We start from the raw sequence: 44,354 nt of genomic DNA, 5'->3' as shown, positions 1-44,354 counted from the left end.
CCTGGTCACCGGTGAGCATGTCGGCCAGCACCTCGCGTTCGTCGGTCTTGGGGTTGGCCAGGGCCCATGCGATCGGCAGCCCGCCGGGCGTGCACCGCAAAGGCGTGCCAGTAGACCTCCTGGTTGTACGGTCTCCACGCCTCGACTCTATCGCCGGGTTCCCACCCGGCCTGTTGTTCCGCAGTGGTTTCTGGGCTCGGAAACATCGTGATCGCCGAGAGGCGGCGGAGGTCGAATCCGCCTTTCTGCCAGCGCTCACGCTGCTCTTTCTGGTTCTCCACCAAGAACCGTGCTTTCCGTGCGTTCTGCTGGGCGAGTGACGTGTGGCGGAAAAGATCGTGGCTCTCTACGGCGTCTCGCCAGACGCCTTTGGTCCAATACGTACGCCACGTCGCCTCGCGCCCGGTGTCAGGCACAGCGCGAATCCAGCCCGGGCGCAGGCGACGTACCTCGGCGATGACCTCGGCACTCTCCCTATCGGCTTCACTGCGCAACCGCTCATCCGTAGCGGTCCTCATGGCCTCGACGATGGCGACCCGCTTATCCGCGAGAGGATGCTGCAGCACCTCCAGCAGGACACTCGGCGCAGTCACCACGCGATGGCCAAGGGAGTGGATGACCGCCTTGAACTGAGCCCCGGCGCGCTGGTCTCCCAAGTACGACCAGATGTTGTTGTCGAGCATGACTCGCACGTCGTTCCCATTCACCTTCGGATCATTTGACTCACCGTGCCCCTTGCCTGGCTCGTACACGGTCGGCGGCTGGTGCCTCTGGTCGGGAACCCGCTTCGCTACCGGTTCACGCTCCCCAGCCACAACACGTCGCGAGCCCGCGTCATGGCAACGAAAAGCTGGCTGCGTGACAGTTCATTGCGCTCGTGCGCGGTGTCCGACAGTCCTTCGTTCCTCGCCATGGACCCCTGAGACACGGCTACATCATGCTCCGGCAGGTAAACGCGCTTGAACTCCAGGCCCTTCGCCCGGCGGTAGCTGCCGAGTTTGACGGCGTCGACGGGCCGGCCGTCGTAGTACTCCAGCAGACACACAGGGATGCCCGCCCGTTCGAGGAGCCGCTGATAGTGGCCGATGGCACGCATTGAGGGGCACAGCACCGCGGTGTCAGCACGGGCTCCGGGCGGCAGGTTGTGCAGGGCCTCTAGCAGGGCTTGGTCGTGCTCGGCCGATGTCGGCTTCGACACGTGGATCACGTGACCGTCGTGGTACGTCAGGTCGACGTCTCGGCGCCCTGGTGTACGCAGGCCGTCGATGTCCTCGAAAGAGTCGTCCGCGACGACGGCGAGCGCCGTGTCGAGGATCTCCTTGCTGTTGCGGTAGTTGATGCGCAGTACCTGTCCGCGGTCGCCGCGGATGTCGATGCCGGCATCGGACAGGCGGAACCCGCCGGGATAGACCGCTTGTTGGCCGTCGCCGACCAACAGCAGCCCGTTGGGAGCGTCGCCGACGAGGGCGTGGAGGAGCCGCACCCCGATCAGGGTCAGGTCCTGGACCTCGTCGACGATCACGGCCGCGTAGCGATGTTGTCCCGTGCGGCGGCGTGCCTCTACCAGGGCGAGGGAGAGGACGTCGTTGAAGTCGTGCACGCCGCGCTCGCTGCGGAGCGCTTCGTACGCCTCGTACAGAGCCCAGACGGCCTGCCGGTGCGGACGTCGCAAGCTCGCACGGCGGCGTCGGCGGGGCACCGTGGCGTACTCCTCGAAGGAGGTGATGCCGCGCCCCTTGATGACGTGGTCGATCTCCTCCTTCCAGTAGCCCGGGGCCGGATCGATCTCGGTCAGGCAGCTGTCGCGGCCGACGTGCTTCCAGGCGAGGCTGAAGGCGGTCTGGGCCTTGTCTCCGTGCAACCGGACCGGGACGCCGCAGTCGTGCAGGAACTCCTGGGCCCAGGAGTGCAGGCTGCGGAAGTCGACCCTGTCGGCCACAGCGGGAGACATGGCCTTGAGGAAGGTGGCCTGCACCCTTGGGAGGTTGTTGGCGAAGGTGACGTACAGGATCCGGCCGGTGGTGCGCTGGGCGAGGTGGGCCGCACGATGCAGGCCTACGACCGTCTTGCCAGTGCCCGCCGGACCGCTGATCCGTGCGGAGCCGGCCCAGTTGCGGCGTACCAAAGCCACCTGGTCGGGGTGGAGGAAGGTCATCCACTGTTCGATCGGGGCCCGCAGCGCTTCTTCCAGAGCCGCCTCGCGCAGGCCGTCGAAGTCGAACAGGCCGTCGGACAGTTCTTCTTGAGTCTGTGCCCGTGGCGGGGCCGGTGCTGCCTGTGACACGGAGGATCCCTCGTACTCGGGGAAGACCCGCTCCAGATGGTCAGAAATGGCACGTACGGATTCGGCGCGCAGTCGATGGCGCTCCGAGAGCAGCACCGGTCCGACCTCGTGCTCCCCCAGCAGTCGAATCCTGCCCAGTTCGGCATCGACGCGCTGCCCCGCGAAAACCATGAGGGGTTGGACCGCGACCGGGGACATCCCCAAGGACGCCACCGCCGACTCGGCCACCTTCGTCACGGCAAGGAGCTTGTTGGCGTGCTCGTCGCAGGGCTCGCCGCCGACGCAGAGCTTTCCGTCCGAAGTCTCCGGTGCGGAGCGCCAGTTCTTGACGTCGAGAACGAACACACCGCCGGGACCGACCAACAGCATGTCCACATTGGCCGCCCGCGTCCCCGGCCACCTGCGGTCCACCAGTAACCGCCACCCGCGCGCGGTCAGGACCAACAGTTGGGTCGCAACCCTGCGTTCGCCCTCACTGGCGGCTTCCCATCGGCGTGCCTGCTGCCGGGCCGCCTGCCACTGCTCCCTCAGCAGCCGTTCCTGCCGTCGCGCCTCCTGCGCCCGCCGCGACGCCGATCCACCAGCCGCCATACCACGCCCCCTCGTACGCAGAGTAGTGATCATAAGACGATCTGCGATGATGAGGCAGGGCGCACGACTGACAAGGTTCGTCCCCGCCGAACGACTTCGGCCACGCACTTCAGTCACCGGGCATGCGGGCGCGCAGAGGCGGAGACTTCGCCCATCCGCCCCCGCAGGAGCCTGTCGAGCACGGCCACCGAGGAACGCTGGTGCATCGCTCGGCGGGCGTCGAGCGATGCCCGCCCGCACCTTCGACGGACATCTGGGACAACCGTGTCCTGAGAACCGCGCTGAAGGCCGCGCTCACCCTGATCGTCAATTCCAGTTCGGATTCCGTCGACGAACCGCTCACCGGGCCGTTCGACCCGACCGGCGCCTCGCCGGCATCGCCGACGTCCGTGCCCCGGGTGCACCGTTCTCCACCGCACGGCCCTGCACCATCGCCTTCATGACCCGAACGGCACAGCGCCCTCCCGCCCTCCGCGCAGGCCCGGAAGGGAGACTGCCCGCAACCGCGGACCGCTGGCTGTGGCAACTGGCCTCACGCTCCACGCCGGGGGACTTCCCCCTCCCAATGGATACCGCCGACGAACAACTCAAATACACCATGCGGGCCCACGGCCCGGCGAACCGCCTGCGAAAGACGTCCGTAGACAGCGACGGGTACACCCGCTATTCGACCGCTTCGGAACGTACCGCGCCTGTTGCGGATACGGGACGAACGTCAGGGAGGGCGCCGTGACGGACTCACAAGCTCGCTGTCACCGGCTTGCCGAACCATCCCTGGCTCGACTTGGACCTCACCGTGTTTGGCCGGCCCCGCGGCTGAGCCGCCCTGGTCAGCCGATCTGCTCCATGACGCCCTGCGGCGCCTGCTGATCACCGTCTCGGGGATCGGCGACAGCCATGCCAAGCGAGCGGAACGAGGCGCTCGCCTCGCGAGGGATCTCCCCGCCGGGGCTATGGGAGACAAGTCGTGCGGTCGGTTCGAGGCGCGTTTGGCTTGAAGTGCGTTGCTGGTGCAACAGGCTGCCTGGTACTGATGAAGATCCTGCTGTCAGTGGCGTGTGGGACGCTGAATGCCGCTGAAGAAACGTATCGACAGAGGAATCACGGGGGTTGACGTGACGGGGTGGGACATCAGTCCCAGCGGGGTGGAGTCCATTCTGTCGTTGGTTGGTCTTGCCGCCGACGACCTGAGCAAAGACGTCAAGGGCTACGGGGAAAGCGTGCAGGACGCGGCGCAGTCCGCGGGCACGATCAGCGGCCCGTACTGCGGTACCGCGCCTGTGGGGCCGGTAGGTGCCGCGGTCGCGAACTTCGTGTCCGACACCGAGAGCCAGATCAGGTTCATGGCGGCCCGTATCCAGAAGACCATGGACGGGACCGTCAAGGCCACCCACGAGTACATCGAGGGGGACCTGGCGATGGCCGCCCGGGCCCAGCGTGAGGCGGCCAAGGCGCCCACTCCGGCCGAGCTGCGGGCCGTGGGCGAGCAGACGAGCCACCACCAGGGCGGGGAGTAGCCAGCGTGATCGACCCTGGTGGGATACCCCAGTACACCGGTGACTTCGGCACGTTGTCCAAGGCGGTCACCGAACTGCGCAAACGCGCAATCGGCATTCGCAACGACGGCCAGGACGTCCATTCCCGCTTCCAGGCGACGGCCGCGTACTACAAGGCACCCGAGGCGGACCAACTCTTCTCCTCCACCCAGCCGGTGATGGACACGGCCGACGAGTTCGCCGGTCACATCGAGTCCCTCGCCGACGCCCTGGACACCTTCGTCGGCGAAGCAAAGCCCTACGCGGACCGCTTGAAGCGCCTGAGGGAGAAGGCGATCGCCTTCGTCGACAGCGTCGAGGGCGACGACGACTGGACGAAGGACCAGGCCAAGGTCGACGCGCACAAGGCCCTGATGGACGGCGTTGCGGCGGCCGTCACGGGCTTCCAGGAGGCGGAACGCAACGCCGCCAACAAGATCAGCACCATCAGCCCGGCGCTGTGCCGCCCCGGCTGGGTGGCCGACGACGGCAGCCACGCGCCCGGCATGTACGGCGTCAGCGCCGACACCCTCAAGTCCATGGACGACCTGCCGTGGGGCAGCCTGGAGGGCCGCACCTACGACCGCTGGAGCCTGGACTGGTGGGGTCACGGCATCAAGAGCTGGGCCTGGGACGGCATCGCCAAGGACAGCATCTGGGGTGGCTTCGTCGGCCTGGGCACACTGGAGGACAACCTCCTGGGCATCAACGGCCCCGAAGCCCGGCACCAGACCTGGGACGGCCTCAAGCGCACCCTCGTCGGCGTCTACGCCTACGGCATGGACGCGGCCGGCCAGGGTGACCATCTCTCCAACTGGCAGCGTGGCAGCGAGGCTTACACGAAGGAGTTCGGCAAGCAGTTCATCGCCTACGACATGTGGGACCAGGACCCGGCCCGCGCCCATGCCGTCACCTCCTTCAACCTCCTCACCCTGGTCGGGGGTGCCGGCGGGGCGCTCGCCAAGCTGGGCAAGGCAGGCAGGTTCGCGGAGGCCGCCAGCACTGTGGCCAAGGTCGGCGACGTACTGGACCCGATCTCCGGCACCGCCAAGGCGGCGAGAGCCGTAACGAATCTGCCGAAGGTCTCCTCGGTACTGGCCCACGTCAGCGAACACCTGCAACTGCCGAAAACGAAGTTCCCCGACGGCGCCCTGGACGACCTCAGCAACCGCTACCGGGTCGACAAGGACGGCAACTTCATCGCCATCAAACCCGACGGCACACCCGAAACCAGCCCGGTCAGGCACGAGCCTCCCGCGGCTGACCGAGCAAGCGGCTCTCCGTCCGGCGACCGTGAGCTGGTCGGTGCCGGTGCACGGACCGGCGAGGCCGAGGGACGTGTCGGCTCGCATGTATCGCCTCATGCGCATCACGATGCCGATAGTGCACACGGCCAGGGAGACGGATCGGCCCGAAGGGAGCATGGCCACTCCAACGAGTCCGGCGGCGGTCACTCTACAGAGCATCAAAGCGCCGATCACGGTGGCGGCACCGGTGACGGTGCAGCGGACGGCGCAAGCCACGGACACGGATCTGGCGGCAGCAACGGCGGGTCGGACGGCCAGCCCCCCTTGGCGCCCCACGGATCCTCGCCCGATGGTGAGGGCCAGCCCATGGCTCGCGGAGGAGAGACAGAGCAGCGGGTTCGCGACGCGATCAAGGGCATCCCGGGCAAGAAACGACCCAAGCCCAACGTCCTCGACAGGGTGCTGGAAAGGCTCGGCTCGGAGCCGGACGGGCAACGGGTCGCGGAGATCATCGGCTCCGGACAGTTCAACCAGAGCGACGAGTACGGGCAGGTCGTGTCGTCTCTGGGCGCGAACAAACTGGGCATGTTCCAGCCCAGTGCCGACCAGCTCATCTTCGCCGACGATCTGGTAAAAAGCGGTGTGCCTGCGCACGCCATAGACTTCGAACAGAAGGTCCCGATCGGCGCCGACGTGGACGTCCGGATTGCGGACGAGTCCGGTGATGTCTACGTCTACCAGATGAAGCACCTCAACGACCCCCTGGATCCGGTGAGTGAAATCACGCGGGGTAAGTACCTGCTTCAGCTGGCAAAGGCCGACGCCAGCCATCACATACTGCTCGTGGACGGGGGCCGGGGTACGCGCGCGGACTGGATATCCAATGGCTCCTACGATGCCCTCATGGACATTCACCGAGGCGGGCGCGGACCGAAGGGCGAAGGCATCACATTCGTTGTACGCCTCGAGGACGGAAACCTCGTCATCCCGCCCGGCAGCAAGCTCGACCCCAAGGACATACTGTGATCACCTCGAACCCCGTTGGCGACTGGACTTGGGAAGTCACTCCGCGCGCTGAAGCAATCCAGCCCGTTCGTGCAGCGGAAACCGCAGTAGCGGTCTGGATTGTCCTGGCCGGTCACGAACTAGCGATCCCCGAAAGCAAGGTCAGCGTTTCGGCCCGTGCCATGGGCGACACGCGAGACGTGCGTGTCGAGGCCGCCGGTCTGCCGCTGGAGCCGGAGCCGCTATCTCCTGGAACGGCTCTGTCGCGTGCGGTGGCCGAGGCTGACTCCCTGGAAGGCGATTTCCTTGTCGGCGTCCGGCTCGAATGCCCTGGCTACTGGCTGGAATCAGGAGTCAAACACCGCGCGGAAAAACTGTTCGCGGTCCAGGTGGACATCTGGAAGAGCAGCCTGCTCGTCGTGACGCTGGAAACGTACAGCGACGCGTGGTTGGCGATGGACACCCGCGACCGGGAGCAGCCCGAGGTGTACGCGGAGAACGCGCCCAGGCTGGCCGCCGCTTTGGAGGAAATTTCAGCTCTGCTCAGCAGCGCTCCTACGCCGGGCGACCCGAATCGCCACGCGACTCCCGCGGTGACGGGTTTCGAGGATCCGCGAATCGAAGGATTCGCCTACGACGATTCCTGGGGGACGTTCGAGATTCCCGCACGCTCGCGTCTGCTCCGCTCCAGAGTTCCGGCGTCCGAGGACGAGTACCTGGACATCACCGACCACCCGGTGCGCTACTTCACGATCCGGCGCGACGGACAGACTCTGGGCTTTCTCTGGGCCTCCATCGGCGATGAGGCCGCAGGCTACGAACCCAGAACAGCCGCTGGCGAGGCGGCATTCGAAGCGGGCGCCGAATGGCTGCTACGCCTGCGAGCCGCCCATGGCCAAGGGCTCAGCGCGCTCGCCGCGCTGTCGTGGGCGGCACAGAGTCCGCCGCGCCCGGAGATCGGCCTGGCCGTCGAGGACACCCCCCAAGAAGCCCCGTCCCTGGACGCCCTCGAAGAATTCTCGGGCCGGTACTGAGGGCAGTAGCGCCGTCCGCTCTGAGAGAAAGCAGCACATGCCCCAGGACGTCATCACCCTCACCCCGCAGATGCCGGACATCAAGACGCTGCTGGCCGCACTCCACGCCGGCGGCCCCGACCTGCGCGTGAACCGTGCGGCGGGAGGAGCCGTCGCCCAGCTCTGCACGGACGACGGACGGCTCCTGGTCTCCGTCGAAGCCCCCCGCTACCTGCAGGTACCGGGCGAGACGGCGCGACTGCTGGGGCCCGGAGTTCGGACGGAAGGGCCAGTGTGGTGGACCGAGGTGCGGGCGACCACTGGGATCGCGGATGCCGGGCGGCTCGCCGGCTCGGTCGCGGGGCGGTTGGCGACGCTGCTCGGCGGCACCACATGGCCGCCCGAGGCCGCTCACACCGACGTCGTGGCCGTCCTCCCCGCCATAGACGACACGACGGTCCCGTCCGCGGGCGTGGACGCACTCAGCGACATAGACGTGTTCACCGACACGGGTGCCATCGTCATCCATGACCGCCCGGTCGTTGCCGCCACGACATGGCTGACCGAGGCGCTGCGAACCGTAGGACTCGGTCGACGGGAACTGTGCATCGTCACTTCGCCCCGTACCCGGCTGACCCTGCCCACCCGTACCGCGCTTGAGCACACACCCGCACGCTGGGTCGTACGCCATCCCGAGAACGGCTACTACGACGGCCTCTCCGGAGCCGTACTGCGCTGGCACGACGGGCACTTCACCCCGGCTGTCGACAACGGCCCCCGGACCGCGGACGCCTTCCAACCCGCGCTCGGTACCAGAGGTGAACGGCAGTTGCTGCTGTCCATCCGCACGATCCACCCCGCCCACGAGCACCTCCTGCTCGGCGGCGCTTTGGAAGACGCCTGGCAGACCCTCACCGGAGCGCCGCCGGCCGGATGGGCCACCGCCGAGCCCGTCAACGTCCCTTGGTCCCCAAGGCAACTGACCGACCTGGCCCGCAGCCGCGCCCGCCAGTCCCAGCCGACCTGGGCTGTCGCCGTAGGCGCCCCCGACCGCCCCGCGATCGCGACCTTGCGCATCGCTCACACCCCAAAGGGCGTAGAGGAGCACATCACCCTGGCTCTGGGCTATGCCGCCGACGAGACGGCACCGATCGAGCTGCTGCCCAAGCTCGCCGAGGCCCTCGCGGCCAGGCACAACCTCGCCACAATGATCAGTGAGCTGCGTGCGGCGCGCGCGGACCTGACGACTCCGGCTCACTACGAGCCACCGCCGATCCCCATCTCCCTCACCCTCGGCTTCGACGCCGTAGCCGAGCTCGGCATCAGCCATGCCAGCAACGCCCTGCCGGACAACGCCCCCACCCAACTGGGCCCGGCCGCTCGCCCCGCCCTGCACTACCCGCTCGGCGACGGCACCGACCCCGCCGCCTGGCAACGCCTGCAACAAATCAACGAGCACCTGCAGCGCGGAAGCGGAGCGGCTGTGCGGCCAACCTGAAACCCCCGCGCACGCGGCCCCAGTGGCCCGCTGGGCAGGGGTAGTAGCTGTGAGCCACGCATGGTCGCCGCCGGTGTACCGTGCACCGCGCACACCACCACTGGCAGGGCACTTGGGGGCTGCGCGATGACCGAACTGAAGATCCCGGAGATCTACTGGGACGACGAGAACGCCGTACACCTGCTGGTCGAGTACTTCACCCGCCGACGCTCAAGGGGCGACCTGTTCTACTCCGGCGCGCACTTCGAGCGCCTGGGCGGGGGCGGTGACGCCGAGCACGTCGCCGACCGCTTCGACACCAACGACTTGGTGGCCATCACCATGCTCAGCGTTTCCCTTGAGCCGCACGGAGCGATCAACTTGCTGACCGATCCCGACGGGCACTGGACGCAGCTGCTGTCGCTCATCCCTCGCGACGCCCGCTTGGAGGACGCTGGAAGCGATGCCTTCGTAGCAGAGGGCGGGCCCGCGTGGGAGCTGTGGGAACGCCTGGCCGACAAGAACCACCCGAACAAGCCCGACGGCAGCGGCCCGGTCATCGCCGGCAAGCTACTGGCCCGCAAGCGTCCCCACCTGATCCCGATCTACGACATCCGCGTCAAACAGCTCTTCCAACGGCCGAAGAACGATCACTCCTTCTGGGCCGCCCTGGCAGCGGCCCTGCGGGCGGACAACGGCACCTTCTACGACCAGCTGGTCAGTCTCCGTGACAAGGCAGGCATCGGCGAGGACATCGGCGTCCTGCGCGTATTCGACGTCATCGCCTGGATGCACCAAGGCAGGCAGAGCCAGGCTGCATCGACCTGAACTGCCACGGCCACGCGCTCCGGCCACGCGCGCATTGGGCTCCTCGCCGATCGACGCAGATCCTCTGTTGGCCGACGACAGTGGCTGGGCTGCTTGCCCGCAGGAGGGTGCGACGCCGCAACGCGGGAAGACCGCGTCCTGGCCGAAGAGCCGACCCAGCCCTTGATTGCGGCTCCCGCCCAAGACTCGAACCTGTAGCCAAGCGCCGACCGCCTACCGGTTCAACCGGACAACCGTCTGGACCACGAGCGCCCTCTATCAGCGGCTTTCCCTGTCCCCATGCTCCTAGTGCCCCGCCCAGGAGAACCCTCTGCGCAAGCAAAGCTGCCGGTCAGGCCGCATATGTCCGCTTGACACCTGAAGGCTCGCGATACAACGACCTGCTCCCTCTCAGGCATCGCCGAAGGTCAGAAACGTGTTTGTCCACCTGGTGACCGTGCGCAGGTTCATCCCCACCCGGAAACCCGCTGGAGGGGAAAGCTGCCCAGGCTGGCTCGCCCGGCGCGCGCAATACGATGTCTCTCTGCCAGGTAGACGCGATGCCCATACTTTCGGCATCGTCCCTATCCTGCCCACCAGACCCCTGGCCCTGGCGCAAAGCAACGCCTGCTGGTCGTGGAGGGCCCGTTTTCGCGCCTTCGGTGCCTCACAAAGCGCCTGTCACCAGCCGGGCGACGAAGTCCATGTGCTGCGTATGGCCCGCCTGGAGCCACGTCTCGGCATTGCCGGAGCCCTTCGAGCCGTCACCGTACGCGCAGTCTCGCAGCCAGCGCTCACCTTCGGCGTGGCCCGGATCGCCGAGTTCGCGGAAGCCGTTGTGCTCGACTATCCAACGAGCCTGGGCGCGTACCCGAGAGACGTGGTCGGGACCCCTGGTCGGTGCTCGGGCGATGAGGAAGCCGTCCGGTGTGGTGTAGCGCAGCAGGCTCCAGCCCGGGCCTGGTTGCCGGACGGGGGCGGTGTTGGCGCTGCAGGCGTGCTCCACGGAGTAGTCGCCGTACACGATCCTCCTCGCCAACTCCGGGCGGGCGGTGCGCACCAGGTGGTGCAGCCACCAGTCGTGGCGCACGGCGGTACGGGTGGGTTGCACGTCGATGTCGTCCATGACCCGGGGGAAGGCGCCGGCGGTGAGGACGAGCGTGCGCCACGGGACGAGGGCGCCGAGGAGGTCGATCGCGATGAGGGCGGTCTTGGCGGCTTCCCCGGCGTCCGTGACCGGCCCGATGTCCAGAATGAGGTCGAGGCGGGAGGGTGGCAGGCACAGGCGGTCGATCAGGCCGAGGAGTTGCGGGCGGAGGCTGCCGTGCGGGTCCGGGGGCTTTTGGAGCGGGAGCCGTATACCGAGGCTGCGACCACTGAGGAAGGCGAGGTCAGCGGCGTAGCGCTGGTGCCTCGGGTCGCGCTCGGGCCCGGTGACCAGGCGCAGGCGGCTTCTGACGGCCAGGTGCCACAGACTGTCCGCGGACCCGTGGATCAAACGCTCGACATGGGCCGCGTCGACCCAACCGGGATTGTCGCCCATCGTCTCGATGAGGTCGTCCATGCGCGGGGTGAGCCAGTCTCTCAGCAGGGTCTCGTCGGTCTCCGGGTCGGAGACCGGAGGTGCGTCCCGAAGACGTTCAGGCCCGACACGCGGTACCACGGTCCACAACGGCTCGATCCGGTGCCTCACCGACACGTCCACGTGTTCGTAGGCCCGCCTGGCGGCTCGGGTGGTCGGCAGTACCGGTACATAGACGGTTCTGACCATCGCGGCTCCCCGTCGGTCCCGCAGCATGGGCGTATCGCACCTGATCGAAGGGTGCGGGGAGAGCTTTCATGACGAAAGAGGGCCATTCAGGCCACGGCGGCGGTTGGAACCGAGTCGGCGCGCCCGCGCACTCACCCCGACGAGGGCTGTCCTCGACATCCGGTCCGCGTCCCACCCTGCTCTGCCAGACTCGATGGCATGCCGAAGAGCCGTGGCCGCCGCAAGCCGGGTGGCGGCAAGAAGCCCGTACGCCGTTCGCCGCATCCTCTGCGACTGTCGGATCGTGTCCTGCGGGAGGCCCGAACGCTGCATCTGGAAGACAGGAATGTCCTCGCGGTGGAGGCGTGGGCGAGCAGGTGTCTGGGCGAGGCGTGGCTGGCCGCCGGGATGATGGAGCGCGAGCCGGAGCAGACGCTGTGTCTTGAGGTGGTGGGCCGGGCTTCGACGACACCGTCTCCGCATGGCCTTGCCGCCGTGGCCGCGCTGGAGCGGGTCGGCCCGCCCGACAGCCGCTCCGTGCTCGGCGAGACGGTGGAGATCCTCGTCGGATCGCAGCCGCTGCCCGCCTGGCACGCGGCCGCGCCTCACCGCCCGGTGCGTGCCTGGCGTGCGGTGGATGTGTGGGACAGCGAGCGGGTGCTGTTCGTCGAGTACGACGGTCCCGTCCCGCACACGCTGATGGCGCAGATCAGCGAGGTCGGCGTCACGATGGTCGACAAGCTGGCGCTGCTGACGCCGGCGGCGGTCGAAGCATGGTCGGCGATGCGGGAGGACGGCGAGGTGCCGATGCCGCCGACCGGACAGGACGCGGGCGAGGTGCTCGCGGATCTCGCTCTGGCGCTGCGACTGACGGACATGACCTGGCCCCGCCAGGACGACGAGGACGTCGTCGCCCTGCGGGCCCTGGCCTGGGCACGCTGCCGAGACCACCTGCCCGACTGGCCCGAACACCAGCCGCTAGACGAAGCCGAACGCGCCCGTCTGCTGGACGCGTTCACCGCCTCCCGCTCCGATGCGGCACAGGAAGCCGACACCGTCAGGTCGCTGGCCGATCTGTTCCTGGACTACGGAGAGAACTACCTCAGCCGCGGTCCGCTGTGCTGGAGCCCCGGCCAGGTCGCCGGCTTCCTGGAGGACTGGCTGCCCCGCAAAGCCGTACTCGATCAGGAGCACCGAACGCTCTTGCCCGCCGTGCTGACGCAATGGGTGGCTTTCGCGCTCACCGAACGCGGTGTCGAGGAGCCATGGATCTCTCCCGTCATCGCCGCAGTCGATGCGTACACGTCCGCCTTTCGCGCGGCCGTCGACGACGAGGAGGCGTGGGGTCCGGCCAAGCAGATCTCGGCCGCGCTCGCCAGGCGGGGCGTCGACCTCACCGACCGCGATGCCGTCGACGCCGCCGTGCGCACCCTCAACGCCGAACGGCTCGCCCGGCAACTCACGGGTCGGCCCCGGCCGTCCGGCTCCTGACACATGCCCCAGCCAGACGCGTGCCGCGCTCGCAGGCGGCGGCTCGCGTTGTACGGCAGAGACTTGAAGAGTAGGCAGGAAGAAGTGGACCAGAGCGGTTCCGCCACGACGCCTCCCCGAGTCGGGAGGCTGGTGGCACGGAGCGGGGATCTCAAGAGTGAGCTGGTGGCGTTCGCGCAGGGGCCGCGCTTCGCCCGGCGACTGGATGCCCGGCTCGACGAGGCCGAGGACCGACTCGGCTTCCTGGACGAGGCGACCGCCATCCAGACGATCGATCACTTCGCGCTGCAATACCGGCTGGCGGACGGCTCCACAGTCGTCGAGCAGTTCGTGGCCCAGCGGCGGCCGCCGCTGTCGGAGGACGAGCGTGCGATGCTGCTCGGCTGGCGTGACGTGGTCGAGGGGCTCTTCGAGGTACAGGGCCTCGATCGAGGCGCCGCCATCCTGCACAACCTGCTGGACGACCTCGTCTACCGGGTCCACTCCAACCTGGGGCGGCGCGCTCTGGGGAGTCTGCGCAAGGGGATATTCGTTGCCGCGCGCATCGTGCCCGTCCACCCCCACACCGGCGCCTGGATGGTCAGCGGCAACCTCACCACCTACCCGCCCGGCGACGGTTCGCAGTTGGCGCAGGTCGCCGTTCGGACCCTGGTTGTCAGTCCGCAGCTGCTGCGCCGCAATCCCGAGATGCTGCGCAGGGCCTGGGAGATGCAGGCCGAAGCCCGTGCCGACTTCGTCGAACTGTTCGGCACCGACCTGCTCGTCCTGGACCCGGCAGAGACGCAGGTCCGATTGCGGGAGTATCACCGTCACCGGCAGGAGAAGGCCCTCGCCGGACTTGACGACGAGGCCGCCGCGCAGGCGAGGAACAGCGGGCCCTCGCTTGACGAACTCAGCAGCCTGCCCGAAGAGCTTCTCGACGCGGACGACGTCGCTGTGATCTGTGACGAGACCGAAGGCATCTGCTACTACGCCGACTTCGGCCGCCTCGACGCGCTGTTCGCCGATCCCGCTCTGGCCCATAACCGCACCTACCTGACGCAGCTCCGGGAGTATTTGAACGACGACTCCGTCTCCCCCATGGTCATCCGCCGCCTGGTCCAGCGGCATCCCAAGAACGCCGACGCCGTGTTCCGCGCGCTCCTGCGCAAGCCCGCGTTCACCTGGGAGCGGGATGGGGAGGAACTGCTGCGCCGTCGCAAGAAGAGTCACTACACACACGAGCCCCTGCCAAGCATCACCCCCCTCGGCACCCGCCTCGCGGAACTCCTGCGCGCGGAAAGGCACCACAGACGATGAGGCCCACCACTACCGCGCTCGCCGCCATGGTCGCGGAGGCGATCGTCGATGCCTGCGACGAGTACGAACAACTCGCCGCCCTCCATGCAGTCATCGAGGACCGCCTCGCCCTCCCGTTCGACACAGTCGTGCTCGGCGTCACCGTAACCGTCACCGCCGTCCAACTCCGGTCCGGCAGCGGCATCGTCGCCCTGTGCAGGCGCGGTCGACACCGTCACGCGGTCGGCCTCCTCGACCTACCGCTGCCCGAACCCGCGCCTGAGGGGTGGGCCTGGGTTGAGGCCTACCGGCACTGGGCGTCCTGAGCCACGTACCCCATGCCTCACCGTCTCTCCGCTACTGCCAGGCGCGGACCAGATCTTCAGGCCCCCAGTGGGCCGCAAGCGGCAGACTGCCGACGACACCGCTGCGGGACACCGCGACCAGCGGGGTGTCCCGCCCCGTACCGGGCACCGCGAGCACGTCCCGAGCCAGGGCGTCGTATTCATGTCGGCCGAACGGCTGGGACTCCAGCCACTTGATGGAGCCGACAAAGTGCACCGCGCCCGCCACGGGTTCACGGTCGGTGCCGACCAGGTCGATCTCGGGGTTGTTCTGCCGGTTCCACCAGCCGCCGACCGCCTCTGTCTCCGGCCATCGCTCATCGGGCAACAGCCGCAGCAGCGACTCGCGGATGAGCGGCTCGACGGCACGCCCCCGCCAAGTGGTCCAGGACCGCTCGATGCGCTCCAGGGCAAGATCGCCCCGGCCGCGCTCGATGAGCGGGATACCCCGCTGCAGGAACGCCAGCCAGAAACGCAGATACGGATCGGCGATGCGGTAGCGCTTGTTCTTGGTGTCGGCCTTCGCGGACAGCGGCAGGTCGGCCGCCAGAACCCGCTTGGCCTGCAGGGTGTTCAGCAGCGGGGACAGCGTGCCCGATGGCAGGGCACCTGTTCCCCCGGCCTGTGCAGCGATGGTGGAGAAGGTCCGCTCGCCGCTGCCTACCGCCTCCAGCACCGCCCGCGAGTGCGACGCCTCTGGGAACTCCCCCAGCAGCGACAGCTCACCCGCCACCAGCAGCGGAGACAGTGGATTCGCCACTGCCTCGCGCAGGAAGTCCGCCCGGCCCGTCCCTGGCCGCCACGACTGAACGATTTCCGGAAAGCCTCCCGTGATCAGCAGCGCGTCCACCGCGTCCGCCGCATCCAGCCCGGTCATGGCCTGCACATCGCCCAGGTGCAGCGGCCGTACGGTCATCTTCGCCGCCCGCCCGAAGAACGGGCGGCCATACGACTGCAGCGCCTCCATCACCGACATGTCGCTGCCGACCAGGATGAGCAGGACCGGCTTGGCGGACAGGTGACGGTCCCAGACGGTCTGCAGAGCCCCCTCGAACTCCGCGTCCTGCTCCACCAGCCACGGCACCTCGTCGATCACCGCGATGCTCGGGGCGTCGTCCGGAACCGCGACGGCCAGTGAGCGCAGCGCCTGATTCCAGTCCGCGGCCTGCAGCCCGGCCACCAGCTCCGCCCCCGGTAGGACGGACTGGGCGAGCGCCCCAGTGAAGTCCGCCCGCTCGGCCACGGCGTTGCGGCCCCGGGTCGCCTGGAAGACCACGTACGGAACCCGGGACCGGTCACAGAACTCCTGGACCAGGCGAGACTTCCCCACCCGGCGCCGCCCGGTCATGATCACGGCCCGTCCACGGGTAGCACCCGCTCCCTTGATCACCAGGCCCAGCTGTCGAGCCAGCAGATCCAGGTCAGCCACCCTCCCTTTGAATTCCACAGGTGGCTCCCCTCTCGACCAAAACACAGTTTCGATATTACGTAGATTGAATCTTACTTAGATGTTAGCTCGCTTCCTGTGCCGGCGTGAACCCGCCGGAAAGCTTGGACGGGCACGCCACACCATTTCGGGCTGGGGCAGGTGGCCCACGTCGGTCCAACCAGAGAATCCCGCAGGTCACAGCGGGTCCGGCGCGACCGGCCCTTGCTCGCGGCTCCTGCCGGGGCCCGAACCTGCGGTCAATCGCCGCCGACCTGCCGATTAAGCCGGACAACCGTCTCGATCACCAGCTGCCCGCCCCCGCCCAGCGGTCCTTGCTCTGCCCATGCTCCGAGTGCCCCGCCCAATGGTGGAGCCTGCCCACCTCTGTACCGTGGCTTGTCAGACGCCCGTCAGGACAGCGCGGTAGTACCTTCAGCACGGACGCCGCCGAAGTGGGTTGAGCAGTTCCACGTGCACGCATGGTCCGGCTGCCGACGATGTGCAGCATGGTCACCGTACGGAACGCGATGGTCAACTGGCGTTCCCGCGTAGACGGGGACTGAGCCAGGTTCGTCAACTGGTGTGGTGACCAGGCCAGGTTGACCGGCTCGGCGGAGCCCCAGCCGGCTGGCGGCGCGCCTGTCAGGTGTCGCCAGGCCGTTTCCAGGCCACGGCCGAGGACCAGGGCAGCGCCGGGGACCAGGTCAGCGCCGGGGACGCTACGCCGACCCGCCTCGTAGCGGTCGGCGAACGGACCGCCCGGCCATCACCACACTCCGCACCACGCGCACGACCACCGGCGTCGCCCAGGACATCACCCTCACCCTGGCGTACACCTCCGCCGCGGACATCCCGCCCGCATCCGGGACGCCACGGAGGTAGTGCGGAACACCTTCGGCGACGAGTACGGGCTGGCCACACACCACATTGCAACGGACTGCTCGGAAATCTTCGCGGAGTGTGCGGACGGCGAGCTGGCTCGGGCGCGCGACGGTCAGTGACCGATCCGCAAGGTCATCACGGACTATCTCCACTACATCAGCTGGGAGCCGGGCGAGCAGTACCCCTACAGGCTCCGGCTGCGCCAGTACCCGGACGTCGCACCAGTGATCATCGACCCTCGCTTCGGACGGGGCGCTCCGGTTGTGGACGGACCGAACATCCAGGTGGACGCCATTGTCGGCATGCGGAAAGCCGGGGAGTCGCTCGAAACGGTCGCAGCAGAGTACGGGCTGTCTCGTGACCAGGTGGAAGCGATCTGCCACGTCGCGACACGAGACGAGCCGCCTGAGTTTCTCGTGGACCGCGACCTGGGATGCGCTTCGGCTATGGCCCCGGAGTCGAGGTCTCATGCGCGGTTGACAGGGGCTGCCTTCGTACCTGGCTTGCCACACCCTCTCCCGTCTGTCTCGCCTCGCCACGGGCGAGGGTGGAGCATGGGCATTAACGAGCGAGGAGGCTCGTCACGCAATCCAGAGGCATGGAGTACGAACCTGGCGGTACTCGCCACTCCCGTCGCATGCCGCGGATGAGCGCGACGGACCGCTGAGCACGGGGCCATCGAGCAGCACCGGACATGCCCAGGACACAGTCGTCGAGGCGGAAGGCGAACGGGATCACACCCCGGCGGCGTGATCGCCTGTCGGAACCACAGTCCCGTGCGCCTCGACCTGACCCGACCGTTCGCGGTAAGCGTGAGCAGTCGGTCACCGTGTGCGTCGGCGAACCGCTGATCGTGGTCTGCGAGGTGACGGCTGCCGGCGCGTCTTTCTCGTCGCGGCGATGTCGGCGTCGGGACCGCGCCGGACGGCGTCGGCAAGAAGGCGTACAGCGAAATCGTCGTGCCACCGCGCGAGCCGAGCGCCCTGCGGCCGAGCCCGTGGGGGTCGGGAAAGGTTTGTGACGTGAAGAGCGACGCGAAGACCCGTATGCGGAGCATGACCATCGCCGTGAGCTTGGTGCTGGCGGTGGCCCCTGGGGGCTGCGGAGGCGGCGACGTGGCATCCGAAAGGGGAAGCTTCACTGTCGGCGTACTGCTCCCCTCGGTCGGGTCCTCTCGCACTGGGCAGTTCGACAAGCCCTTGATCGAGAAAAAACTGAAGGAACTGTGCCCGGGCTGTCCGGTGCAGTCCGCCGACGCCAAGGACGATGTGACCGTCCAGCGGCAGCAGATCGACTACATGCTCAGCAAGGGGGTCGATGTGCTGATACTCATGGCCGTCGACCCAAAGGCGCTGCGCTCCTCGGTCGAGGCTGCGCACCAGCAGGGCGTCCCGGTCGTCGCCTACGACCGGCTCGCCGAAGGCCCGGTCTCGGGTTACGTCACCTTCGACGGCGCGCAGGTCGGCAGGGTTCAGGGCCAAGCGCTCCTCAGGGCCATGGGCACCCATGCGCACGGCGGCCAGATCGTCATGATGAACGGCCCCCCGACCGACCCCAATGCAGGATGGTTCAAAAGGGGCGCGCTGCCCGTCCTCCGGGGCAGAGCGAAGATCGCCAGGTCCTACGACGACATCGACTGGCGGGAGGATACCGCCCACACCAACATGTCCGGAGCCATCGCCGCCCTGGGCGGGAAGAACATTGATGGCGTGCTGGCCGCCAACGATCACCTCGCCGGCGGTGTAATCTCCGCCTTCAAGGTCGCCGGCATCACACCGCTACCGCCCATCACCGGCCAGGACGCCGACCTCGTGGGTGTGCGGCGCATCGTCGGGGGCGAGCAGTACATGACCGTCTACAAGCCCTTCAAGCCGGAGGCCGACGCCGCCGCCACCATGGCCGTCGCCCTGGCGCGCGGCGAGAAGCTCGATAACCTCGCCGATACCAGGGTCAACAACGCCTCCACCAAGGACATCCCGACTGTGCTGCTCCATCCGGTCCCGGTGACCGTCAGCAACATCAAGGACACCCTCGTCAAGGACGGCATGTACACGATCGGCCAGATCTGTATCCCGGAACTCCGGTCCGCGTGTGATAAAGCCGGACTCACATAGGCTCCAGAGCCAGACGCACCACCGAGCAGGCGCTGCCCGGCGGTGCGCCCACGGCCTCAGGACGCCTCCTCCGTCTCCTGCTCGCCCGCGAGCGAATCGAGGAACTTGCTGTCCAGATAGGCCCGTTCCCCGTCCCCGCCGATCACCTCGACCGTCTTCCCGTCGAGCTGCGGCATCCGTGAGCGCACTTCCATCGGGCACAGCAGCCACAGCCCGTGCGGGTCGTCGGCAGGCCGGCGGGCCGCCGCCTGCAGACGGACGAGGGTGTCGTGGCCGCCTTCGTCCCAATACCGGGCGAGCAGGCCCGCGTTGTGCAGGAACAGCACCGTGCGCGGTGCCGCTGCGCGAGCCGGCAAGCGGGCTTCGACGCGGGGCCAGACGACACGGACGAAGGACGCGAGGCCTCTCTTGATCTGGCCCGGGGCGGCTGTGCTGTCCAACGACCGGGAACCGACCCATGTGGAACTTGAGTCGGCGCTCGCCGAGGCACGCTTCGACCTGAGCTACGACGCCAAGTCGTCGTTCCGGGAACCGGACTCGCAGCCTGGTGACGAGTTCGGCGACCGTGATGCCGCGGTCCTCGTATGGTTGCCGGTTGACGTCCACGAGACCACCGACTCCAACGCGGGTGGGAAGAACGCCGCGTGTTCGACCCGCGGCGCGGCCTGCGCGGCGTCATCCCGGAGCCCTACCGCGGCGGCTACGCCCACAGCGCTGCCCTCTCCCAGGCACTCGCCACCGGCATCGCAACCGAACTGGCAAAACGCCTGCCGGAGACCGCCGACCCCGACGCCCCCCGCCGCCTCCGCCAGGTCTCGCAGGGTGACGGGCTTCCCGACAAGCCCTCGCCGCTGCCGAACCCAGTCGACCACGAGATGCCGCTTCGGAGACACCGTCCGCGTCCGCAGTGGCCCTCACCGAAGCCGCCGTCACACGCTGATCCGTGCGCGGTAGGGCTGCCGGCTCCGCAGCCCGGCGCCTGCATCGACCCGGACGTCCCCTGCGGCGCAGGGACCCCGGACGGATATGGACCGGCAGCAAGGTAGCGTTTAGTGTTATTTGCCTGCTTTACGGGCCATCTGTCACCGTATGTGCAGGACCGCGACCCATGAGTGAGCAGGAGACGAGTTGGCACCTGCGACAGCCAGAGCCGGGAGCCACCCCCGGCGGCCGGGGCTGGGCTTTCCGGCCGCCTCGTACAAAGCGCTGCGAGGCGCGGAGACGCTGACGCTGGCTCTCAAGGCCACGGAGTGCCTGGACGGCCGGGGCGCGTTCCTGCACTGGTGCGATCCTGCTGCTCGCCGGCTGCGCCTGGTTGCGGCCAGCGGATTGGCTGCGGAGAGCGCCGAGGCGTGGGCGGATCTCTCCGATGAGCAGGACGCGGCGCCCGCACGCGCCATGCGGCGTGGGGACTATGCCTGGGTGGTCGGGGACAGCCTGAGCATTGGTTCAGCCGGCACGGCATCGGTGCCCCTCCTCGGTAGCGATGGTCCGATAGGTGTGCTGTCCGTGATCATGGAAGGGGCCGACGAGCCCGACGAGGTGCAGCGATCCTTCCTGCATTCGGTGGCGGAATGGGCCGCAGCCTGCCTGGAAGATCTGCCCGGCAGACTGCCCGTCCGTGGTTCGGCGGCCGGCTCTGAGCAGACGGTACGGATGGGCAAACTGACCTCGGCACTCGCCGAGGCGCTCACCTCCCGGGAAGTCGTACAGGCCTTCGCGGCGCATGTCCTGCCCCCATTCGGCGCCGACGGGCTCATATTCTGGGTCCTCGAAGGCGGCCGACAAAGTGTGGTTGGCTCCGCCGGATACACACAGGAATTCCTCAGCCTGCTCGACGGGATACCGGTGAGCGACTACCCCGTGGCCACCGACGTGCTGGGGAATCGCACTCCCCGGTTCATCGAATCAGCCGCAGAGTACTGCCGGCGCTATCCAGCGCTGGCGCATATCCCATCGGCGGCCAAGAAGAACGCGTGGGCGTTCCTGCCCATGATCGCCTCCGGGCGCTCCATCGGCATGTGTCTGGTGTCTTTCGCCCAGGCGCGTTCCTTCAGCGACGAGGAGCGTACGCTGCTGACCGCGTTGAGCGGTCTGGCCGGCCAGTCGGTGGGGCGCGCCCGGTTGTACGACGTGGAGCACGCCCGGGCACAGGGGCTGCAGCGTGGCCTGCTTCCCCGGACACTGCCCCGCCTGCCCGCCGCCTGCGCCGCCGCCCGTTACCTGCCCGCGGGCCGGGGCGAGCAAGTCGGTGGGGACTGGTACGACGTGATCCCGCTGTCCGCGGACAGGGTCGCCATGGTGATCGGCGACGTCATGGGACACGGCATCCCCGAAGCAGCCACCATGGGCCAGCTGCGCACCGCAGTGCGCACCCTCGCCGACCTGGACATACCCCCTGACGAGCTGCTCAGTCGTCTCAATGACCTGGTCAGCGACCTGGGCGAGGACTGCTACGCCACCTGCCTGTACGCCGTCTTCGACCCGATCACCCGGGTCTGCTCGTTCTCCCTGGCCGGTCATCCCCCGCCGGTCGTCGTCCATCCCGATGGCACCGTCCACAGGCCCGACCTGGCCGCCGACCCGCCGCTCGGGGCGGCCGAGCCACCGTTCGAAACGCACCAGCTGCTTCTGCCTGAAGAGAGCCTGCTGGTCCTGTGCACCGACGGGCTCGTCGAATCCGCCACCCAGGGCGTCGACCGAGGACTGGCCCGACTGCAACAGATCCTCGCCCAGCATGCGGTGCACATCTTCACGGCGCGGAACGAGGTCGACGACGTCCAGCACCTCGACGACCTGTGCGACGCAGTGGTCTCGGCTCTGCTACCCGACCATGGCCGGACGAACGACGACGCAGCGCTACTGATCGCCCACACCCGGGCGATCGACGCCGGTGATGTCGCCTCCTGCGTCCTACCGGAGGATCCCCGCGCGGCCGGACAGGCCCGTGAATTCGTCCGCGCGCAACTGGCCACCTGGGGACTGGATGATCTCGCGATCACCACCGAGCTGCTGGCCAGTGAGCTGATCGGCAACGTGATCCGGCACGCCAAGGGCCCCATCCGCCTGCGCCTGCTGCGCAGCAGCTCCCTGACCTGCGAGGTCTACGACAGCAGCCTCAGCACCCCGCGCATCCGCCACGCCGCCCACACCGACGAGGGCGGCCGCGGCCTGCAACTCGTCGCCGCCCTCTCCAGACGCTGGGGCGCCCGCTACCTCCGCGACGGCAAATGCATCTGGACCGAGCAGGACATCCCTGTCCCGAGTGAGAACCCTGGTTCGGAGTGTTGACCAGGCCACTTGCCCACCTGCGGTCAGGCTGCTTGCTGGTACTCGTTGGGAGGCCGGCGAGTTGGCCACCGCCGGTGCCGGATGGGCGGGCAGGGTGCCCGTAGGTCCCGGCTTCGGCGCTGAGGCGTGGGGGCGTCAGGGACCACTCGGGCCGCCGGCGAAGCCGCCGGTGTTCTTGACGATCACCGTGTCGCCGGTCCGGCTGAAATCGTAGAAGCGGTGGGCGTCCGTCGTGCTCAGGTGGATGCAGCCGTGGGAGGTGTCGGCCCGGCCGATGGCGTGGTCCCAGGGCGCCGCGTGGACGAACACGCCGGAGCTGGTCAGGCGCACCGCCCAGTGGACCGTGAGGACGTAGTAGTTGGGATTGCGTGGATTGCACGTGATGTGCGCGCTGCACGAGGTCATCGTGATGACCGTGTCCTTGCCCAGCACGCGGAAGGTTCCGGACGGCGTACGGAAGCCGGGCTTTCCGAAGCCTGCGGTGAAGGTCATCACCGTACGGCCGTGATCCGTGACGGTCATCCGGTGGGTAGCCGCGTCGATCGTCGAAACGTGGCCCGCGGAGGCCGCCCGCGCGGGGCCGGCGCCAAGCGTCAGGACGGACGCCAGGGTGGCGGCCAGTACGAGCCGGGCGGTGTCACGAAGGTGTGGGCGTGGGACTTGGCGTTGATGGACCACTTCTGATCACCGCCGCTCTCTGTACAGACCAGAATATTCCGACCTCCCCTCCCCATCGGGGCAGCTTCGTCCCATCTCGCCGGGGCGCACCCGTCTGGCACGACCCGCCCAGCCCCGTCCCGGTTTCTGTCCCTGGTCTGAGCTGATCGAGCATCGAGGTCCAGAAGAGCCGCTGGTTCCCGCTCCAGCAAGCGCCCTTCTCCATCGCCAGTCCATGCGCCCCGCCAGGGACGCGAACCCGCGGCTGCGTGCCGACGGCCTATCGGCTCAGCTGCACCACTGTTTGAATGACCCCGTCACCAGCGGAAACGCTGAGGCCGGGGTCTTCGCGTTTGTGCAGCCGTATGCGGCCCGGAGCGGCCGTATGTCGGGGTCTGTGGACGAGGCGTGGACGGGATCTTGGAGCATCGTCGCAGGTGAGGTCCAGACAACGTCGCTGGACGGTCGGTCCACAGCACCCCGGTGTTCTCGAACTACCGGATGCTGGTAGGCATCGAGGCCTGGGAGCGCGAAGGCCGGGCAGCCAGAAGGAGAAGAAGCGCGAACGCGAGTTCGGCGAGAGCCACGAGCGGGAGGCCGTCGGTGGCGGTCGGGACGGTGGCGGCGAGGTGGCCGAGGGCGAGGAAAAGGAAGTCCAGAGACCAGGTCGCGGTCGGCCGACCGTAAGCACGGGCGAAGGCCCGGGCAGCGCCGCAAAGACATGCGACGACCCAGAACAGCGCCAGAGCGAAGGAGACATAGGTCATCCACGTCGCGCCGGGGCGGTCAGGTTCACGGGGGAAGGCCACAGCGATAACAGTGGTCCCGGCGAGCAGAACAAACAGCCAGATGGCCTCGACGATCAGGGCCAGACCGAGGGCGATGCAAGCAACCCTGCGCACCGGCGCTCCTCTGCGGAGGGATAAGGGAAGAAGGCGACGGAACAATAGCGCCGGAGACGGACCCTCAAGTCGTTCGGGGCCGCCCATGGCTCCAGTGGGAACGGCCGGCACCCCATCGGGATGCCCGGCTCAGGCTTGGTTCCAAGCCTGGCGATGGCGAGCAACGCTGTACACCTCCTCCACCTGGTCGGCCGTGAGAACGCCTGAGAGCGGAGCGAGTGCCGATACCTGGCGCTCCTGGTACACCCGGACATCGAGCTGCGTAGCGACCACCTTCAGCTCGGTGACACCGACGAATACGAGCACAGGCTCCACCGGTACCGGGAAGTCGCAATACCGCTCAAGCACTCGAGCGACCCGCTTGGCCTCCGCCCGGCTCTTGCGTGCGTAGGGCGCCGATTTCCCGTGATCGACTTTCACGGAATCGTCCCCGACCCATACGGCCCGCTTGTGGTGGTGCTTCGTATTGATGCTGAACACTCCACCAGGCCCGATCAATAAGTGATCGATATCCACTGGGTCTGATGCAGGTTTGGGTGACAGGTTCGGTCACGCGGCCTGGAGGGCCGGTGTGGTCATGACGGCCGCGAATTCGACGGGTGTCATCCGGCCGAGTGCGGCTTGTCTGCGGCGCCGGTGGTAGGTCCTCTCGATCCAGGACACGATCGCGATCCGCAGTTCTTCACGGGTGGCCCAGGTCCGGCGGTCGAGGACGTTCTTCTGCAGCAGGCTGAAGAAGGATTCCATGGCCGCGTTGTCGCCAGCCGCCCCGACTCTTCCTATCGATCCGACCATCCGGTGGTGGTCGAGGGCCCGGACGAACTTCCGGAACCGGCATTGTGATCCGCGGTCGCTGTCACCGTGGCTTCGTCCGCCGTCGGGGGGCCGTAGACGTAGACCACGTCCAGGAAGGTCCCCTCGTCGCCCTAACCTGCGGGTATGCGAACCGCGCGACGCCTCGCGGCGCCCGCCCTGCCCGGCTGTTGGCTGTGCAGCAGCTCGACGGGTGGGGCCGGCCGTCCAGCTGTGCGGTGAGCGAGTCCTCAGCGCTGATCGTCGCCGAGTTGGCGGCGAACGCGGTCACGCACGGGCGCGTGCAGGGTCGCGGGTTCCGGCTCACCCTCGGTGTCGAGGCCTCGGACACGCTTCGTATCGAAGTGGTCGACCCGCGAGGCGGCCGTCGGCCCCCTACCCGTCGTACGCCGGTCGCACCGAGGAGACGGGCCGCGGGCTGCTCCTCGTCGACGCGCCGACCGCCCGGTGGGACAGCGAGCCGTGGCCGCCGACTGGCAAAGTCGTGTGGGCGGAGATCGCTCTTGCCTGCCCTGTGATCCCCTCGGGGTCGCTGGGTCCGCCTGCCTGACGTCGTATCACCGTAGCGCCGGCCGTGATCCCGCCGCGTCCCGGCGGCTTGCATCAGCGGTGGGGACGGCCCGGGCCAGCACAGGCCCGGCGTCTTCCTCCTGGCTGTAACCGACGATCTCGAACCCGTGGGCGAGATGCCAGACGAGGCCAGGTCGGGCCCCGTCATCGACCGACATAGGGGTTCCTCGTCCCAGGATCTCGACCATGAGCGCGGGTGCAGGTGCGTCCTCCCTGCTGCAATCGGCGAGGCGTTGCTCGTAGAGCATCCCTCCCACACCCATTCCCCTGTATTCGGGGAGCACTTCGGACGAGCACAGGTAGACGCTCGTGGGCTGGACGGTCACTCCGTCGAGATCGACATAGCTGCGCCGGCAGCTCTCGTACCAGGACGTGCAGCCGATCACCCGGTCCAGGTACACGGCACAGAGGTACGTCTGGCCGACGGCGACTCGGCCGGTGACCCGTACAGACGCGAGGCTCCTCAGGGTGGCTCGGTCCGCGAACTCCAGGAAGCGGGGCGCTTCTGCGTCGCTGAGCCGCTCTATTTTTATGTCGCCCTTGTCGATCACCGCCCCCTCCCCTTCCCCTTGGTACCTCCCCCGCGCATCCCAGCCCTACCACCCGTCGCGGAACCGTGTCGTCCGGAACTCCTCCAGCATGGGTCTGCCCGGCATCAACTGGGGCACGTTCATGCCCCAGTTCGGGTTGCCCTCCAGCAGAAACGGGCCGCGGCTCGACAGTCCCACATCCCAGCCGACCGAGCCGACGCACGGGAACAGGTCGTGCGCCCCTATGCACATGCTGTGGATTTCTTTCGTGCGGGACGCGGGGAGTCGGTACGTGCACGGTCCTCGGCTCCTGCCTTGAGCGTCGAGCCCGTTCGCGCACGATCCGTCCTCGTGGACCAGGTGCGCGGTGCCCCCTTGTCTGCGGTTGGCCGCCACAGCACCCGGTCCGCCGCGGAACAGCACCATTCCCACGACTTCCGTCTGTCCCCGGAGCTTGGAGGTGACCACCCTCAGGGTCGGCAGCGCGGAATCACCCACCGTGACGAACCAGTCCTCCGGCCGCAACAATTCCTCGGCCACGAGGCGGCCGGACCGCGCGAGAGCCTCCAGCTCGGCTCCCTTCTCGTCCACCTCGACGTCCGGTTTCTCGTTCGCGTCGGCGTCCCGCCCGGGTTCGAACCGGTGGCATGCTCGGCCGAGCCATACCGATTCGCCTTGCAGGCCGTGACGGTCCTTGATCATCCACCTGGTTCCGGGCGGTACGGCGGGGTGGAAGAAGTCCACGGTTCGCGCGCTGTTTCCGGACCTCATCATCGTTTCCGGTCCGAGGTGAATCTGGTACGGGGCTTCGAGGCCTGCCGCCCGGAGCCGTCGGTTGCACTCCGCCTTGTCGTTGATCAGCCCGGCGGCGACGGCGCAGTTGTTCCAGTCGCGGTACTCGGCGCGGCGGGCTCGCGGCACGATTCCGCGCAGTGCGGCGAGGTCTCGCCTGCCGCACTTGTGCAGTGCCGCGAAGTCACGGCTGTCGCAGCTGGTTCTCAGTGCCATGAGCACGGCATCAAGGAGGGGGTGGTCTCGACGTATCGCCTGCTTGTGGCGCCATACGTCGACTCCACCCCTCACCCCGTAGACGATCGATCGGAGGGCATGGCCCGCGCTCCCCGTGCCGGTCGCCACGGCCATGGCCGCGTCCCAGGTGAGGCGTGGGGCGGTCTCCTCCGTCAGCTGCTCTCCATGGGCTCCGCACACGAATTCGGCTGCGAGCCTCAGAGGCATGGGACGAGCCCTAGTCACGTGCCACCTCACGCGAGATCTCCAGGTCGACATCCGACCAGCTGCGCAGGACCCGGTTCCTGATCGTCCGTGAGGTTGCCGACTCGAACTCCGCGACGACGCGGGACACAAGGGCTGAACCGGAGGCGTGCCCCGTGTCGAAGTAGCGGCGGAGCTGGGCCAAGCCCGCACGATCGAGCCCGCAGCGCACGAACGCTTCGTAGTTCAAACGGAGAAAACGGGCCGGATTGCCGACCACGAGTTCTCCTATGCCCACCGTTCGTGTCACTGCCGCTGCCATTCCGGCGAAGGACCAGTGCCCCATGACGGTACGGGGATGCAACGAGCTGCCGATTCCCAGGCCACTCCAGTCGAGCATGACACCGTGGCCCCCGACCGTACAGTTGACCGAGAGGGTCACATGAGAGCCGACACGGGAGTCGTGGGCCAACAGACTCCCGGCGCCGACGGAACTGTTGTCGCCGAGCGCCGTGATGTCCTGGACCGGGGCGTGCATGACGGAGTGTTCGCCGAAGTAGTTGCCCGATCCGATGCGGACCCGGCCGTTTCTTCGCCAAGTCGCGCCCAGCCGGTGAGCTTGCCGGCACGGTCCACCGATGACCGAGTAGGCGCCGAAGAAGTTGTCGTCCCCGATGACCGCCGGGCCGACGATCACCACGCCGGACTCGAAGGTGTTCCGCCGGCCCATCGCAACGTCACCGACAATGAGCGGCTCCATGGCGGCTGCCTGCCTTTCACCGAGTGTGTTGTGTGTGAGGCGGCACCAGGCTCGTGCTTGTGTCAGGCTCGGACTTGGTCCCACTCGGGTATGTCCAGGGCTCGACGCACATCGCTGGTGCACGCTCTGATCAGGTCGATCGTCTCGTCGCGCAACGCCGGCTTCAGGCGGGGCGGGGAGAGCCGCCACTCGGTGACGACCTCGCCGAACCCGTCCCTGCGGGCGCACTCCGGCAGGTGTTCGTAGGACCAGAGCGTCACGTCCCAGCCCGCTGCGCGCAGCGCCAGGTACTCTTCGGCGATCTTCCGCCACCGCTCGGCGTAGAAGACGGCGTACCACGAATCGGGGCCGCCGTACTGCTCCGCGATGTCTCCGTGACGCTCGGGGTCGCACATCGACCGGTAGGCGGCCGCCGGCTCTCTGAGCAGGAAGACGATGCGCCGACGGCCGGCGTGCCGCAGAAGCTGTTGCTCGGCCCAGGTGCCGAGGACGGCGGTGGTGTCCGGGGTGGCGGCCAGGCGGTCGAGGTAGTGCCGGATGCCCGCGATGCCGGGCTCGGTGCCGAGCTCGAACCCGTTCGCCCGTCGCCCGAACTCTTCCCTCTGCGCGGAACGGCCCTGTTTCACCCAGTACCGGTGGTGGACGATGTCGGGCTTGTTGTGGACCGTCAGTCCGGCCCTGGCCAGCGCATGTCTCAGGTAGGTGGAGCCGGAGCCGCCCATGCCGCAGAAGACGACCTGGTCCAGGGCCGGCGTACGACCGTCAGACGAGTGCAAGGCGATCACCGTCCGAGAGGATGCGAACGTCCGCGTCGCACCCCTGGAACGCGCCGAGCACCGCGTCCTCGTCGGCGGGTGAGAACGCGGTGTGCGTCAGTAGTACGGACTCCAACCCCGGGCGTTTCTTCACGAGTTGGGCGATGTCCGCCGCGCCGGCGTGCCCGGCCGTACCGGACGGACCGCCGCCGCAGTCGACGATGAGAGCCCGCACCGAATCGTCGACCGCGCTCACCAGATGGTCGTCGCAGATGGCGTCTCCGGAGAAGACGGTGTTGAGCACCCGGTAGCCGACGGCCTCGGTACCGGCGTGCGTGACGGGGAAGCCGGTGACCGGCAGTTCCGCACCTGCTTCCACTTCGGCGGATTCAAGGGAGCTGACCGGCCGCCAGTCGATTCGGACGGCGTTGCGTCGTCCCTCCAGTCCGAAGGGGGCGAGCAGCGCCCTGGCGATGTGGATCGTCTCTCCCGTTCCGTGGATGTTCAGCGGTTCGTCCCGGAACAGGCCCAGCATCCACAGCGAGTGGATCAGGCTCGGGAGGCCGTATACGTGGTCGACGTGACCGTGGGTGAGACAGAGGTGGCGGAGGTGCCCGGGGTCGAGCCCGCGGCGCAGGATTTCGTGAACCGGGCTTCCGCTGCAGTCGATGCCCAGCAGCGACGTACCCGTTTCGATGAGGTACGACGAATTTCGTCGTGTCGCGCTCGGTTTCGCAGATCCGCTGCCCAGTACATGGATCGCACCCACCGCAGCTTCTGGTGAAGGGTGTTGTTGGTTCACTTCCCGTCCTCTTACCTCTCCTCTTCGATTTCCTGCCAATTGCGCACGCTCGGGTTGCGCTCGGCGAAAAGGCGCTCGATGTCCAGTGACTGCCGACCCGCCTCCACCGCCTCACGGATCGCCTTGACGCGTTTACGGATACTCCTCCGCTCAAGACCACCCCGGAAAACGGGTGTCATGGTGTGGAGAAGCACTGGATCACGGATCGCTGTGGCGTATTCGTAGGCCACGCGCGGTTCGATGCCGCCCGTCAGAGCGGGCAGGCTCGCCTTTCCGGTATTTCGTCTGTTCAACAGGGGCATGATGGCTTCGTAGAGTGTTCCGCGGCGCAGCGCGGGGATGCTCAGCAGCCCTATGTTGACCACATCGCCGCCCATGGCGTTGATCATCGAGGCATAGGCGGACTGGCTCCAGGACGTGTGCCCCGACGGGTAGGAGGTGAGGGTGTAGGCGAAAATCGGCACGTTCCAGGCACGCAGGTACTCGAAGACCGAGAAGCCCATCGCGACCGGGCACATACGGACCCCGATCGCCACATTGGGTACCTGCGGTTGCAGCGTCGTAGCGATTTTCTCGACCAGCCGCACCGCGTACTCCAGCCTGCTGGTCGCGTTGAAGAAGAGTGCGACCGGGCGTCCCGCCGTCACTTCCTCGGACACTGCCGCGGCTCGTGCCGTCAGTTCGTAGTCGGTCACGTTCAGGCTGAGGTCGGTGAGGACCTGTACTCCGGACCGCACCAGGGTCCGGCTCACGCTGTCCCATGACTGGCGGGCCGCGGTCTTCGGAACGGGGACCGACAGCCAGGGGGCCGGAGAGGCGGAGCTGTCCAGGAGTCCGGACCCGCGGACGGGACCGGGGAAGAACGTGTCGTTCCCCATGATGCTGAACGCGCTGAGTGTCACGCTCCTGATGGCAGGATCCCGAAAGCTCGTGCCGCCGAGGAGCGCGACGAGTCCTGCCGAGCCGCGCTCGGCCATGCCGAAGGAGGCGAGTTCCAGGTTCACGCTGAGGGACAGCCTCGGCTCCTCCTGGTTCGCGTACATCCGGTAGGCCATGTCGATCTCGGCCCGGCTGTCGGTCCGATGGGCCAGCAGCCCGGCCCGGACGGCGGCCACGATGCGGTCCACGTGTGAGGACGGGTCAAGGACGAGGTCGTATTCGAGTCGTAAGGTCATGTCGGCTCGATGGGTCCGACGAGCGCCCACAGCACGGCGACAACTGTGGTGACGTTCAGCGCTATGGCCCACGCTCCCAGGACCTGGTAATGGGCCGCAGCCGTAGCGACGACGAACGAGACAAGCGCGAACGCCGCGGCGAACTGGATCCGTACCGTCCGACGCCACATACGAGCGTTTCCCTCCGAGGACTCGGATCTCACCGATGTACGAAACGTGGCAAGCGCCACGAACACCGTGGTGGCCGTGCCGTCGAACTGGGAGAGCAGGCCCATCACGGCAGTGTCACGACCGATCGACATGTCCTGTGCCGCCACGCGGACGGCGAGCGTCGCCAGGATCATGAAGAGTAGAGGTATCCGTAGCACGCGCGCGTAGAACTTGATGTGCACCTCCGGTCGTCTGCCGAAGACCCATGGCTTGAAGTGCTGTCCTGCCGGCGGTCCAACGGGACTAATAGGACCGGACGAACGGACCGTCCTCATCGAGTGCGTCGCTGACCCGGAGGGCTCGAATGGGCGGCATCATCACATGAGCTTCGGTCGGAGTCATCCATGCGACCTCCGAAGCTTCGTCCGAGACGCCCGCCTCGCCTTTCACCACGTTGCACAAGAACGCAATGGATATCGTCTTCCGGTGGATGTTCTTGTAAACGCCTGTGAGCTTCACGGGGGCCACGGTCACGCCCGTTTCCTCGAAGACCTCGCGGACGACACCCCGGTGCAGGCCTTCACCGACTTCCAGAAGCCCTCCAGGGGGCACCCACGTTCCGTCGTCCACCCGTTTGATCGCCAGCAACCTGCCATCGTCCCGCAGGACGATGCCGGTGACGCTGACGACATGAAGCGGCACTGCGAGATCGGAATCCACATACGCCCCCAACAGATCGTCACATTCTACCGAGCCATGTCTTGCGTCACGCAAGATGCTTGCTCGACAGCGGAAAGGCTCACGGTCCCAGCACCATGCGGCTGGTTGCTGACAACCCCCTGAAGCCAGGCGCCTTGGGTACGGTCGAATTACTCGGTGAGTCACTCACCCGAGATCTTCCAGGAGGAGATCCAGCGCAGCCTCCTCATGGAGGGCCATGCCCAGGGCCTCCATGGTCGGCGCCAGTTCCGCATCCCACACCGCCTCGACCCGCGTGGCGGTGAGCGGAAGCGGCGGCGTGCCGTGGAGTTCCGCGCGTGTCGCCACGTACTCGTAGTCCGCCGCCGTCATACGCCACGCCTTCGCCCCGTACCGCCCGATGACGCGGTTGGCCAGGGCGATGCCCGGCCAGTCGAAGTCCCCGTGATACGTGAAGTCACAGCCGGTCGCCGCCAATCCGTCCAGGAGCGTGAGTACGACCGTCGTCGCGCTGCCCGACGTGCAGATCAACGGTGCAGTGCAGCCGGCGTCCGCCGCGGCCTCCGCCACGCGCGGGTTCTCGCAGAGGTGGATGAGGGTGCGCGGGGGCAGCTCCAGGTGCAGGGTGCGTAGTTCGCGGAGCGTCAGGTGTGTTTCCAGGTGGTGGGCGGCGCGTTCGCGTAGGGCTGTTTCCTGCCAGGTGTCGCCCGTGGGGCGCAGGCCGTAGGTCAGGACCGTGCTGGAGACCTCGTCGGGGGTGACCGAGGCCCTGCGCCACAGGGCTCGGCGCCCCGGGGCGTCGGCGGGGAGGTCAGCGCCGGACGCCAGCGCGATGCCGCGTAGGACCAGGCGGGCCAGCAGCGTGCCGTCGTCCAGGCCGTGGGCCGAGCCCGTGGTACGTGTGGCCAGTTCGCCGCGGCCCCAGGTGGCGGGGATGGGGTTGCGGTTGGGATCGGGTTCCGTGGCGGGGAAGAGGGTCGCCAGGGTCTGGATGGCCTGGGTGACTGTCGTGAGCGCGGTGCCGGGGTCCTGGCGGGTCAGCGTGCCTGTTCGGCGTATTTCCTCCAGCCACCGGGCCGGCCAGGGCAGGGACGACAGGGGCGTCGCGGCCAGGGTCGCCTCCGCCGTGGACCACAGCTCCGCCCGTTCGGCCGCCGCCGCGTCGCGGGCCGCACGGTGGTCGGTCAGGGGTGGGCCCAGTGCCGCCAGCGTTGCGGCCAGGCCCCGGCGGGCCGCGCTGGTGCGCAGGCGGGTGTCCAGGTCCTGCAAGCGGATCGTGGCGGAGGGGGCGGTGAGCGGTTTGGCCAGGAGGAGGGACAGGGCTTCGCGCTCCGCCGCGTCCAGGTCCTGGAGTTTGAGCGTGCCCGTCGGCTGGAGGCCGTTGCGTTCGAGGCGCGTGCGTGCCGCCGTCCAGAGGCGTCTCAGGCCCGGTCGGGTCAGGAAGGACAGGGTCTCGGCGTCCAGCGGCGCGTCCGGAGGCGGCTCGGTCGCTGCTCGTGGGCTCGTCATACCGACACCAGCCTCCGCTGCCGGCCGTTCCACGTGTAGTGGAGCGTGGCCACGCCCCGTGCATGCGGGTCGCGCAGGCATTCGTAGATGTGCAGGGACGGTACGTCGGGCCAGTTGCCGATGAGGCGTTCGCTGGTGAGGACGAAGTCGAGGTCCAGGTCGACCAGGATGCGGCCGAGGCGGGCATGGGTGGGCTCATCGACCTTGGCAAAGGCGTCGTCCAGCAGGATCAGGCGGGGTGCTTGCGGGGCGGAATCGGCCAGGCTCGTGAAGTGGGCGGCTGCCGCGGCGAAGAGGACCAGGTACGAGAGGACTCGCTGTTCGCCCTGGCTCATGCCCGTGCGGCCGGAGAGTTTGCGGCGGCCCGCCGGTGCCGCGTCGTTCACCACCCAGGGCGTGAAAGTGAACCAGTCGCGGTAGTCGAGCGCGGTACGCAGGTGGGACGCGTAGCCCGCGGCCGGGTCGGCGCGGCGGGCGTCCTCGATGCGGCGCTGGAGTACGTCGCGGAGCCGCTCCGACTGGTCGCGGGTGCGCAGGCCCGAGGGGCTGCGCAGGAGGTCGACCGCCGCCTTCACGTCCGCCTCGACGCCGTCGCGCAGCTTCCAGTCGAGTGTCACGCCCAGGCCGTGTGACGTGCGGACCGTGGACAAGGTGGCGTTCAGGGCGGTGACCAATGCACCCGCGGCCAGGACCTGGGAGGACAGGTGGTCGCCCAGCTCTCCCGTCAGGAAGCGCTGAAAGACCTCGCGCTCCCGTTCCGTCAGCCGGTCACGTGCCTCGGCTGCCTGGGCCGCGATGCGCTCGCCGACCAGGGCGATGTCGTGCGGACCGTGGTCGTCGACCAGTCGGCAGAGCTTGATGCCGTCGTGTTCCTCGATCGTCGCGTCGTAGCCTCCGGAGAGCTGGTCGCGCAGTTCGGTGTGGCGGTTGAGGAGTGTGGTGTCCGAGATGTCGCGGCGTTCGGCGTCCAGGCGGCGGCGGACGGAATCGACCAGCAGGCGCAGCGCCTTGATGCGCTCCCGTACGTCGTTGTGGATCGGGTCCGGGGATTTCAGGACGCCTTCATCCTCGCCTTCATCTCCGCCTTCATCCCCGCCTTGATCCTCGTCGGCGTCGAGACCCGCCCCCCTCAGCACGCCCGGCAGCGACAGTGCCGTACGGAGTTGCCTTCCGCGGGCCAGCGCCTCGCCCTCCTGGGCGGCCAGTGCCTCCCGCCGTACCCTCTCGTCCTCCTCCGCACGTACGCGCTCGTCGTGCACGTCGGCCATGTCCTGGCGGGCACGCGGGAGTTGGCGGCCCACGGCGTCCAAGCGGCGCTTCGCCCCGTTCTCGCGGGCGAGAATCTCCTGCTCTGTGGCGCCGAGGGCCTCTTCCAGGGCTCGGACCGTGCGGCGGGCGGTCTCCAGATGGCCGAGCGGCTCGGCGTAGTCGGAGTCGGCTTCCCGGCGGGCCGACTCGGCGCGCTCGTAGTCCGTCCGGCCGCCGCGGTGGCTGTCGGCCGTGGACATGACCGCGCGTACCCGCCGTCGCAGCCGCTCCGTGCCCTGGCCGAGGCGGTCGAGGGCAAGGCGGACCCTGTCGAGTGCGGCCGGGTCCGCCGGGAGGCCGTGGGCGCTCGCCGTCGCCTCGGTCTCCCGGCGGGCGGCGACCGCGCGGGCACGTGCCTGCTCGGCCTCGCGGGCGGCTGAGGCCGCCTGCCTGACGAGGGACTCGGCGGTGCTCCTGGCTTCGGCGGTACGGGCCCACGCATCGGTCAGCCTACGTGCAGGGGGCGGCCGGCGCAGGGTGTCGGCGACCTGGTCGCGGTGCTCGGTCAGGATGCGCAGGCTGTGCTTGCGCTCCGCCAACTCGCCCTGCACTGCGGCCAGTCGGGCCTCGAGTTGGGCCAGCGTCCGGCGGCGGGTCTCGGCGCGTACCGCCGCGCCGACGTACTCGGCGGTCTGCTTGGCGTGGCGGCCGCGGGCGATGCCGAGCTTCCAGGAGCCGTCGGTGCCGATGACGGTGTGCGGCCCGCCCGCCGCAGTATCCACCGTGCGCGCCGCATCCACCGTGCGCGCCGCATCCACCGTGCGCGCCGCATCCACCGTGCGCGCCGCATCCACCGTGCGCGCCGCATCCCCCGTGCGCGCCGTATCCACCGTGCGCGCCGCATCCGCCGTATCGCCGGACAGGCCCCCGTCCCCGACCAGAGCCACCGCCCCCAGCACGCGCTCGACCTGCTCGACCGTCACCCCACTGTCCGGCGCCGCAACCGGCTTCAGGGCCCGCGCGAGCGTCGCCCCGGTCACCGGTGTTCCCGGGACCAGGAGGGTGTCCCGCGCGGCCGGGTGCAGAACCGTGCCGTCGGCGCGGACCCAGGCGTCGAGCAGGCCGCTCGCCTCCAGGGCGGCCTCCAGGCCCGCCCGCGCCTGCGGCTTCAGGTCGTCGGCGAAGTCGACCAGTCGGTAGAGCGGCGCACCGGTGCCCGGTGTGCGGGGTGCCGCGCGGTGGGGTGGGGGCGGCGGCTCGGGGTCGGTACGGCGTTCCCACTGCTCGAGGTCGCGCCGGAGTCGGTCCTGTTCGCCGGTCAGTTCGCGGAGGGTCACGGCGAGGGTGTCACGCTCCTCGCCGAGTTCCGCCAGCCACGGGTCGACGGCCGACCGGGCCGCGTCGGCCACCTCGTCGGGGGCCTGGGCGGGCAGCGGACCGTCCTCCGCCGGGTCGTGCGCGACCAGGGCGTCCACGGCCTCCATGGACACCCCGGTGAGATTCCGCAACCGCTCGGTCCAGGCCCGAGCCGCATCGGCGTACGCCTCTCCCTCGTGCGCCGTTTCCTGTCGGCGCTGCTCGGCCCGGGTTCGGGCGCCTTCTGCCTGCTCCTCCAGGCGTTCGCGGGCGGCGTCGGCCTCGTTCGCCTCCCGCTGGGCCCCGTGCGACCGCTCGATGAGTGCGCCCAGTTCGGTCACGGACCGGGACCGGTTCCTGATCACCGGCTGCGCGGCGTCGAGTTGGGCGTCCCAGGCGTGCAGCGCGGCCGCGCAGGCCTCGGTGTCGACCGCCAGCACCTCGCTGTGCCGTACGAGGTGGAGGTCGCCCTCCGGCGCGGTCAGTTCGGCTGTCGCGGCGGGCGCGACCGGCGCCGCGGAGGTCGCGACGGGCTCCCCCAGGTGCACGGGGTCGAGTGCGGACCGCTCCGCCTCCCGCACCAACTCGCCGTGTGCCGTGCTCAGTTCGACCAGCTCTTCGGCGAGACGCCGGGCCTCGGCGGTGAGGCGCCGCCCTGCCTCCTCCTGGTTGCTGTGTGTCTGGCGCAGGGACTTGAATGCGGCGGCAGCCGCGCTGTGCAGCGCGGTGACAGTGACGCGTTTCTCGGCGAGTTCCTTGAGGCTGCGGTATCCGGCACTGGCGTGCAGCGCGGCAAGGTCCGTCTCGGCGGTACTCGCCTCGCCCTCGAGGACTGCGATGCGGTCACCGAGTTCCTCCTCGCGCTCACGCAGCGCCTGCGCCTTCCTCGCCGCGTCTCCCGCGGACCGGCGGTGCTCCGCCAGCTGATCCAGTTCGCCGCTCGCCCGGTCGGCGCGGCGGCGCAGCGCCCCGTGCAGATAGCCGCGGTAGCCGGTGAGGAAGGTGCGCAGCGCCTGGTCGGTCCGCTCGAGCCGACCGAGGTCGGCCCGTACGGCGTCCAGGTCGTCAAGGTTGCGGGCCACCTTCTCCACGATCTCGTCGTCGAGAGCGGGCAGGGTCTCGGCCAGTACGGAGACCAGACCGCCGGAGTCGATGCGGTCGCCGATAGTGGGGCGGCGCAGCCGGTGCAGCAGGTGGAGCAGGTTGCGGTAGCGCGCCGGATCGGTCAGGCCGAACAGTTCGCGGGCGACCCGGGCGCGGTGCTCGACGGCTCGGTCGGTGACGTTCTCCGGGCCGACGAGGGACTTGAGCTGGTCGACGGGGAGCGGCCGGCCGGCGGGGGCCAGGCCCAGGTCCTTGCCCACCCGAAGCGGGGTGACGAAGAAGAACGGCTTCGCCGTCCTGGTCGACTGGGACGCGCGGATGGCCGCACCGAGGGTGAGGTGTTGGTCGTCGCCGTCCTCGTCGGTTCGCGCGAACTCCACCCACAGGTAGCCGAGCCGGTTGGTCTGCTCGAAGCCGTCGAGCATCAGCCAGGCGAGGGTGGTACGGCCGGTTCCCGTGGCGTCCAGGGCGCGGGCGTCGCCGTCGAGGAGGTAGGGCAGCAGCATCTCCAGGGCCTTGGACTTGCCTGCGCCGTTCTTGCCGCGCAGCAGCAGCCGCCCCTCGCCGAAGACGAACTCCTGCTCGTCGTACTGCCAGACGTTCTGGATACCCGCGCGGTGCAGGCGGTAGCGGCACGGGGACGGCGGGCGGTTCACTGGGGAGGCTCCTTTGAGACGTCGTCCGCTGGGGACTGATCGGTACGGGGCTTGAGCGCCACCGTGGTGGCGTACCGGGCGGCCGCGGCGAGCAGCACCCAACCGTCCACGCGGTTGTGTCCGTTGCCGCGCGCCCCCAAGACATCCGTGACGGAGCGGCCGTCGGCGGCCGTCTCCTCGTATCCCTCGGGCAGGCCGTGGCCGTCCGCGCGCACGGGCCCGGCGGGAGCCATCAGACGCATCCGGACGAGGAGGTCGAGTACGGCCGCGAGAAATCCGTCCCGGTCCTCCAGGTGGCCGCGCTGCCAGTTGCTCCGCCTGCCGTACTCCTCGATCAGTTCGTCGAGCATTTCGGTCAGCAGCCCGTCGGGGACAGGGACGCCGATGACCAGCCGTCCGCCGACCGCGGGGTGGCCGGGGTCTTCGGGGCGCAGTGCGGCGACCAACCGTTCCACAAGCAGGAGCGCGGCCTGGGCGACCGTGCCGGTGCCCGGCAGGTGCAGGTCGGTGAGTTCGTCGTCCGGGTCGACCAGGGCGATGCCCTCGGCGCGGATCTCCGCCTCCAGGCCGAGGAGTTCGGAGAACGCCTGCGCCTCGCGCCGCTGCCGGGTGCGCAGCCATTCGCGCTCGGCGTCCGTGAGGTCGTCCAGGTGGACGACGGGGGTTTCGACGAGGCGCCTGCGGACGTACGTACGCGGCCCGCCGAAGCCGGGGTCGGCGGCCCGGCGTACGAGGTCCGCACCGTTGCGGCTCTGGGCGAGCGGGCCGGCGACGACGGCCCGCGCGATCTCGCGGTCCACGGTCAGCAGTGCCTCTCCGGTCCGCTCCTCTGCGACGGCCGAGACATGGCCCTCGGTCTCCACCAGAACGCCCCAGTCGACGAGTTGGCGCAGTGCGGCCGCGAGCGTCCGCCGCTCGGCCTGCCGCCCCGTGTCGGCGATCTCGATCCCGGCGTCGACGGCCGCGGCCCGCAGGTCGACGACGAGCTGGGAGAGCAGGAGCTGTTCCGGCGCGGTGACGAGGACCGACAGGGCGAGGGCCAGGTAGGCGTACGTCCGTGGCGTGAACGGTGTCCCCGTCGACGGCCGCTCGAGGCGGTGACCCGATCCCGGGCCGAGGCCCGCCTTGAACAGGCGGGCGTACGACGCCTCCACCAGCAGCCGATAGCCGAACACCTGCTGGAAGCGCTGTGCGAGCCAGTCGGCGTGCCGCCGGATCAGCGGGAAGGTGTCGCTGTGCGGTCCGGTGCTGGTGACCAAGGGGTGAGCCAGCAGGAGCCTGGCTGCGGTGCGGCGCTCGGCCGCGAGGGCGACGTCGTGCGCCGAGGGCAGGGGCATCAGGCGCTCGCCTCCCCCGCCGTCGGCATGGACACGCTCTCGGTGGCCGACATGAGATCGTCCGCCGACACGAACGCGCCCTCGACGGCCAGCGTCAGATCATCCGCCGTCAGGTCGCCGTCCACGGACCGCAGGACCGTGTGCCGGCCGGGGGTGCGCCACGCGGTCAGTCGGATGCCGAGGTCCGCGTCCCTCACCTGCGCGCCGTCGAGCAGGAAGTCGTCGGTGTCCTTGTGCAGCTGGGCGTTGCCGAGGGCGGCGGTGAGGAGCTCCAGCAGCAGTCGCATGGCCGGGGCGCTGAGTCTCACCTGGTCGAACCTGCCCGAGACGCTGCGCAGTTCGTCGGCTGCCGCCTGCCGGGCCTCGGCCTGCTCCCGCGCCTGCTCCATGAGGCGACGCTTCTGCTCGGAGTGGTCCTCGGCCGCCGCGGCACGTCCCCGCGGAGCCCTGCTCCCGCGCTCGCGCAGCGCCACCGGTACGTCCACCACGGGTCCGGTCCACCAGGTCACGTACGCCGGCACGGCCAGGTCCGGATCCGGCGCCACGCCCAGATGCCGCGCCCCGTAGAGTCCGAAGGCGGCGACCGCGATGTCGTGGGCCTCCTCCGGCTCCGCGGTGTCGAACCAGGCCGCGAGCCGCAGCAGGTCCTTGCGGCGGGACATCTCACCGGAGGCCGAACGCAGCATCCGCTTGGCGTTGGCGAGCAGCGACTGCAGGGCACGCAGGGTGGCGTCCCGGAGCTGGCCCACCTGGCCGGCCTGCCCTCCGGTGTCGGTGAACCACTCGCGCAGCCCCTCCCAGTCCGCGAGGTCCCGCCCGCGGCTGCGCTGCACCCGCGTCTCGGGCAGCCCGTCGGCGAGCGCTCCGATGCCCGCCGCGTGGGCGTCGATACGGGTGAGCAGCGCGGGCAGGTGCGGCCGGACGGCGTCCAGGTGCGCGGCGATGCGCGGGGCCCGGAAGGAGACGTCCTCGGTGATCGCCTCCACGTAGTCGAGAAGCAGCTCCTTGAATCCCTGGTACTCGGCTCCGTCGAGGTCGTAGCGCGCCAGGACCTGGCCCAGGTAGGCGTAGAAGTCCCGCACCGACTCGGCGAATTCGGCAAACTGCACGAAGAGCGTGCTGATGCGCTCCAGCGCCTGCTGCGGATCCGCACCGCCCGGGGCCGCGGCCATGGCGGCGATCTCGCGCAGGCCACGGTCGACGAGCGCGAGCAGCTCGCTGCTCACCTCGCGGGCGGCATCCGCCCCCGCCAGTACCTCGTCCGCGTCCCGCTGCACGCGCTCTCCCAGCTTGGACAGCTGGTAGCGGGACCGGGAACGCTGGTACTCGGCGATGCTCGTCGCCGTGACCGTGTGCGTGCTGCGGAGCAGATTGCCCCAGCGCACCAGCTGTTCGAGCCGGGCGGTGAGGGTCTCGGCGTCGAGTGCCGCCCCCGGGCCGCCGGCCTGGGCCAGCTTGGCGAGGACGTCGGGTACGGACAGGTCCGCGAGCAGCGTGCCGCAGAACACCCGCATCACCGCGACGTACTCCAGGCGCTCGGGGGCGCTGAGGTAGGCGTACGCGCTCAGCCGCTGCCACGCCTGGGCGCCGGTGTCGTCCCCGTGTGGTTCGTTCCCCTCCATGCCACCGAGCGTACGGACCGCCTCTGACACTCCGGCGGAAGTCGGGGAAAACCGTCCCCTCTCGGTTCTGTCGCCATGTTCCAGATCCCCGGCCGGGAGCACTACGCCTGACCAGGCAATATGTATCGGCCCCCTCGGAGTGATCTCCGAGGGGACTGTTTTGTGCCCCGGAGTACCAACGGGGGACAGCACCGTCAGGCGGCGTTCTCGGCCGCACCTGGGGAAACAGAAGGCAAGACAAGGTAGAGATGGCGGCCGCCTTCGCCATGCTGATCAGGCTCGAAGGGCTTGGGCGTCTGCATCTCCGCCGGTGGGCCCTCGGGGAGCCGGGTGCGGTCGGCCGGTGCTCATTGCTGGCTCCTCTGCCTTCCCGGCTTCCCCGCGACCCGGCGCAGCGTTCAGTACTGCTCGGTCTCCACGAAACCAGTGCTCGCGTTGTCGTCCGCGTCGAAGGCAGCGGCGGTCGGGTCGAATCCGGGCGGGCTGTCCTTGAGTGCCAGGCCCAGGCCGGCCAGCTTCGCCTTGACCTCGTCGATCGACTTCGCACCGAAGTTGCGGATGTCGAGCAGGTCGGCCTCGGAGCGCGCCAGGAGCTCACCCACCGAGTGGACGCCCTCACGCTTGAGGCAGTTGTAGGAGCGGACCGTGAGCTCCAGCTCCTCGATCGGCAGCGCCATGTCGGCGGCCAGGGCGGCATCCGTGGGGGACGGGCCCATGTCGATGCCCTCGGCGTCGATGTTCAGCTCGCGGGCGAGACCGAACAGCTCCACCAGGGTCTTGCCGGCGGACGCCATCGCGTCGCGCGGACGCATCGCCTGCTTCGTCTCGACGTCGACGATCAGCTTGTCGAAGTCGGTGCGCTGCTCGACACGCGTGGCTTCGACCTTGTACGTGACCTTCAGCACGGGGCTGTAGATGGAGTCGACCGGGACACGGCCGATCTCCTGGCCCACCTGCTTGTTCTGCACGGCGGAGACATAGCCGCGACCGCGCTCGACGGTCAGCTCCATCTCCAGCTTGCCCTTGCCGTTGAGCGTGGCGAGGATCAGGTCGGGGTTGTGCACCTCGACACCGGCCGGGGGCGCGATGTCGGCGGCGGTGACCAGACCCGGGCCCTGCTTGCGCAGGTACATCACGACCGGCTCGTCGTGCTCCGAGGAGACGACCAGCTGCTTGATGTTGAGGATCAGGTCGGTGACGTCCTCCTTGACGCCCGGCACGGTGGTGAACTCGTGCAGGACACCGTCGACGCGGATGCTGGTGACAGCAGCGCCGGGGATCGACGACAGGAGGGTGCGGCGAAGGGAGTTGCCGAGGGTGTATCCGAAGCCCGGCTCCAGCGGCTCGATCACGAACCGGGAGCGGAACTCGTCGACGACCTCTTCGGTCAACGAGGGACGCTGAGCAATCAGCACGAGGTATTGCCTCCAGTGTTTGGCGCCCGCTAAGTGACGCCGTAGACACCACGAAGGGTACGGGCGGTTCGGCCGCCTACGAAGCCGAACCGCCAGACCCCGCCCGTCTGCCGGCCGGCAGGCAGGCTCAGCTCTTGCTGGAGTGGAGTCCAATGATCAACTACTTCTGCCCCTGAGAGGCAGCCACCAGCACCGTTCGTATGTGCATACTGGGGGCAATGACAAAGCCTCCTGCACCGAAGCGTCATTTGCCCACCAGCCCCTTCAAGGCCCCGGTCACGCCGGCTCCCAAGCACTTCGCCGTGGGCGACCAGGTCACACACGACATGTACGGCCTCGGCCGGGTGATCGGCATCGAGGACGGAATCGCGGCGCTCGTGGATTTCGGCTCGGCGAAAATGCGGATCTTGAGCCCGTACGCCAAGATGACCAAGCTGTAGAACCGCTGTGCCCGGTCACGGCACGCCAGGCCCCTTCAGGGACCTGTAACGAAAGGGAGACCCCTCATCGATCCGACGTCGCTGTTCTCCGCCCTGGAAGGGCAACCCCGCCGTTCCACTGCAGCATCGCCGCCTCCGGCGACGAACCCCTTCCAGGCCCCGGACTTCGGGGAAGACGAGACCTTCCTGCTCGAGGATGTACAGGGGCCGGACTCGGGTGCCACGCAACCCAAGGCCGCTTAGGGATCGTCATTTTCATGCGCCTGCCGGCCGTGCAGTTCGAGAACCCCGAGTGTCACGGTCCGCTACATCACATCTCCCTCTTCCTCTTCCTCCAGGGACTTCGAGATCTTCGCGTTGGCGGCTTCCTCGTGGCCATCAATGCAGCCGTGGTACCGACGGTGGATGACCTCGGGGAGTTTCCGACACGCCGGGCAACCTCAGCGACGGGTACCCCAGCGTTCAGCCACCGCGTGATGCACGCGCGCCGCAGGTCGTAGGGGCGTCCGGCCAACGGCGAGTCGACGCGTTCCGGCGGAAGCGCGTACTCCCGTGCTTCCTCCCGCACCCGGCCGTAGGCGGAAGAGCCGACCACTCCCCCATTCGCGGCGACATCAGCGCGTTCCATGCCTCAGGCCGCGGTGTAGCCGAGCTGGCGCCTCATGTAGGGGGTCAGCAGAGTCTTCGCCTTGGCCAGGGTGCTGGTGCGGCTGCCGAGGACCGCGGTTTCGCCGCCCGGGACGGGCACCATGGTCACTCCGTCGGCCGGGCCGAACGGCACGATGAGCGGGGTGCGCTGGATCGGCCGGTAAAAGCGGGGCTCCTTGCGATGCTTACCGGAACTGTGCAGATGGGAACGGATGTTGTAGGCGGCGATGTCCGCTTGGGCGAGGGCGGCAGGGGTGATCTTGAGTTCGCTGACGTCGTTCACGTCGCCGACGGCGAACACCTCCATCTGCCCCTCGACCCGGAGCAGCCGGTCGACTTTCACATGCCCGGTGCCGTTCAGCCAGGCGCCGTGCCCGGCGAGGCGCAGCCAGAGAGTGTTGGGGGTGGTGCCCGTCGCCCAGAAGGAGAGGTCGGCGTCGAGGACGTTGCCGTGAGCGTCGCGATAGGTACCGAAAGCGTTGCCGGGGGACATGAAGCAGTCGAGCTGCACCTCGACGTCGTGCGACTCCAGCCAGGCGCGAGCCTTGCTCCCGGCCCGCGTGCTGCCCGTGGAGTGCAGCAGTTCCGGCCCGGCGTGCGCGAGAGTGACCCGGGCGTCCGGCCGGGCCAGGCGGATCTCGGCGCTGAGCTCGACACCGGACGGCCCGCCGCCGACGACGAGGACGTGCCGGGCGGCGGCGACGTGCTGCTGGTGTCCGGCGAACGACTTGGCCGCCTCCTCAGTCGTGGTGCCGGTGAAGCGGGCCGGTTCGGGATAGTCGGCGCCGGTGGCGATCACCAGCACGTCGTACGGCAGCCTTTCGCCGGTGGCCAGCACCACGTGCCGCTCGGTGGTGTCGACGCGGACCGCCTTGCCCACCACGACACGTCCGTTGCGCAGCAGCCGGTCGTACGGAATGAAGGGGGTGGCGGTCCATTCCGGGCGTACGCCGGCACGCAGGGAGGCGATGCGGTGGAAGAAGACCTCCTTGCGGTCCACCAGAGTGACGCGTGCCGTCGCGTCCAGTCGTTTCGCCAGGCGAACGCCCGCATAACCGCCGCCGATCACCACTACGTCGCCGTCCTGCACGCCAAGTCTCCTGTGCCTGTGGGGGGTGGCGAGTGGCGTGGCGGGCGAGCCGCTCCCGGCCACTCGAATGCCGGTGAGCGTAACGCTTGAAAACTAAAGCTTTAAACGGGTCGTTGTGCGGATTCCGTGAAGCAACGGAGCGGATGTGTCCGGCCTCGTCGAGCCCGTCACGGTCCCACCTCGGCCCTGGGCCGAAAGCCCCGCCTCCTGGTCTCTCAGCCTCCGACGAGGGCGATCAGCTTGATGAAGACCAGGTCGAGATCGGCGGTGACCTGATCGGGGTGGACACCAACGCCGACCACGTGGCTGCCTGGCGCCTCGACGCACACGGCAACCCGTGCGGCCAACCCCGACGCTTCTTCTACG

General features: G+C 68.8%; 36 protein-coding genes and 2 pseudogenes. 14 read left to right on the top strand and 24 right to left on the bottom strand.

Features of this window, described 5'->3' with window-relative positions; all coding sequences use genetic code 11:
• Positions 1–100: pseudogene (locus ABT186_RS48130) on the bottom strand (IS982 family transposase); the annotation flags it as partial.
• Positions 101–323: 223 nt separating this feature from the next.
• Here ABT186_RS48130 and ABT186_RS48125 point away from each other — a divergent pair.
• Complete coding sequence (locus ABT186_RS48125; protein WP_502973436.1) at positions 324–722, top strand: hypothetical protein; 399 nt, start codon at positions 324–326, stop codon at positions 720–722.
• 68 nt (positions 723–790) lie between these two features.
• Here the strand turns inward: ABT186_RS48125 and ABT186_RS36450 are convergent, their stop codons facing one another.
• Positions 791–2,875 (bottom strand): nuclease-related domain-containing DEAD/DEAH box helicase, encoded by a 2,085-nt coding sequence (locus tag ABT186_RS36450; RefSeq protein WP_351928755.1) that lies wholly within the window; start codon positions 2,873–2,875, stop codon positions 791–793.
• 1,115 nt (positions 2,876–3,990) lie between these two features.
• On the opposite strand from ABT186_RS36450, the gene ABT186_RS36445 reads away from it, so the two are divergent.
• The 5 genes from ABT186_RS36445 to ABT186_RS36425 all read left to right on the top strand — a co-directional run bounded on the left by ABT186_RS36445 (position 3,991) and on the right by ABT186_RS36425 (position 9,980).
• Positions 3,991–4,392 carry a DUF6507 family protein gene (locus ABT186_RS36445; protein ID WP_351928753.1) on the top strand — a complete coding sequence of 134 codons (402 nt, stop codon included), beginning with the start codon at positions 3,991–3,993 and terminating at the stop codon, positions 4,390–4,392.
• A gap of 5 nt (positions 4,393–4,397) precedes the next feature.
• A complete protein-coding gene (locus ABT186_RS36440) occupies positions 4,398–6,683 on the top strand; it encodes a hypothetical protein (protein ID WP_351928751.1) in 2,286 nt (761 codons plus the stop codon).
• A complete protein-coding gene (locus tag ABT186_RS36435) occupies positions 6,680–7,696 on the top strand; it encodes a hypothetical protein (protein ID WP_351928749.1) in 1,017 nt (338 codons plus the stop codon). The genes ABT186_RS36440 and ABT186_RS36435 overlap by 4 nt, the downstream gene beginning before the upstream one ends.
• A 37-nt stretch (positions 7,697–7,733) precedes the next feature.
• Positions 7,734–9,173 (top strand): DUF6177 family protein, encoded by a 1,440-nt coding sequence (locus tag ABT186_RS36430; protein WP_351928747.1) that lies wholly within the window; start codon positions 7,734–7,736, stop codon positions 9,171–9,173.
• A 126-nt stretch (positions 9,174–9,299) separates the two neighbouring features.
• Positions 9,300–9,980: a DUF6308 family protein gene (locus tag ABT186_RS36425; protein WP_351928745.1), complete on the top strand. Its 681-nt coding sequence runs from the start codon at positions 9,300–9,302 to the stop codon at positions 9,978–9,980.
• Between the two features lie 646 nt (positions 9,981–10,626).
• Here the strand turns inward: ABT186_RS36425 and ABT186_RS36420 are convergent.
• Positions 10,627–11,730, bottom strand: a complete 1,104-nt coding sequence (locus ABT186_RS36420; protein WP_351928743.1) for a beta family protein — start codon at positions 11,728–11,730, stop codon at positions 10,627–10,629.
• Between the two features lie 198 nt (positions 11,731–11,928).
• Here ABT186_RS36420 and ABT186_RS36415 point away from each other — a divergent pair, with 198 nt between their 5' ends.
• From ABT186_RS36415 to ABT186_RS36405, 3 genes are all read left to right on the top strand, one after another.
• Entirely contained in the window at positions 11,929–13,200 is a 1,272-nt protein-coding gene (locus ABT186_RS36415) for a hypothetical protein (RefSeq protein WP_351928741.1), read from the top strand.
• 132 nt (positions 13,201–13,332) lie between these two features.
• Complete coding sequence (locus ABT186_RS36410) at positions 13,333–14,499, top strand: hypothetical protein (RefSeq protein WP_351928739.1); 1,167 nt, start codon at positions 13,333–13,335, stop codon at positions 14,497–14,499.
• Entirely contained in the window at positions 14,496–14,804 is a 309-nt protein-coding gene (locus ABT186_RS36405) for a hypothetical protein (protein WP_351928737.1), read from the top strand. The genes ABT186_RS36410 and ABT186_RS36405 overlap by 4 nt, the downstream gene beginning before the upstream one ends.
• A gap of 31 nt (positions 14,805–14,835) precedes the next feature.
• Here the strand turns inward: ABT186_RS36405 and ABT186_RS36400 are convergent, their stop codons facing one another.
• Positions 14,836–16,269 (bottom strand): ATP-binding protein, encoded by a 1,434-nt coding sequence (locus ABT186_RS36400; RefSeq protein WP_351928735.1) that lies wholly within the window; start codon positions 16,267–16,269, stop codon positions 14,836–14,838.
• Between the two features lie 283 nt (positions 16,270–16,552).
• Positions 16,553–16,936 (bottom strand): DUF6177 family protein, encoded by a 384-nt coding sequence (locus ABT186_RS36395; protein ID WP_502973438.1) that lies wholly within the window; start codon positions 16,934–16,936, stop codon positions 16,553–16,555.
• Between the two features lie 421 nt (positions 16,937–17,357).
• Here ABT186_RS36395 and ABT186_RS36390 point away from each other — a divergent pair, with 421 nt between their 5' ends.
• A complete protein-coding gene (locus ABT186_RS36390) occupies positions 17,358–17,783 on the top strand; it encodes a DUF433 domain-containing protein (protein ID WP_351928733.1) in 426 nt (141 codons plus the stop codon).
• A gap of 396 nt (positions 17,784–18,179) precedes the next feature.
• Entirely contained in the window at positions 18,180–19,247 is a 1,068-nt protein-coding gene (locus ABT186_RS36385) for a sugar ABC transporter substrate-binding protein (RefSeq protein WP_502973437.1), read from the top strand.
• Positions 19,248–19,303: 56 nt separating this feature from the next.
• On the opposite strand, the gene ABT186_RS36380 is transcribed toward ABT186_RS36385, so the two are convergent.
• On the bottom strand, positions 19,304–19,687 hold the full coding sequence (locus ABT186_RS36380) for a hypothetical protein (protein ID WP_351928731.1): 384 nt from the start codon (positions 19,685–19,687) through the stop codon (positions 19,304–19,306).
• A 688-nt stretch (positions 19,688–20,375) separates the two neighbouring features.
• Here ABT186_RS36380 and ABT186_RS36375 point away from each other — a divergent pair.
• A complete protein-coding gene (locus ABT186_RS36375; RefSeq protein ID WP_351928729.1) occupies positions 20,376–22,538 on the top strand; it encodes an ATP-binding SpoIIE family protein phosphatase in 2,163 nt (720 codons plus the stop codon).
• Positions 22,539–22,673: 135 nt separating this feature from the next.
• On the opposite strand, the gene ABT186_RS36370 is transcribed toward ABT186_RS36375, so the two are convergent.
• Complete coding sequence (locus ABT186_RS36370; RefSeq protein ID WP_351928759.1) at positions 22,674–23,081, bottom strand: L,D-transpeptidase; 408 nt, start codon at positions 23,079–23,081, stop codon at positions 22,674–22,676.
• A 9-nt stretch (positions 23,082–23,090) separates the two neighbouring features.
• Between ABT186_RS36370 and ABT186_RS36365 the strand changes: the two genes are divergently transcribed.
• A complete protein-coding gene (locus ABT186_RS36365) occupies positions 23,091–23,222 on the top strand; it encodes a hypothetical protein (protein ID WP_351928761.1) in 132 nt (43 codons plus the stop codon).
• Positions 23,223–23,689: 467 nt separating this feature from the next.
• On the opposite strand, the gene ABT186_RS36360 is transcribed toward ABT186_RS36365, so the two are convergent.
• From ABT186_RS36360 to ABT186_RS36285, 16 genes and pseudogenes are all read right to left on the bottom strand, one after another.
• Positions 23,690–24,097, bottom strand: coding sequence for a hypothetical protein (locus ABT186_RS36360; RefSeq protein ID WP_351928727.1), 408 nt, complete (start codon positions 24,095–24,097; stop codon positions 23,690–23,692).
• A gap of 129 nt (positions 24,098–24,226) precedes the next feature.
• Positions 24,227–24,613, bottom strand: coding sequence for a nuclease-related domain-containing protein (locus ABT186_RS36355; protein ID WP_351233759.1), 387 nt, complete (start codon positions 24,611–24,613; stop codon positions 24,227–24,229).
• Between the two features lie 33 nt (positions 24,614–24,646).
• Positions 24,647–24,952, bottom strand: a pseudogene (locus ABT186_RS36350) (integrase core domain-containing protein); the annotation flags it as partial.
• A gap of 515 nt (positions 24,953–25,467) precedes the next feature.
• The gene (locus ABT186_RS36345; RefSeq protein WP_351928725.1) at positions 25,468–26,031 is read right to left on the bottom strand and encodes a GNAT family N-acetyltransferase; all 564 of its coding nucleotides are present in this window, start codon (positions 26,029–26,031) and stop codon (positions 25,468–25,470) included.
• Positions 26,032–26,076: 45 nt separating this feature from the next.
• Positions 26,077–27,246 (bottom strand): sugar-transfer associated ATP-grasp domain-containing protein, encoded by a 1,170-nt coding sequence (locus ABT186_RS36340; protein ID WP_351928723.1) that lies wholly within the window; start codon positions 27,244–27,246, stop codon positions 26,077–26,079.
• A 10-nt stretch (positions 27,247–27,256) separates the two neighbouring features.
• The gene (locus ABT186_RS36335) at positions 27,257–27,982 is read right to left on the bottom strand and encodes a hypothetical protein (protein ID WP_351928721.1); all 726 of its coding nucleotides are present in this window, start codon (positions 27,980–27,982) and stop codon (positions 27,257–27,259) included.
• Positions 27,983–28,044: 62 nt separating this feature from the next.
• Complete coding sequence (locus ABT186_RS36330; RefSeq protein ID WP_351928719.1) at positions 28,045–28,758, bottom strand: hypothetical protein; 714 nt, start codon at positions 28,756–28,758, stop codon at positions 28,045–28,047.
• Positions 28,745–29,506, bottom strand: a complete 762-nt coding sequence (locus ABT186_RS36325; protein ID WP_351233749.1) for an MBL fold metallo-hydrolase — start codon at positions 29,504–29,506, stop codon at positions 28,745–28,747. Before ABT186_RS36325 ends, ABT186_RS36330 begins: the two co-directional genes overlap by 14 nt.
• Positions 29,507–29,550: 44 nt before the next feature.
• Positions 29,551–30,714, bottom strand: coding sequence for a hypothetical protein (locus tag ABT186_RS36320; RefSeq protein ID WP_351928717.1), 1,164 nt, complete (start codon positions 30,712–30,714; stop codon positions 29,551–29,553).
• Entirely contained in the window at positions 30,711–31,106 is a 396-nt protein-coding gene (locus tag ABT186_RS36315; protein WP_351928715.1) for a hypothetical protein, read from the bottom strand. Before ABT186_RS36315 ends, ABT186_RS36320 begins: the two co-directional genes overlap by 4 nt.
• Before the next feature lie 61 nt (positions 31,107–31,167).
• Positions 31,168–31,584: an NUDIX hydrolase gene (locus tag ABT186_RS36310; protein WP_351233743.1), complete on the bottom strand. Its 417-nt coding sequence runs from the start codon at positions 31,582–31,584 to the stop codon at positions 31,168–31,170.
• Positions 31,585–31,749: 165 nt separating this feature from the next.
• Positions 31,750–33,072, bottom strand: a complete 1,323-nt coding sequence (locus ABT186_RS36305; RefSeq protein ID WP_351928713.1) for a TIGR02679 family protein — start codon at positions 33,070–33,072, stop codon at positions 31,750–31,752.
• Complete coding sequence (locus ABT186_RS36300; RefSeq protein ID WP_351928711.1) at positions 33,069–37,436, bottom strand: TIGR02680 family protein; 4,368 nt, start codon at positions 37,434–37,436, stop codon at positions 33,069–33,071. The genes ABT186_RS36305 and ABT186_RS36300 overlap by 4 nt, the downstream gene beginning before the upstream one ends.
• Positions 37,433–38,773, bottom strand: coding sequence for a TIGR02678 family protein (locus tag ABT186_RS36295; protein ID WP_351928709.1), 1,341 nt, complete (start codon positions 38,771–38,773; stop codon positions 37,433–37,435). Before ABT186_RS36295 ends, ABT186_RS36300 begins: the two co-directional genes overlap by 4 nt.
• Positions 38,773–40,395: a TIGR02677 family protein gene (locus ABT186_RS36290; RefSeq protein ID WP_351928707.1), complete on the bottom strand. Its 1,623-nt coding sequence runs from the start codon at positions 40,393–40,395 to the stop codon at positions 38,773–38,775. Before ABT186_RS36290 ends, ABT186_RS36295 begins: the two co-directional genes overlap by 1 nt.
• A gap of 398 nt (positions 40,396–40,793) precedes the next feature.
• Positions 40,794–41,810: a DNA-directed RNA polymerase subunit alpha gene (locus ABT186_RS36285; protein WP_351233733.1), complete on the bottom strand. Its 1,017-nt coding sequence runs from the start codon at positions 41,808–41,810 to the stop codon at positions 40,794–40,796.
• Positions 41,811–42,028: 218 nt separating this feature from the next.
• Here ABT186_RS36285 and ABT186_RS36280 point away from each other — a divergent pair, with 218 nt between their 5' ends.
• Positions 42,029–42,250: a hypothetical protein gene (locus ABT186_RS36280; protein WP_351233731.1), complete on the top strand. Its 222-nt coding sequence runs from the start codon at positions 42,029–42,031 to the stop codon at positions 42,248–42,250.
• A gap of 631 nt (positions 42,251–42,881) precedes the next feature.
• Here ABT186_RS36280 and ABT186_RS36270 read toward each other — a convergent pair.
• A complete protein-coding gene (locus tag ABT186_RS36270) occupies positions 42,882–43,988 on the bottom strand; it encodes an NAD(P)/FAD-dependent oxidoreductase (RefSeq protein ID WP_351233729.1) in 1,107 nt (368 codons plus the stop codon).
• Between the last annotated feature and the right edge of the window lie 366 nt (positions 43,989–44,354).

Origin of the sequence: Streptomyces sp. NPDC001634, assembly GCF_040298185.1 — a bacterium.
Taxonomy (GTDB): domain Bacteria; phylum Actinomycetota; class Actinomycetes; order Streptomycetales; family Streptomycetaceae; genus Streptomyces.
This window is presented reverse-complemented; position numbering and strand designations above follow the sequence as displayed.

Excerpts from the sequence above, each read along its gene's own strand:
- ABT186_RS36405 (WP_351928737.1), top strand. The coding sequence starts at position 14,496 with ATGAGGCCCACCACTACCGCGCTCGCCGCCATGGTCGCGGAGGCGATC.
- ABT186_RS36340 (WP_351928723.1), bottom strand. The coding sequence starts at position 27,246 with ATGCCTCTGAGGCTCGCAGCCGAATTCGTGTGCGGAGCCCATGGAGAG.
- ABT186_RS36305 (WP_351928713.1), bottom strand. The coding sequence starts at position 33,072 with ATGACGAGCCCACGAGCAGCGACCGAGCCGCCTCCGGACGCGCCGCTG.
- ABT186_RS36385 (WP_502973437.1), top strand. The coding sequence starts at position 18,180 with ATGCGGAGCATGACCATCGCCGTGAGCTTGGTGCTGGCGGTGGCCCCT.
- ABT186_RS36320 (WP_351928717.1), bottom strand. The coding sequence starts at position 30,714 with ATGACCTTACGACTCGAATACGACCTCGTCCTTGACCCGTCCTCACAC.
- ABT186_RS36425 (WP_351928745.1), top strand. The coding sequence starts at position 9,300 with ATGACCGAACTGAAGATCCCGGAGATCTACTGGGACGACGAGAACGCC.
- ABT186_RS36415 (WP_351928741.1), top strand. The coding sequence starts at position 11,929 with ATGCCGAAGAGCCGTGGCCGCCGCAAGCCGGGTGGCGGCAAGAAGCCC.
- ABT186_RS36290 (WP_351928707.1), bottom strand. The coding sequence starts at position 40,395 with ATGGAGGGGAACGAACCACACGGGGACGACACCGGCGCCCAGGCGTGG.
- ABT186_RS36420 (WP_351928743.1), bottom strand. The coding sequence starts at position 11,730 with ATGGTCAGAACCGTCTATGTACCGGTACTGCCGACCACCCGAGCCGCC.
- ABT186_RS36295 (WP_351928709.1), bottom strand. The coding sequence starts at position 38,773 with ATGCCCCTGCCCTCGGCGCACGACGTCGCCCTCGCGGCCGAGCGCCGC.
- ABT186_RS36335 (WP_351928721.1), bottom strand. The coding sequence starts at position 27,982 with ATGGAGCCGCTCATTGTCGGTGACGTTGCGATGGGCCGGCGGAACACC.
- ABT186_RS36450 (WP_351928755.1), bottom strand. The coding sequence starts at position 2,875 with ATGGCGGCTGGTGGATCGGCGTCGCGGCGGGCGCAGGAGGCGCGACGG.
- ABT186_RS36430 (WP_351928747.1), top strand. The coding sequence starts at position 7,734 with ATGCCCCAGGACGTCATCACCCTCACCCCGCAGATGCCGGACATCAAG.
- ABT186_RS36280 (WP_351233731.1), top strand. The coding sequence starts at position 42,029 with ATGACAAAGCCTCCTGCACCGAAGCGTCATTTGCCCACCAGCCCCTTC.